Raw genomic sequence first — 57,671 nt, forward strand, 5'->3', positions numbered from 1 at the left:
TGGTTGGCTCGGCAAGCAGCCCGGTCACACCGTCCTGCACGATCTCGCTAATCCCGCCGATTCGGGAAGCCACAACTGGGATCCCCGCCGCCATCGCCTCCACATTGACAAGCCCGAATGCTTCCCGACGCACAGATGGAACAGCAAGGACATCCGCCCCTAGCAGCCAGTCCGGCACCTCGTTGTAAGGAACATAGGGAACGAATCGGACGCTGCCGCCCAGCTTCGCAGCCGCTCGTTTCAGCCTTCGCGAATAGACCGACGAGGTGTTCGAGCCATATTGTGGACTGCCGACAATGACGAGCATGGCATTCGGATGCCGCTTCAGCAGCCTTGGCATCAACTCGATTAAGTGATGAACCCCTTTGAGCGGGATGAGTCTGCCAAGATAAAGAATTACCTTGCGTTCCGTCCAGTCATTGGCGCGGCGAAGCCGGCTGCGCCTTAAGCCGCCCTCAGCGGATTGGACAGACGGGAATCGATGCGTATCGGCACCAAGATGAACGACGACGATTTTGGAAGCAGCCTCTGGCACTTGTGCCGCAACAATCGACCGCAAATAATCGCTGTTAACGATAATCTTCTCCGCCAGTCTACAGCTCCGCCGAAGCTCAAAGTTCGAGATATGACGACGCTGAATAAATGTAGAAGAATGCAAATTAAGCCACATGCGCGCATACGGATGTTGTCTGCTAAGTTTTATGAGCAAATGCGGCCGATTTTCCACCTCGATTATGTCTGGCTTGAAACTTGTAATCGCTTGGCTGACAGCGACAGCATACCGTGCTTTATTCGCTGCTGCGAACCGCTCGCAGACAACACCATTCCATACGCCCTTGCGCGGTAGTCCAGCTGCCGTACGGCCATATATTCGCGGCTCTACTGAGCCTGTCAGCATTGGAACGATATGCTCGATTACCCGCTCAACCGAACCACCCTTAAGCGAGGGCAGCGGGTAGGCGCCAGGCGTAACATAAGCGATCTTCAGCGGTCGGGACATGCTCGCGGGCCTCCTCCTCCGCACGTTCGTGCGCATGCGGGAATATGCTACAACAGCATACGCGCAACTGCTGCCGCTCGTAACACTTTCCGCCCGAAACAGGCACTAATTAAGGCTTCTGATTACCTGCTGCCGCGACTGGACAAGAAGGCATTCGCACCGAGACGGGCCGTTGCATAGAGAAGCAAGTAACCGCCTCCTATTAGAAAGGCTGGATTCAACAATACGCTGTGCACCTCCGTCATATAGACCGTATCGTCGCGGATGACGCGCAGAATGGTGCTACTAACAGCAGATCCCGCGCAAATTAGTGCAAATGACGCCAAGCCATCTGCCAACCGTCTTACTGCCGTCCATCTGACGAAACAGCTTATGAGAACAACCGTTGCAATTGCTAGACTTATTCCAATGATCCATTCCATATTCGAATCTCGCTCCATTCGTAATTGATCTTGTATTCATCATCGACGCAAACGAATTTCGTTAAACAACGATACACTTAACGGTTGCATCGTCAGCATCAATGAACTACAATCGTATTCAAACGTATGGAAGGGAATCTTCGCCATGAGTACACAATTGCTTCTTTCGATTCAATTTCATCATTTCAGTCAGCGTTAGCACTCCTGTAAATTTTCAGGGAGGGCTAACGCTTCTCGCGTTGGCCTCCCTGCCGCATACAAGCGCGCGGGACCAGAGGTCCAGCGCGTTTTTTATTTTATATTGCGGAAGAAGGGGAAAACGCATGATGAACAATGTGAAGGGTACCGTCGATTATTACGGAGTAGAGCAGGCACAGCGGAGTCGAATGATCCGCCGGATGGAGGAACTGTTCGCGCTGTATGATTACGAAGAGGTCGAAACGGCGATATTGAACGAGAAGGAACTGTTAACCGCGAAGTATTCCGGCGGCGATGAAATTGTACAGGAAATGTACACGCTCAGCGACCGGGGGCAGCGTGAGCTTGGTCTGCGGTACGATCTTACCGTTCCGTTCGCTAAGCTGACAGCCGCAGAAGCTGGACTTCCGATGCCTTTTCGGCGCTACGAGTTCGGCAAAGTGTTCCGTGATGGTCCTGTAAAGCGAGGCCGTCTGCGTGAATTTACGCAATGCGATGTTGATGCAGTAGGCATTGCCGGCCCAGAGGCTGAAGCGGAGCTGCTGCTGCTTGCCGCGCGTGTATACGAACAACTCGGCATTCCTGTCGTGCTGCGGTGGAACAACCGTCGTTTTCTTGCAGAATGGCTGATTGCCGCTGGCATTGCAGAAGACCTATCACTAACCGTCATGTTAACGCTAGACAAAATAGCTAAGATCGGCCGAGACGCCGTCCGCGCCGAGCTCCTTGAGAAAGGTGTCACCCCAACTGCCGCTGATACCGTTCTTGCCGCCATCACGGATGATCTGCAAGATAAAGAAAGTTCAGTGGCATTCGAACGGCTCTGCACTGCATGCAACATTGGCGATATGCCTGGCGCACGCGAAGTGCGATCACTGCTGTCGCTGCTGGACTCCGTTGGCTTATCATCCATATGCCGATTCGATCCGTCGCTGTCTCGTGGCTTATCCTTCTACACGGGTACCGTCTATGAGGCTTTCGATGCGAGCGGCAGCTATACGTCCAGCCTTGGCGGAGGCGGCAGATATGATGCCATCATCGGACAGCTGGCAGGCAATCCTGACATTCAATATCGGGCGGTCGGCTTCTCGTTCGGGCTTGAGCCGATGATGGAGATCGTGCGCGAACGGCTTGCTCCGATTGAGACTGCTCCTGTCATCGTTGTCCCGATTGGCAGTACAATCGCTGACGCGATGAGAGTCACAGAAGCGATTCGTTCATGCGGTATACGAACAAAGCTGTCGCCTGCGGGCCGCAAGGTTGGCAAAGCACTTGCTTCGGCGGCGTCGGCAGGCTCCAGATTCGCTGTTCTTATCGGTGAGGACGAGGCACAATCAGATACCGTGCAATTAAAAGATATGGCTGCGAGAACAGAGGAGCGGCTGGCTGTCGAAGAAGCGATCTATCGGATGGAGCAAGTGCTGCTGTGAGCTGGGCACGTGTGATGCACCGCGTCGATTTGTATTGATTTGTCGACGCGGATATGTCACACTAATCGGAGATTATCGCAGCAGAGTGCATAGAGGTTGTTCAAAAAGTCCGCTTTTGATCACGAAGTGACTCAGGAAGCCTATTCGACATCGAAGATCGCGTTCACCTTCGGAGTCCGGAGATTATGCTTCCGATGTAGGTTTCCGCTGGAAACCTTGTACTCATGTAGGTTTTGCCTACACTCCGTTCCTCCTGAAGTTATTTGCGTTTCTTGGGGCGTTACATCCTGCGAGCAAATAACCGCTACGTAAGCATAAGCTGTTCAGGTTCTCGCAATCTTCTCGGCGGACGAAAACCGAACTTTTTGAACTCGCACTTATAGAAAGGACGTGAAGGGACCGGCATGTGGATTTGGTTGTTTCGCGCCATGACCGAATTGACTTCCCGCAAATCGATTTCCCGGCTGACCGGCAGCTTCGCCCAATCTTCAGCGAGCCGCAGGTTTATTCCGCGTTTTGCCCGTATGTACGGCATCCGGGTGGAGGAAGCCGAGAAACCTTTGAAGGACTACAATACATTAAACGAGTTTTTCACCCGCCGGCTGAAGCCTGGCATGCGTATGATCGACTCCGATTCTACGGTCGTCGTCAGTCCCGTCGACGCGCTTGTTACCGGCGCTGGACCTATTGATGCAGGCACGATCGTCAACGTAAAAGGACAAGACTATACCATTGACGAACTGCTTAATCAGTCGCCAAGGACCGAGAATTATAAGAACGGTTATTATGCCGTCCTTTACTTAAGCCCAACCGACTATCACCGCATCCACGTTCCGGTTGACGGAACGATTGAGGAACGCGATTATATTCCGGGCAAAGTGTATCCGGTGAACGAGTTCGGACTTCGTCACATGCGCCGGGTACTGAGCCGTAATGAACGGCTGGTTACATACATAAGGCACAGCGTCGGCGAGACGGCTGTCGTGAAGGTCGGCGCGCTCAATGTGAGCAGCATACGCTATACGGAGCCGCAAACGCGGCAAGCCGAGAAAGGCGCCGAGCTCGCCTACTTCGAATTTGGTTCGACCGTCGTCCTACTCATGGAGGACGACACATTCATCCCGCGCTCCGACCTCGCAGTCGGACTGCGCGTCAAGATGGGCGAGCGGCTTGGCTCGCTTCGCAGCGAATAACGGAATAGCCCGCGCCCCCTGTATCACGCAGGGGGCGCGGGCTGTTTAATTTATTGCAGTCGTACACTTTCGGTTAGTTATTGGTGCTTTTTCGCTCCTATTGTGCCCGTCGACGCACTGCTGCCAATCGACGTATAGAATACTTCTACTTCTATCCTTCCATCAACTGCAACAGCGCGACACCATACGGCTCAAGCTCAACGACCCCAATAACCTTCTGATGGTCAAGCAGGCTGAGCATCGTCATAGGCAACTGCAATTGCTTCGGCTCGCGACTCAGGTTCAAGACGAACCATACCTTGCGCCCGTCCTCGCTCTCGCGTGCCGTTACCTGAACGCCCTCCGGTAAGTCGGGCCATCGATCGAGGCCGCACTGATAGGATAGGCCTGTCAGCAGGTCGGACCAATATACTTCCTCGGGAACAGTCCCGACATAGATGACCGTACCTTCACCGTAACGATTCGACGTTACTGCCGGCGTCCCCCCGTAGAAGCCTGTTCCACTATCGCCATATCTCGCCAACACCTCTGCCGTTGATGGCTCCAGCAGATCGCACCATTGCGAACACTGGTATACTGTCCCGTCAGCAGCAACTAATGACTGAGCGTCGTTACCAACAGGATCATATTCTTTCACGACTACGCCAGCAGCATCAGCCAAGGGACCAGGCAGCGGCTGCATCCAGCAAATGTTGTTCTCGTTCTTCACCCCGGTACGTGCTGACAGCACCAATGTACCGCCGCCGGCTGCATACTGCTTCAGCGATTCCGCTGTCGCTTCATCAAGCAGATAAAGCGCTGGCGCCACGACCAACTTGTACGCAGCAAGCGATTCCCGCCAATCGATCACATCAACGCCAATCCCTTGTTTTACAAACGCGCGATGGATCGGTTTCAGGTTCTCATAATAGTCAAATCCTTCAGACTGCGGCTGCAACTGGAATGCCGAATGATGCTCATGCGAATAAAGAATCGCTGCTTCGCTTCGTACGCTTGTTCCTTCGAGCAGCGGTGCCACCCGGTTCACTTCCTCTGTCAATTGGGTGAACTCCGCAAACCTTCTGCCCGGCACATTGCTGTGATCGATCAGTCCGTGCCAGAACTGTTCAGCCCCAACCGTCCCGCTCCGCCAACGAAAATGAACGACTGCATCCGCCCCGCGGGCGAAGCTCTGCCACGAGAAAGCGCGGATAAAGCCAGGATACGGCGCACGCCACATCGGCATCCATGCGCCCGGCGGTCCGCTAAGCTGCTCCATGATCCAATAATTGCGGCGTTTGAAGCCGCGCACCCGGTCGAGAAGCAGCGCGCCGCTGTAAGGATTCGTCTCGATTTTATCCGGACTCGTGTTCGGATAATAGTCGAAGGAAGCAAAATCGAGCGGCTCGTACAACCGTGGATTGTCAAGCGGTATCGGCGCCGACCACGTATTATGCGTGATGAAATGATCAGGGCATAATCGACGGAGGATATCGACCTGCAGCTGCTGAAACTCGATGATCGAGTCGTTCTGAAACCGTCGGAACTCCAGCAACAGCGATGGATTCTGATGAGGAGATCCGCCGATCGGCGTCCGCACCTGCGACCAATCGCTGTACTCGCCGCTCCAGACGACGGTCCCCCACTCCCGATTCAGTAGATCCAGATCGCCATTGAATTGCAACATGAGCCGCTCCCGGAACTTACGTGTGCAAGCTTCGCAGTGGCATAGATTCAACATGAACTCATTGTCCGTCTGCCACCCGATCACCGCAGGATGATTCCCATAACGTTCAGCCAGCTTCTGAACAATCGCCGTCGTGCTTCTTCGCATCGAAGGGCTGTTATAACAACGGTGCCCCCTCACGCCCGCCTGCTGCGGATGACCCTGCGCATCGATCGGCAGCACATCCGGATAATTCGTCGTCAGCCACACCGGCGGAGTCATGGTCGGCGTGCCAATTACGACCTCAAGTCCATAACGATGGAACAAATCGATGGCTTCATCAAGCCAATCGAACTGAAACACGCCTTCCTTCGGCTCCAGCCGGCTCCAAGCAAATTCCGCAACGCGTACGACGCGTGCACCTGACTCTTTCATTAACTGCGCATCCTGCTCCCACATAGAGCGATCCCAATGCTCGGGGTAATAAACCACGCCAATTTTCATCCTATATTTCCTCCTGCGAAAACGTATCCACTCGTTGATTCGCCCATTTCCTAATATTTAAGAAACAACGATCCATACCTTCGAAGCTTATATATCTTTCAGCTCATCAAATCAACCAAGAACATTCATACACCTTCAGAATACTGTTGATTCTAAGAGGTGTAAATCCAACAATATTAAATGAAATACAACAATATTAATGTTCATTTGAAGTGCTTTCCTAGCAGTATGTTATGATAAGAGTAGAATCGGAGTTAAACAAACAGCCTTCATTATTGTTAGAATATTGGATTGGAATCTTCTTACAAGGAGAACACTATGCGGTTAGCCTATTATCCTATGCTCAGTCCCAAAGTGCTGGATCTTCCGGTCTACATGTGCTTTACAGGTGCAATCCACCAAGATCCAATCAGCCGAGATGATAGCTTTCCTTATTTTCAATGGATTCAATGTGTCTCCGGCAAAGGTAGACTTATTGTCGGGGGAACTCAATTTGATGTGGGCATCGGCCAAGGGATGCTGTTATATCCCAATGAGCCTCACGAATACTATGCGACGAGCGAAGAGCATTGGGAGACGCATTGGATGGTATTCGGAGGATTCGCAGTCGAAAACATGGCGAGACTTGCCGGAATGACACGATCCGGCAGCTACACGCTGTCAAACAGTGATGTGACGCTCTCTCATATAAGAACAGCATGTACGATTGTCCGTACGGGGCAGCACTGGGCCGGACTGGAATGTGCCAAGATCGCTTATAGTCTATTGATGGATATCAATCGATTCATTACCTTTCATACAGAATCCACCGAGCAACAAAGCATTAGATTGCAACGTGTGGTCGAATATATGGAACAGCACTACGCCGAAGTTATTACTTTGGAGCAATTGGCCGCTGTTCTCGATATTTCTCTCCAGCATCTCTGCAATCTGTTCAAGAAAGTGCACGGAAAACGTCCGATTGAGTATTTAAATCATGTTCGCATCAACAAGAGCAAGACGCTTATGTTCGAGCACAAAAGCCTGTCAATTCAAGAAGTAGCCAGATGCGTTGGATTTGATAATCCGGGTTATTACAGCTCAGTGTTCAAAAGCTTGGAAGGAATAACACCCTCCTTATTTCAGCGATTGAATGGCTTGCGATAACAATTCCTTCATCCGCTAGAAGAAGTTCAGAAATAAACGCAAAAAGCAGTCTGCCCTCCACGGAGGATAGACTGCTTTATTCTTTCCTAGGTATCCAATTCCAATCCCTAATACAGGGCTCCATCAGCGGATCTCCGATGGATTGCGTCCCGTATATTGCTTAAACTGCCTGCTGAAGAAGAAAATATCGCGGTAACCGAGCGCATCAGCCACCTCTGTTACGTTCATTCCCGCATGCGCAAGCAAATGCTGTGCACGGTCAATCCGAGTACTGATCATATACGACTGTACGGACTGCCCGATATATTCTTTGAATTTTATTGAAAAATAACGCGGCGACAGCTGCGCCCGCTTCGCCAAATCCTCGACGCGATGCGGAACGCCCGGATGCTGGCGAATATAGTTGGCAATTTCATGAATTACTTCAGTCAGCTGATTGCTTCCGCGCTTCTCGATCGTCGGCTCTTGGTCAGTGCGCAGCAAATGAATCATCATTTGCTTCAAGAGCAGCTTGGCCTCTTCCTCGGCAGCGAATGTCTTGACGAGGAACAGCCGAACATAACGAGAGAGCAAATACTCGAAGTCAACCGTTTCATCGAACACGCGATACCGATTCGGTACGTATGCGGTCGGCTCACTTACATCAAAATGAATATACGTGAGTACTAGCGGCTTCTGCGGATTATGCGTGGCGCTTGTATAGTCGCCTGGACGGAATAAAAAGCAGCTTCCGGCGCCAATCTCATATACAGCGCCATTAAGTTCAAGCTCACCTTCACCGCTCCACACATAAAATAGGTCATAATTCGCCATCGGCTTCTCTCGACGAGCCCATTTCCATGCTGGTTCGCAAGAAATTTTGGCAAAATACGAGAGCAGTACGAATGATGATGATGGCACGTCCAGCATAGCGTCCCTCCATCTTAGGTCCATTTGGGGTCATCATACCTCACTAGAATTTTTTTTACAATGAAAATGACCCCTTATATTTAAAAAATGTTATAATATCACTCGATAGCTAACATCGCCAGGTTACATTTGCAGTAAAACTTTAAAACTTTTGCATTGAACCAATATTGAACCCATTGTTCGGAAGGATGGAATTAAGCATGAACCCACTAGCTCAGCAATTGAACGAAACGCTGGAGCGTGAAACTCCCCATGTCTATTCGATGTTGTCCAACTTAGGTAAGGGCATTTACTTCCCGAAGGTCGGCATTCTGAGCCAATCCGCTGAGGCGAAAGCGAAGGCGAAGAAATTCAACGCAACGATCGGGATTGCAATCGAGAACGGTCAACCGATGCACTTGAAGGTCATTCAAGACACGTTGTCTGCGTATGATCCGAAGGACATTTATGAATATGCGCCACCTGCAGGTAAGCCAGAGCTGCGTTCGGCTTGGCGCGCGAAGATGATCAAGGAGAACCCTTCGGTTGAAGGCAAAGGCTTCGGTATGCCGGTCGTAACGAATGCGCTGACACACGGCCTCAGCATCGTTGCCGATCTGTTCGCCGATGCGGGTGACGCGGTCATTATTCCGAACAAAAACTGGGAAAACTATGAGCTGACATTCGGCGTGCGCCGCGGCGCAGCGATCGTTGAATATGAGCTGTACAATAGCGACAATCAATTTAATGCTGCCGGCCTCCGCGAAGCGCTGTTCGCGCAGAAGGATAAAGGTAAAGCGATCGTTATTCTGAACTTCCCGAATAACCCTACAGGCTACACGCCGGGTCCAGCGGAAGGCGAAGCCATCGTTGCTGCTATCCGCGACGCTGCAGAAGCCGGCATCAATGTTGTAGCTGTCGCAGACGATGCTTACTTCGGCCTGTTCTTCGAAGACTCTCTGCACGAGTCGCTGTTCGGCAAGCTTGCTGCCCTGCACGACCGCGTGCTTGCCGTGAAAGTTGATGGCGCAACGAAGGAAGAATACGTCTGGGGCTTCCGCGTAGGCTTCATTACGTACGCATCTCAATCGGAAGCAGCGCTTGCTGCCCTTGAGCAGAAGACGCTTGGCATCATTCGCTCGACGATTTCCAGCGGTCCGCATCCTTCGCAGACTTTCGTTCTTCGCGCGCTGCAAGCGCCTGAGTTCGAAGAGCAGAAAGCTGAGAAATATGCGATCATGAAGAGCCGCGCTAACCGTGTGAAAGAGCTGCTCGACAGCGGCCGCTACGGCGACGTGTGGGATTACTACCAATTCAACTCCGGCTACTTCATGTGCCTGAAGCTGACGAAGGTTTCCGCGGAAGCGGTTCGCCAACGCCTGCTCGCTGAATACGGCGTCGGTACGATCGCTCTTGGCGAGACCGACCTTCGCGTCGCATTCTCATGCATCGAAGAAGGCGATCTGGAAGAACTGTTCGATACGATCTACAAAGCCGTAACGGACCTGATTAACGGATAATAATGAATCGAAAGCCTCCCGAACCTTATTCATACGGTTTCGGGAGGCTTTTTTACACAGCAGACAGCACAAAAAACAGCCCCGGACCCTGCAATCAGAGTCCAAGGCTGCCACTCTCATATCAGTATTATTGGGCCGTGTAGCCGCCGTCAACCGTAAGCGTATTGCCCGTCATGAAGGTAGAATCGTCGGAAGCCATGAACAGAACCGCTTTCGCCATCTCTTCTGCTTGGCCAAGACGTTTCATTGGCGTGAGCGAAGCCAGCACTTGTTTGCTTTCTTCAGGAATGATCGGCGTATCGATAAAGCCTGGGCACAGCGCGTTGACACGAATATTGTGCTCCGCATATTCAAGCGCAAGCGAACGAGTCAGGTTGATGACGCCGCCTTTGGCCGCATTGTAAGCAGCCGAGCCCGGTGAACCGACCCAGCCGTACATCGATGCCGTGTTGACGATCGAGCCGCCGCCTGCTTTGAGCATTTCGCGGATCGCTTCGCGCGCCACGAGGAATACGCCGTCGAGGTCAACGTTAACCGTGTTGCGCCATTCGGAATATTCGAGATCATGCGAGGAATGCACGCGGCCGATTCCTGCGTTATTGAATACGACATCCACTTTGCCGAAAGCTTCAATCGTTTGTTTGAAAATATCGGCGACCTCTTCTTCGCTTGTAATGTTGGCTTTTACGAACAGCGCCTCAGCATTGCTTGCTTTCAACTCTTGCTCGAACGCTTTGCCTTTCTCTTCATTTAAGTCAACGAGAACGACTTTCGCTCCTTCCGATACGAATAGTCGTGCCGTAGCAGCACCGATACCAGAAGCGCCACCCGTAATGACTGCGACTTTGCCTTGAAGTTTGCCCATTGTAAATTCCTCCAGTACAATATTTTGAATAGCACGATACAAGCGATCTTATATTGTGCTAATTTGTTCACAAATTAATTGTACTCTTCTGACCCTGATTAACAATCATCAGCCTTGTTCGTAATGTCCAACTCGTAGACACTTCGAGCAATTATGTCTTTATTCGGAGGATTTTTTACGATGATCGACGAAATTCATTCTATAACGGCGAGACGCAATCGAACCCGTGAGCATTTCAAATCCGCCCTCATTAAGCTTATTAAGGAGAAAGGCTATCACGCGATCTCCGTCAAAGACATCGTAGATACCGCGGCCTATAATCGCAGCACGTTCTATGTTCATTACCAGGACAAGATTGATCTAGCCGAAGAGCTGCTCAAGACGATGCTTGAAGGGCTGGAGGCATCTGTAGGCGTTCCCTACGAACAGGGCCAGACCGTCTACACTTCGAAGCTGAATGCGCCATCCTTCAATATTGTCGCCTACATCTATAACCACCGTGATTTCTTCGAGCTGATCAAATACGACGACACGTTGCCGGGACTGCATACGGAGCTGCCTCGGACGATCCAGAACATCTATAATGAGCAATTCGTGTTCGAGACGATCAACAATATGCCTGTCAACATGGATTACTTCAAGCAATATACCGCCTATGGCTTCTATGGCCTGATTATCAATTGGATCCGCCAAGACTTCAGGGAATCGCAGGAAGCGTTCATCCGAGCCGTAATCGATTTGACCCGGACCCATATGCATTCCATTAAGTTTGTAGGGAAAAAGATTCGTCCAGAAGGAGGACCACCTCTATCATGACTCGCTATTACCTGACCGACTTAGACGGCACACTGCTGCAGTCCAGTGCCACATTATCCGACTTTACGGCTCGCACGCTGACGGAAGCATTGGAGCAAGGTACCGTCATCAGCTACGCGACGGCTCGCAGCTATCGCAGCTCGAAGGCGGTCACCCCGCAGATCGGTTGGCGCTACCCCGTTGTCTTATACAACGGCAGCATGCTGCTTGACCCAACAACAGGCAAGGTGCTGGGTGGGCATTGGCTCGATGCCGATGTCTCGAATGAAGTGATCGAACTTGGCCGTTCCATGAGTCTGATGCCTTTCCTGTTCGGGCTCGACGAGAATGATAACGAACGAGTATTGCACGAGAAGTTGTCGCGTTATGGCGATACCGAATTTTACGCCAGCCGTCCAGGCGATCCTCGCTTCGCAGAGGTGGAGATTCTAACCTGCCCTCCCACCTATCGGACGATGATCGTTACCTATATCGGACGACGCGAGGAACTTGAGCCGCTGTTCCGTGCCATTGCTGACCGTTATGGTCCAGCTGTTCATCTTCACTTCATGCTCGACAATTATATTCAAGATCATTATTTCCTCGAAATCTCTCACCCTCTCGCGAATAAAGAGCACGGGCTCAAGCTCTGGTGCGAGCAGGTCGGATGCCAGCCAGAGGATGTGACCGTATTCGGCGATAACTTGAACGATATCGGGATGTTCAAACGCGCAGGCCGGCGTCTTGCTGTATCAGGCGCTCATCCCGAGCTGAAGCTGATGGCATCCGAGGTGATCGGCAGCAACGATGAAGATGGCGTCGCGCGCGTGATTGAAGCAGACTTGCGAGACAGCAGCGGCGAGCAGTAGTAGCTTAGGGAATTACATAGTTTGCAATCATTCATCGTTTCAATTGTGCAAAAAAGGGGCGAAAATAATGGCTGATCTTCGAGCAATTATATTCGATTTAGACGAGACACTGGCGGATAGAACGCGCACGCGAGACCGTTTCTTAGAGCTGTGGATCCAGCATTATTGGAACGATCGAGAACACGACCCAGATCAGCTTCACGCCGTATTCTGCAGCCTCGATAACAACGGTTATCGGGCGAAGGACGAGCTGTACCACATGCTCGTTGAGGAATTGAAGTGGACCGATCCACCGACAGAAGCGGAGCATTCCGCGTTCTGGCAGGAGCATTTTCCGAAGCTATCGGAACCGATGGACAACCTGCATAACACACTGGACTACTTTCACCGCCAGGGGTTGAAGATTGGACTGATTACGAACGGCAGGGAACAGGTGCAGCGTGCAAAAATCGATACCCTAGCGATCGGACGTTACTTTCATGCCACGTACATTTCTGGTGCGGTAGGCGTTAAGAAACCGGACGGCGCTATTTTCGAACAATGCTTGGGGGCGCTTGAAGTTCGTCCTGAGGAAGCTTGGTATGTCGGGGACCATCCGGTGAACGATGTTCGGGGTTCTGCCGCTGTTGGCATTACGCCGATCTGGCTGTCGCAAGACAAGATATGGAATGAAGAACATGAGGTCAAGCCCGCGCACACGGTACGTTCGCTGCACGAGTTGATCGAATTGTATGAATCGCTGCGTGGATAATCATGAGTATTGGGGAGGAGCTCATAGCTATGCGCTATTACATCGTAACTGGATCTTCTAGAGGAATCGGTGAGGAGCTTGCGCTGCAGCTGCTCGGTCACGATCATCATGTCATCGGCATATCCCGCACACCTAACGAATCGTTGTCTTCCTTCGCCCATGAGCATGGGTATCGGTACGACTGGCTTCCCTTTGATCTTACCCGCTCGGAGCAGATCGCCACGCTTGCCGAACAGCTGCTTGTTATTATCGACCGATTGAGCGCTGAATCGATTACTCTGATCAACAATGCGGCAACGGTAACGCCACTCGACACCATCGACCACCTAAGCTCCGCCCAGCTGTCGCATGCTCTGCATCTCAATCTCATGACACCGATTATGCTCACAAGCGCTTTAATCAACCTGACGAACGGATACTCCATTGAACGATTAATCGTCAATATTTCTTCTGGCTCGGGCAGCTATCCTGCACCTGGCATGAGCGTCTACTGCTCTGCGAAAGCAGCCTTGAATATGTTCAGTCAATGTGTTCAGGCGGAAGAAGCCATCCACGGGCGACTGCGCGCCGTATCGGTTGATCCGGGCATGGTGGATACCTCCATGCAAGCGGTCGCTAGAAGTGACGCCAATGACCACCCGATGCGGGGCTTCTTCGCACTCGCCGAACAGAACAGCCAGCTTCGCAGTCCGAGATATGTAGCGGAGCGTATCGTCTCTGAAGTTATTTTCTCTAACGGAACCAGCGATCATATCATTATTGAATAAATGTTCAAACATCCTGCCCGGCATGGAGGAATTGCACAATGACAACCATTACGTACTCGACGACGAACAACGTAACCGCCGAACAGCTGTCGCAGCTGTTCGAACGCTCAGGCATGAAACGTCCGATTCACGATCTGCCTCGTCTTCAGACGATGTTGGATAATGCGGACATTACAGTGTCCGCTTGGGACGGCGATCGGCTAGTTGGCATTGCGCGTGCCATCACCGATTATGCCTACTGCTGCTACCTGTCGGATCTAGCCGTTGACGGCGACTATCAGAAGCACGGCATCGGCTCTAAGCTCGTCGACGAGGTGCGTCAAGTGATCGGCGAGTTGTGTTCCCTTATTCTTATCTCGGCACCTGGCGCCATGGAATACTATCCGAAGATCGGCTTTACGCTGTCCGACAAAGCTTATGTGATTCCGCGAGTCAAATAGTGGTGAAAGAAAGCATAGAGTGCTAAGAGCACCCGCGTGTCATCTACTCATAATGAGGGAGCGGCATCTATGCTAACCAATGCAAGCTCTATGCAAGGAAGGTTCCTTCAGCTCATTCGTTTCGGATGGAATCAGGCGCTGTCGTGTATGTTTGCAGTCGTAATCTTCGCAGCGATGGCGTTTACGCACTTCGTGGAGCTGCCTTTCATCCCGCGGTATGACTTCCTTCTGCTGGTGTGCGTCATCATGCAATGGGTTCTCATCCGCACGAAGCTGGAAACGATCGATGAGCTCAAAGTTATTATTGTGTTCCACTTGATCGGTCTCGCCTTGGAGCTGTACAAGGTACATATCGGGTCATGGTCGTATCCTGCGGAAGGCTGGCTCAAATTCGGCGGCGTTCCGATCTACAGCGGCTTCATGTATGCGAGTGTGGCGAGCTACGTATGCCAGGCATGGCGACGGTTCAAGCTTACAATCTCGGGTTGGCCGCCTCCGGTTCTATCGATCGGATTGTCCGCTGCGATTTACTTGAACTTCTTCACCAATCATTACATCTACGATATCCGATACGTTCTCATGCTCGCGCTGCTGCCGGTATTCGGTCGGGCAGTCGTCTCTTTCACTGTCGGAACCCGCACTTATAAGATGCCAATGATCGTCTCTTATTTGCTGATCGGATTCTTCATCTGGATTGCCGAGAACATCTCCACCTACTTGAAGGTGTGGAAGTACCCGAATCAAGAGGCTGCGTGGCACGTCGTCCATTGGGGCAAAATCGGCTCTTGGTTTCTGCTTATCATAATCTCGGTCATCATCGTCGTTGAGCTGAAGCGGCTCAAGGAAACGCTGAGCAACTCGGGCAAACGTTCGGATTTAATCAGTTAACTCATATTGGGAAAACTAGGACTGAGGCGGCTCGCTCGGTCCTATTGGATCTCCTTCAAGTGTTGCTCACCATTTGATGGTAAATAAACGTTTGTGCTAAAATCATCCTGAAAGTCGGCCGTCGCACCGTTAAGTTGAACGAGGTTCATCCGCGTTGGAAGTACCAAATTCCTACAATTCAAGGAGGATGGCTAATATGATGGATTGGGTTAATAAAGCCGTTTCGCTCGGACTTGGAGCAGCAATTGCAACCAAGGAGCAAGCAGAGAAGTTCGTCGATGATCTTGTGAAGAAGGGCGATGTCAATCAATCGGAGTCGAAGCAGCTTGTTGATGATCTTATACGCAAAGGCCAGGAATGGCAGGCTTCGATCGATGCCCGGATCAAAACGTACGTGCGCGCAGCGCTGCATGATGCGAATCTGACTACGAGAGATGAATATGTAGCGCTCAAAGAGCGCATCAGTGAACTTGAACGCCGGGTAGAAGCCCTTGAATCCACAGACTCATCAGGCGCTTCCAAATCCTCTGTTTCTTGCTCTGATGATACCGACCCTGCCGCGCCTGCAACCTACGAATGATTAGCATTAACCGCCGCATCCGTCATCTGCAGCGGTACCGCGATATTGCGAAGGCTTTCGTCCGCAACGGCTTTGGCTTCCTCGTGAAGGAGCTGGGACTTGCGGACCGATTCCCTTTATCGTCCTTCCGCTCCGATGATGACCGGGAGCATAAAGGCAAATCAACCGGCGAGCGGATTCGGTTGTTTCTGGAGGAGCTTGGGCCGACCTTCGTGAAATTCGGGCAGATTGCCAGCACCCGGCCCGATCTGCTTCCGGCCGATATTATCGAAGAGCTTATCAAGCTGCAGGACAGCGTTCCTCCTATTCCTTATCACGAAGCCGCTGCCGTGATAGAAGCCGAGCTTGGCGCCCCGGTTGACGAGCTATTCGCACGCTTCGAGAAAACGCCAGTAGCCGCAGCCTCTATCGGACAGGTTCACCTGGCAAGACTGCCGGACGGACGCGCCGTCGCCGTGAAGATCCAGCGTCCTAACATTCAAGAGCAGATCGAGACCGATCTCGAAATTCTCGACAACCTGTCTCGCATTGCCGAGAATCGGCTCGAGTGGGCTGCCAGCTATCAGCTGCGCGAACGCATATCGGAGCTGGCGCAATCGCTGCGAGCCGAACTGGACTACACCATTGAAGGACGCAATGCGGAACGAATGACCAAGTCATTCGAGCGTGACCATTCGATCCACATTCCGATGATTTATTGGGATTACTCAAGCCGCCGCGTATTGACGATGGAACTGATCAACGGGGTCAAAATAACCGATCATGAAGCCTTGCAGGAGATGGGCATTACGCCCAAACGAATTGCAGAGCGAATTACGAATGCGATGTTTCATCAGATTTTTGAGGAGGGGCTGTTCCACGCCGATCCGCATCCCGGCAACCTGTTAGTCGAGCCTAACGGCGCCATTGGCCTGCTCGACTTCGGCATGGTTGGCCGAATGTCGTCGACGATGAAGACGAACTTCGGTTCGCTCCTAATCGCGATGCGGCGCAACAGCACAAGCGGCATCATACGCGCCATTGAGGCGCTTGGCGTGCTCCCTGCCGATATCGACATGCGTCGGCTTCGGGATGACATCGATATTCTGCGTGACAAATATTACGACGTGCCGCTCAGCCGCATCAGTCTTGGCGAATCGGTCAGCGAACTGTTCTCCGTTGCCTATATGCACCGCATCCGCATTCCATCCGACTTCATGCTATTGGGCAAAACCATGCTGACACTTGAAGGCGTCGTGTCATCGCTGGACCCTGATTTCAGCATTATCAGCGTAGCTGAGCCATTTGGACGCCGCCTATTTCTCGACCGGCTGAACCCGCGCTCGTTCGCGGAGCATGCGGTTGAGCATGTGACCGAATATGCCGACCTGTTGGCCGATCTGCCGGAGACATTGCGCGATGTATCCAGTCTTGTGCGCAAAGGAAAGCTCCGGACCGAAATGTCGATACCGGAGCTTGAACCGTTCCTGCGCAAAATTGACCGTGTCGGCAACCGCCTCTCGTTCAGTATTGTGCTGCTGTCGTTCAGCATTATTATGGTCGGGCTCATTATCGGCTCGTCGCTCGGACGCCAATCGTCGATCATCTGGCATTTCCCAGTCATCGAGATCGGCTTCGGCATCGCAGCCTTCATGTTCCTGTTTCTATTATTCGCTATCTTCCGTTCGGGACGGTTCTGAATATATGCACGCAGCCCATCTGGATCCGATCCCGCGTCAGTCTTCCTCATCATCCTTCAACGCTTTGCGGCGAACGGCGCTTGGCCGTCGCAGCACGCCATACAGCAGCGCTGCTGCAGGCGCAGCTAATGCCTGCAGCACACTGCCATGGACGGCAAGCGCGATGCCTCCTGGCAGCCACATCAGTATCGTACAAATGATGTATGCGATGCGATCCACCGAAGCCAGCGAATCAATCCTCCGCTGAGCAGGCAGTGGATACAGATGGCCCCATACCGCGTATTTGTGCGATTGCCGCAGCGAACCAAGCTGCAGCCCGATAATTCCCGCAAGCAGAACAAACACGATCGAAGCTCCCCATCCGTCAAGCCATACTGCATCGCCGAACCAATAGAGGACGAGCATGCCAAGTAGGGTCAGCCTAATCAGCATCCCGCCAAGCTCTGTACGAAGCAACGTCATCGTATATAAATAAACGTATGTTTCGCTCTGTGCGAAGCGGATGGTCTTACCGATCCAACCCGCATAGCCCCTTCTGGCAATACGAGGCGCTTGTGTCGGCACATCAATGAACAACGCAAGAAACCGATAATAACGGCGCCGCGTACGTCCCTCTTCCCGAATAAGCGTATCCCATGGCAGCGCATGCTTCCGCGGAAGCCGATAAACGGCCGCCATAAGCGCAGCGACCAGCAAACCGAACAGTACCGCCTTCCATGGTGCAAACCGAAACAACGCTGCCAGTGTCACCGCAGTCAGTGCCCATCGGATAAACCGAAGCGAACGTCTCATCCCTGCTTCAGCCGTTCTACGCTCCTGCCATGCACCCGCTATATTCCCGGCTTTCAGTGCAGTAAGGGCAAGTAGAAGGACGAATGCGTTCGCAGTGCCTTCTCCGAGCTTGTACATTGGCCAATAAGCTAACAGCGTAAACCAGACGCCGATCAACGTCGCGATGCCCGTATAACGGAACGAACGCCTTAAGTATTGATGCATCTCCATCTCCCGCGGCAGCAGGAAGACGGTATCCGCCGGCTTCAGCCAAGTCCGAAGCGGACTCCAGCAGGTGAAGCCGATGACAAGTACAACACCAAATGCTGTAACGGGAAAATGCGGCGGCAAATTCCGCACAAGCGCTGCATAGCCGATCGTAGCTACGATAAGCATCAGCAGCATAACGCCTGGGAAGCCGCTTTGCGCCATATACCCAACGTAGGGCTTCAGCTCACCGCGAAACGCGGCAGCGCGCGTGGACCATAGCCGATCCGGCTCGAACCGATTCACATACGGCTGCATCTCTCGTTCACGATCGCGATGCGAGCTGCCCGTTGTCGTCCTCTCCGTCCTATCGGCCATTGCTCATCCCTCCGCCGCCCGCCGTCTCCGATACGAGCCGGAAGAACGCTTCGTCCAGCGATCCGCTCGTCATGTCAGCTGCCCGCAGCACGTCATCGAGCTTACCCTGGGCAGCGATCCGACCGTGATGCAGCACAATGTACCGATCGCAATACGTTTCGACGGTGGACAGGATATGCGAGCTCATAAGCACTGCAGCACCCGCATTCTTCACTTCGACTAGCCGATCCAGCAGCGAACGGATGCCAAGCGGGTCCAGTCCAAGGAATGGCTCGTCAATGATGAACAGCGGCGGATCTGCCAGCAGCGCATTCATAATCATTACTTTCTGCTTCATGCCTTTGGACAGATGCTCAGCGAAAGCGCTCCGTTTCGCCCGCATATGAAACTCATCCAGCAGCTGCTCCATCCTGCCGTTGAATGCGTTCGCCTCTACGCCATATGCCATCCCTGTCAGCCGGAGATGCTCATCTACTGTCAGCTCATCGAACAGAACAGGCGACTCGGGTACATAGGCAATAGAGCCGCGGTATCGCTCGGGATCGGCATCCAGCTTCGTGCCGTTCACCTTCACTTCACCGGAATGCGGCTGCATCAAGCCTAGAATGTGCTTGATCGCCGTACTTTTGCCCGCGCCATTCAATCCGATTAGCCCTACGATCTCGCCCGGTCGGACATCGAACGTAAGGTTGTGCAGCACAGGCCGCCTTGGGCTGTAGCCGCCCACGAGCTCCGTTACTTCAAGTGCTGGGCCTTGTCCTGTACGATTCATATGCTTCGAATCCTGATTCATCCGATCTCCCCCTAACTATTGCCTTCATTATACCTGAAAATAGGGAGGAAACGGAAACGGGCAGCCGCTGTTTTCGCTTGACCGTTCCTTTCTGCTAGGCCGTGAGCAGCGATTGTTGATATGTTACCAACGTTGGATTGCTTTTTGCCCCCCGCGATGCGATGATCTAAAGGATATATTAACCTTTCAATATGATGGACTGCTACTCGCCTGCCTATCTTCACAATAAGCAAAGGAGCTTGATTGGAATGAGTACGGATATAAAGTTCAACAATGACTGGCGCTTTTCTCTTCATCCCGTAGGCACGACGCTGGACGCGATAAATGCCGGCGGCTTCGAATGGGAGCATGTGACGCTGCCTCATGATTGGCTCATTTATGACGCGAATGATCTGTATGCAGACGGAGATGGCTGGTACAACAAATCGTTAATGATCGATGAACTGAACCGGGGCCACAAGACAACGCTCCGTTTCGAAGGCGTATACATGAACTCGAACTATTATGTTAACGGACGGTTCGCGGGAACGTGGAAATACGGCTACTCGACTTTCGAAATCGATATTACGCCATTCATCCAGCTGGGCGTAAACGACATTCATGTTCAAGTTACGCATGAGTCACCGAACTCAAGATGGTATTCCGGGGCAGGCATTTATCGTTCGGTATGGCTCAAAACGTATGCCGAGCACCATATTGCGGCAGATGGCGTCTATATTAGCGCCGTGCAGCAAGACAATGGCTGGCTCGTAGATGTCGACACAGAAGCGGTATTCGCAGCAGGTCTCGATTCTGCGTCAGCGATCAAGCTGCGCCATCGCTTGCTGGATGCATCCGGCTCGCTTGTACACGAAGAAGAAACGGATGTACTTGCTGAAGCTGATTCAACGGTTCATACCCCAAGCCGCTTCACATACTCTAGTCCTGTCTTATGGGATATCGATAACCCTTATGTGTACAAGCTGCAAACGGAACTGATCGTTGACGGCGTCGCTGTCGATTCGCAGCTGTACAACTTCGGCTTCCGGACGTTCGGCTTCGATAGTCAGCAGGGCTTCTTCCTTAACGGCCGCCATCTGAAGCTGAACGGCGTGTGCCAGCACCATGACCTCGGCTGCCTTGGCGCTGCGGTCAACCGTGCTGCACTAAGAAGACAGATCGAGCTGTTGCAAGAAATGGGCGTAAACGCCATCCGTACCGCTCACAATATGCCTGCGGTCGAGCTGATGGAATTGGCCGATGCGATGGGCGTGCTGATCGTATCGGAAGCTTTCGATATGTGGGAGCGTAAGAAAACGACGTACGATTACGCGAGATTTTATCCGGAGTGGTGGAAGAAGGACATCGCCAGCTGGGTACGCAGAGACCGCAACCACCCAAGCATGCTCATGTGGAGCATTGGCAACGAAATTTATGATACGCATGCCGACGAACGTGGACAAACATTAACGCGGGAGCTGATGGACGAAGTGCTGCTCCACGATCCGCGCGGCAATGCTGTCGTCACGATTGGTTCCAACTACATGCCATGGGAGAACGCCCAGCATTGCGCCGACATCGTCAAGTTCGCCGGTTATAACTATGGGGAAAAATATTACGACGTCCATCATGAGCAGCATCCTGACTGGATTATCTATGGCAGCGAGACTTGCTCGACCGTGCAAAGCCGCGGCATCTATCACTTCCCGCTTAATCAGTCGATGTTGTCCGACGATGACGAACAGTGCTCCTCTCTCGGCAACAGTTCGACCAGTTGGGGTGCGAGAAGCACGGAAGCCTGCATTATATCGGATCGGGATGCAGCGTATTCGCTTGGTCAATTTCTATGGACAGGCTTCGACTATATTGGAGAGCCTACGCCTTACCATACGAAGAATTCGTATTTCGGCCAACTCGACACGGCTGGCTTCAAGAAGGATGCCTTCTACGTCTATCAGGCGGAATGGACCGATTATAAGAGCAAGCCAATGGTTCATATTTTCCCTTATTGGGATTTCTCCGAAGGCCAGTTGATCGACATCCGCGTCTGTTCGAATGCGCCGAAGATCGAGTTGTTCTTCAATGATGTATCGCAAGGCACATTCGATATTGATCATATGCATGGCAAGCAGTTGGTCGGCAACTGGCAGATTCCATATACCGCGGGAGAACTGCGTGCAGTGGCTTACGATGAGAACGGGACGCCAATTGCAACCGATATCCAATCGTCCTTCGGCGACGCGGCTTCCATAGCCTTGTCTGTCGACAAGACTACATTGGCGGCGGATGGCTCCGATCTCGTATTTATCGAAATTTCGACGTTGGATAAGAACGGTGTTCCGGTTCAGAATGCCAACAACCGCATTCACGTGACGGTAGAAGGCGCCGGTCGTCTGGTTGGTCTCGATAATGGCGACAGCACCGATTACGAACAATATAAGGGCAGCAATAGAAAGCTGTTCAGCGGCAAGCTGCTTGCCGTCGTCGCAAGCACGTTAGAGAGCGGCACGATTACCGTTCGAGCGGAGGCTAAAGGTCTCGTCGCGAATACCATTACGCTGCAGTCCGCTGCCCCAGTGACACAGGCAGATGCTTCAGGCAGTGAGTTGACGCTTTACGCTTACTCCTCCGCACATACGGATGCAGGCGTTCGTGGACCAGCGTCCCTCGAGGACGATGAAGTGCCGGTGCGCAAGCTGGAGATCATTTGCCCGCAAGGCAATCAATTGTCTCCCGAAGTGCGTTCCCTGCCTCTGCAGGTCGTTCTTCATCCGAGCAATGCGACCTACCCGGACGTGCAGTGGCGGATTACGAATGCAGGCGGAATCGACTGCAACTTCGCTACCCTTGCAGCAGATGGTCAGCAGGCTGTCATCACAGCTCTCGGAGACGGCGAGTTCTATGTTCGCTGCGGTACAGCTAACGGAGCAGATTCCATTCGCCTGTATTCGCTCATGCAGTTCCAGATCAACGGATTAGGCCAGGCATTCATGAACCCTTATGAATTCGTCTCCGCCGGTTATTGCAGCACAGCCAGCCGCAACCTGACGAATGGCAATGAACGCGGTATGGCATCTTCACGTGACGGAGAAAGCTGGATCTGCTTCGAGAACGTCGACTTCGGCAGTTACGGATCGGATGAAGTGACGCTGCCGATCTTCTCGCTCGACAGCGAGAAATTTACGATCGATATGTGGGATGGCATACCGGGAGAGGCCAATGCCGAGCTCCTGACCCAGCTAACGTATCAGAAGCCAACTCATTGGAATGTATATCAGGAGGAGACCTACAAGCTGCCGAAGAGATTAAGCGGGGTACGCTCGATTACTTTCGTGCTGCACCGCAAAATCCATCTCAAAGGGTTCCAGTTCACACGTATCGAGAAAGCATTCGCACGTCTGGCTGCATTAGAAAACAATCATATCTATGGCGATACGTTCACACTCTCGGACGATTCGATCGATAATATCGGCAACAACGTCTCGCTTGTCTTTGAAGATATGGACTTCGGTGAGAAAGGAAGCACGAAGCTGGTTATTTGCGGACGCTCGCCAATCGATAACAACACGATTCATGTGATGTTTGCTGGGGAACAGGGCGAATCGAAGCAGCTGATTGAATTCGGCTACTCGGAAGATCGCTGCGAGCGGGAATATACGCTGGAGCGGATTACAGGCAAGCAGACGGTTACGTTCGTGTTCCTGCCGGGCAGTCAGTTTGACTTCCAGTGGCTGCACTTCCGTGCGTGATAGGGGCGGCCCCTATGACCCCTTTTTTCTTTAAAATTTAAAAGATCAATTCAATTAACAATTTCAATCGTTCTACCCACCCAAACCCTCCCTGCAAGGGAGGGCCCCATGGGTTTCCAACCCCTGGACCCCGGAAGGGGATGGTGGAGGGACTGAGGAGCGGTGAAGATACTGCGTGCGTGGGGTCGCGTGCCCCTTGGGGCACAACTTTTGTTCGAGCTTGGCTAGACCCATACGTTGGGTGAATGAGAGCTGCTGCATGCCGGGAGACGTGTGCCCCTGTGGGGCACAACTTTTGTTCGAGCTTGGCTAGACCCATGCGTTGGGTGAATGAGAGATACTGCGTGCTGAGAGACGTGTGCCCCTGTGGGGCACAACTCTTGTTCGAGCGTATTTGGTCTATGGCCGATACGTGAGGCGTGAATAAGCTGCTTTGCTAAAATCATCAGACGAAAAAGTTTGGTAAAGGTTGCATCCAACACAAAGAAACAAGCGCAGCTAAGCAGCGCTTGTTTCTTTGTGTGCTATATATTATTTAATTACGATGACTTTGACGACATTGTTGACCAGGGTGAGTTCTACCGATTGGCCAGTTACGAGTTTGGAAGCTTCGCCGGAGATGACAACATCCGAAGCTACGTTGAAGATATAAGCTTGCAGCGAGCCGTTAACCGTTCTCGTGATCGAGATGGTCGAGATTTTGCCTTGCGAGTTCAGCGATACGGAGTTGAAGTTGCCCGCTTCGATCGTTGTACCGACTGGAGCCAGCTTCGTCACTTGGATGAAGATCGCTTTGCCGTTGATCGTGCGTACCAGCAGCTCATCGCCTGCTTTCAGATCTGTGATTGCTGCAGTTTTGCCGTCACGATAAATGACAACGCTCGAATCGAATGTCACGGTGCTTTCAGTTTTATCCGACTTCACGACAACAATGCTGTTGCCCGATGCGGATGCTTTCAGCGTACCCGTAATATCAGCCAACGTCACTGCGTCGGAAGCCAGCTTCGTCACTTGGATAAGAATCACTTTACCGTTAATCGTACGTACCAGCACTTCGTCGCCTGCTTTCAGGTCAGCGAGTGCTACCGTCTTGTTATCGCGATAGATGATAGCGTTCGAGTCGACCGTCAACGTGCTTTCGGATTTATCCGATTTTACCACAGTGATACTGTTGTTCGATGCTGCCGCTTTCAGCGTACCCTTCACGTCAGTAACCGTCGCCGCATCAGAAGCGAGCTTCGTCACTTGGATGAAAATAACTTTACCGTTGATCGTGCGTACCAGTACTTCGTCGCCTGCTTTCAGGTCAGCGAGTGTTACCGTCTTGTTATCGCGATAGATGATAGCGTTCGAGTCAACCGCCAGCGTGCTTTCGGATTTATCCGATTTTACCACAGTGATGCTGTTGTTCGACGCTGCCGCTTTCAGCGTACCCTTCACGTCAGTAACCGTCGCCGCATCAGACGCGAGCTTCGTCACTTGGATGAAGATGACTTTGCCGTTGAACGTGCGTACCTGCACCTCATCGCCTGCCTTGAGGTCAGCGAGTGTCGCAGTCTTGCTGTCGCGGTAAATGATAACGCTGGAATCCAGCGTCAACGTGCTTTCCGATTTGTCCGACTTTACGACAGTGATGCTGTTGTTCGATGCTGCTGCTTTCAGAGTGCCTTTAAAATCACTAATTGTCGGCGTTGTTTGCGCCAACTTCGTTACCTGAATGAAAATAACTTTACCATTCAGCGTACGTACCTGAACCTCGTCGCCTGCTTTCAGGTCAGCGAGCGTCGCAACCTTGTTGTCACGGTAAATAATTGCATTCGTGTCAAGCGTCAGCGTGCTTTCCGATTTGTCCGACTTTACGACAGTAATGCTGTTGTTCGATGCTGCTGCTTTCAGCGTGCCTTTAAAATCACTAACAGTCGGTGTTGTTTGTGCCAATTTCGTCACCTGAATGAAGATAACTTTACCATTCAGCGTACGTACCAGCACCTCGTCGCCCGCTTTGAGGTCAGCGAGTGCTGCAACCTTGTTGTCGCGGTAAATAATAGCATTCGTATCAAGCGTCAGCGAGCTCTCTGATTTGTCCGATTTCACGACAACGATGCTGTTGTTCCCAGCTGATTTCAACGTACCTTTAATATCGTTCAATGTATTTGTCGCCTCTGCCATCTTCGTTACTTCGACGAAAATGACTTTGCCGTTATAAGTACGCACCAGTACCTCGTCGCCTGCTTTCAGGTCGCTAAGTGCAGCTTTTTTGTTATCGCGGAAAATAAATACGTTCGGATCGATCGACAGCGACTTCTCCGTCTTATCTGCTTTCACCACGGTGAGGCTGTTGTTCGAAACAGATGCTTTCAGCGTTCCTGTTACCGCCGTATCGTCTTGATTCGGCAGCTGGCTGTCGGTACGATCGAGCAGTGCAGCGAGCTCAGCACGCGTTACTTGCTGATTCGGACGGAATGTATTGTCGTTATAACCCGTGATGATGCCCTTCTCGAGTGCAACTTGTACATAACCGACCGAGCCGGCAGGAATTTGCTTCGCATCCTTGAACGACAGCTTCGTATTGCTCTTCGCCTTCGCTTCTGCTTCCAGCTTGAGAGCTTTCACAAGGATCGTTGTCGACCATAGGCGAGTTGCCGGTTTCTCTGGTTGAATCTGATCTTCCGTTTCTGCGAAAAGATCGTTCTCGAGTGCTACCGCCACATAGCCGACAGCCCATGGATATTTCTTCTTCAGTTGATCAGCATCCTTGAAGTTCAAGTTGCTGTTCATCTCTGCAGTCGATTCAGCCTGCTCGCGAAGTCCCATCAAGCGAACTGCTGCCACGATCGTTTCGATTCGAGTGATCTTCTGGTTCGGCTTGAACGTACCGTCGGAGTAGCCGTTCACGATGCCTTTGGAAGCAAGGCGAATAATGTATTCCGTTGCCCACTTCAGATCCTCTTCGTCTTTGAAGTTCACATTGATCGTTACGTTGCTGCTTGATTTCTTATCGTCTTTGCCGTTGTTCTTATCGTGATCATGGTCGTCATTCCCTTTTGCGAATGCAGATGAAGCTCCGCTTAACAGAATTGCTGCCGCCATTGTGCTAATTGCGAATTTTTTGAATTTGGATATTTGCATAGTAAAAAGCCACCTCTCCTATATGCGATATTACGGTTCGTTGCTACCGTTTTTTCCCTTCGCCCATATCGTTCGGGGATTGGAATTCGCTTTAAGGGGGTGGCTTAAGAAAATAATACTTTAGTCTTGCTCCTTAGCGGCGTTGCGTTTTTCCTTCAACCACTTCGGTGCGCCTTTATCCTTCTTATCCTTCTGCCGCTGGCGTTCCAGCTTCGCCTTGCTCTTCACGCTTTGCGGGCGTTCCTGTGCGCCTTGCGGCTTACTTGCACCCGCGCGAGGACGAGATTGTCCTTCAACAGCTGCTGCCGCAGGCTTGTCCGTACTAAAGCGCGGGCGCTCGGATTCAGCTGGCTTGCGAACAGCCGAGCGCTCAGACGTTGGCCGACTGAATGAATCCCTGCTGCTGCTGACTGACGCTGTACGTACACCTTCTGTACGTGCCTGAGGTCGCGATTCACGATTCGGCTCACCGTCACGTGCCGTACCTGCCGGCGCTCTTCCGAATGAAGAACTGCTGCTGCCAGATTGGGATGAACCACCCTGGCGACGTGCTTCCTCTGGTGTAACAAGCTTCCCGCGGGCCATTGCCCGCTCCGCCAGTACAATGCCAAGACGCTTCGAGAACTTATCCATAATAAACCGTTCCTGATGCGTAATAATTGTAATGACCATACCTCGCTTGCCCATCCGGCCCGTCCGGCCCGCACGGTGGACATAGTGATCCGCATCAATCGGCGGATCAAGGTTCACTACAAGCGGGAGGTCCACGATATCAATGCCACGAGCAGCGATATCAGTCGCCAGAAGCAGCTTGCAGCTGCCGTCGCGGAATCGATCCAATGTAGAGGAACGACGCTGCTTGTTTGCATCTCCGTACAGCATATCTACTGAGAAGCCTTCATAACGAAGCTTCGATTCCCACTGCGCAATATTGTCCGTATCGTTGAGGAACAGCAGTGCCGATGACGGGTTGATGAGTCGAACGAGTCTACGAGCGGCGTCCACCTTATCGCGCTTATCGACAACGATATAGTAATGCTCGATCGTCTCTGCGACACGCTGCTTACCAGACAAATCGATCAGCTTCGGCTCGCGCATCCACTTGTTCTCCATACCTGCCATCTCTTCCGGCCGGGTCGCCGAGAAGAAAGCAAGCTGGCGGTCGCGCGGCGTGCTCTTCAAGATCGTATCAACCTCGCGCACAGAGCCGAGGTTGAACACCTGGTCCGCTTCATCGATGACGACAAACTTCACTTCGCTCAGCTTCAGCCTGCGCGCAGCGAACAATTCATGAATGCGGCCTGGAGTGCCAACGATGAGCTGCGGTTTATTTTTCTTCAAATTATCGATTTGCCGTTGGACAGCCGCTCCGCCGATTAGCGGCACAACACGTACGCCAATTGGCGCTCCATACGTCTGTGCAACGCGCGTAATCTGCATCGCCAGTTCTTGTGTCGGCGCAAGTACAAGAGCCTGCACACTGCTGCTCTCGCTATTGATGCGCTGCAGCGCCGGCAGCAGGAAAGCAAGCGTCTTGCCGCTTCCTGTCTGCGATCGTGCCGTTACGTCCGCGTTCTCCAGCAGTACATTGATCGTCTCCCGCTGTACAGGCGTCGGCTCAAGCAATCCCTCGGACACCAGCGTGTCAGCCAACCTTTGCTCCACGCCGATTTCGGTCCATTTGTTCGTCATTACCAATTCCTCTTTCCGTTATCCACCCCTTATGGGTAGGTCATTAAGCTTACTTCTTATTCAACATGCCGCCCGCAATCCGGTCCGATAGCCGCGGGAATAGATGATACAGCTTCACGCCAAGCGCCGCCCAGCCTGGAAGATCGATCTCGGCCTTACCTTTGTCGATTGCGCGAACGACAGCATTCGCAACTCGCTCAGGCTTCATCATAAACGACTGCACGCTGCTTACATAAGTGCCTCCCGGATCAGCCGTCTGGAAGAATGGCGACTCGAAAGGTCCTGGATTAATAGCTGATATAATAATACCCGATCCCCGCAGCTCTTGGCGCAGCGCATTCGTAAAACCAAGAAGTGCATGCTTTGAAGCAGAATAGCCTGTCGACTTCGGCGTTCCAAGCTTGCCCGCGATCGAAGCGATATTCACGATCTGGCCGCTGCCTCTGCGAAGCATCTGCGGCAGTATCGCCTTCGTACAGCGGACAACCCCCATATAGTTCGTATCCATCATCTGTTCAAAATGGTCCAGCGGCGCATCGACAAAACGTTCGAAGTAACCGAACCCTGCATTGTTGACCAATACATCTACGCCATCCATCTCGCGCCATATCCGATCAAGTACCGCAGCGGCAGCTTCAGCATCGGTCACATCCAGGACATAGCTAGATAGGCGGTCAGCATGCGGGACCGATTGCAGCGCAGCCCGGAGTTTCGACTCATTCCGTCCCGTTATCGCGACTCTAGCCCCCTGCTGCGCAAGCATAATGGCCGTCATTAGACCTAGTCCGCTAGAGGCGCCCGTTATGACAATTTTCTTCCCTTTCAGCATCTTCGCATCACCTGCCTATAGTGTACTTCATCCAATGATTGGACGCAAAATAGAAAGACGATCCTCATCTAGTCCTAACCGGATGTGAGAGGATCGTCTGACGCTTGAAACATTAATCATTTCTCATACAGCAAGGAAAAAGGCTCCCCTGGGAGCCCTTTTCGTGTTACGATGCTTACGATGCAACTAATACTTGAATATCCATTTCGCCAATGCCTTCCATGATCAATGGGATGGTCAAAGCTTTCGCTTCGGCAAGTCCGGAATCATGGGTATTAATGAAGATAGGCGGCGTAATATCAACATGAACGCCTTGGTTGTACAGAATCGTGCTTGCATTACCGCTAATCATGTTGCCTAGTTCTGAAATCGCGCTCTTGCCAATTTCATCGATTTCCGAGATGATGAATCCGCCCATCATTGCAGATATCATTTTGAGAGCGACTGGGACACTGATGCCAAATACGACATGACCTTGCATTTGACCATTGATACCGATCTGGATAAAAATATAATTATCTACAATTGCAAATGGCTTCAAACCGGGTTGACCGGTAGCCGGTTTAATCTGTACGACTTGCTCGATTACATTTTTGGCGGATTCTAAAAACGGGTTTATGTACTCTGCTTTCATGGAGGACAGTTCTCCTTTTCGACAGCGTTCGCGAGCTTCCGCTAATTGAATCCATTATACTGAATTCGATAGGACAAGTATACTATATATTTTAAGTTTGGTGCTTTATACCCAACAAAGGGAGGAACAACATGCCGAACGTTTGGGCACATTTCCTATTCGGCCACACAATAATGGAGCGCCTTGGGGAGCAGGAGTGGCTCTCGGACGAGGAAACCCGTAAGTGGTTCAACCTGGGCTGCCAAGGCCCTGACTTTCTTTTCTACCACCGGTTCCTCCCTTGGCATAAAAATACGATTATGAATCAGCTCGGCTCCGACATGCACAATTACGAGTGTGGTCCTGTCCTTATGGATCTGCTTGATGCTGTGAGCGGGCGTTTATCGACGAAGGAAGGCCGATACTCTGCCGCGTACGGGCTCGGATTCGTGCTCCATCACGTATTGGATCGCAATATGCATCCTTACGTATTCAGCCGTTCCGGCTTCCGAAAGTGGGATCATCAGCGGTTTGAAACCGCGATGGACACGATCGTCGCCTCACGCCTGTTCGGGATCGAGACATGGAGAACACCCGTCTGGAAGGAAATATCACCGGGCCAGCCGCTTCCGAATACGCTTCGCGAAGCTTTCGAGAATATTGCAGCCGTCCGCTATCCGCATCTGGCATCCGCGATTAAGAGCGAATATTGGAACGAGGCCATGCGCGATATGATCAGCGCGCAGCGATTGTTCTACGACCCGACCGGCATTCGCCGTTTGCTGACCTTCGGCAAAATCGAGCCGTTGTCTTATAGGAAGAACTTGCCGGATTACGATTGGATGAACGAGCAGGAGCTGCCTTGGCTCGATCCGGTCGATGGGACAACGCTGCACACAGTAAGCGCATGGACGCTGTGGGAGCAGGCAATTGAGGATGCGCTCGCGGTCACGTCAGCCGCGCTGACGATGATCCGTGAGACGAATATTGCGAATGAAGCCCGCACGGTGACGGCAGAGCTGGAGTTGAACCGCTCCTTCGAGCTGCGCTCGGCGGTGGAGGAGCTGCTGGGCAGCCGGTCGTATGAAACGGGCTTGTCCTGCGATAGTGGTGCGATGATCCGGTATGCTGATCCGATCTGGCCGGATGGCGGTGTGAAGGTGGCGGAAGTATCGGAGAGTGCGGGATAAGATGTTTACAGGGATGGCTTCGCGGCTTGTGCATAGGACTCCGCAGGCGAATGTTTCTTCCGATCGCTGTTGTCCTCGGATTGTTCTGATTATACGAATTCAGAAGTTGTAACAATCCGAGTGACAAAGGCGACCGCTTAAAGCTTTTCAGAGAAAAGCTGCATCGGAAGCATACGCTTTGCTTCTCCAGAAGCACTTCAAGCAAAGTTACTTCCTTACAACCTACATACCGATTACCACCAACACGAGGAGATTAGACAGCCTCGTGTTGTTTTTTGTTGCGGCGGTAGGTGAGGCGGAGCATGCGGAGGCGATCGTAGACCATATCAAGCGGCTTGTCTGGTGTGCCTTCGGTGCCGTATACATGCTGCATAACCGGCTTTAAATATTTATCTCCAACTTCGTCGAACGCTGCGAGCACGGATTGACGTTCTTCTATCGACACTTCGGCAAGCTCTGTCTCGACGATTGGCTCCATGTCATAACCTTCCGTCTCAAGCTGCTCGATACGGTCCAGCAGATTGCGTCTCGACATGACTAGCTCGGCCTGGAGTTCGCTAAGCGTGCGTCCGTGTGAGATTGCATCGAGGATGAGCCGTTTCTCCTGATGACGCTCCATCTGGCCTTTGTACTTCAATTCCTTCTGACGATAAGACCACTGCCAATATTGTTTCGTATCGAGCATAGACACAACCCAATCGAGCGGGAATGACGTTTCGCGCTCATGCTGTACCGTAATGGCAAGCACTTGCTCAGCATGGGCTTTCATCTTCGATTCGCCCCATCCTGGAATCTGGGCAAGCTCGTGCTCCGTATGCGGCTTGAACGCGCTTATCATGTTCAGCACACGGTTCGTTGCGATCATATATGCCGATTTGCGCTGCTGAGCTGCCGTCTTGCGACGCCATTCCCTCAGCTCTTCGAACAGGGCGGCGTCAGCGTGAAGCTCGCCATAACATTGCATCATATTAATGATGCTGCTTGGGGATGACTTGCGCTCGTCCAGCATGCCGTCGATGATCGGCTGAAAGCCGTCTCCCATCTTGGTGGCGACGCCATGCCGGAACGCCGCCAGCATCTCTTCCCACGATAATCCCTCATACCACGTTGCAGCCTCCTCGGACCCTTCCGTCCAGAGAATGAGCCACTGGCCTTCATTTTCGCAGATCGAAACTTTAGCCCCCATAACCGTACGGTCTCCATCTACCCGATCGAATGTGTTCATGAATACAACCTGCATCTTCATCCATCTCCCGTTATTCAAATTCCCGAAATAAGGACAGTGAATGAACCTGCACCCGCTCCGAATACGACAAAAAAGAGGCATCTCTCCGTCGTACGGTAGAGGTGCCTCCTCATGTCCCAAATTCAGTTATCCATAATATAGCATCAATTTCCATATCAGACAACTACTAATCGACAGCTGTTTGCCCCCAGATCCCAGCCAATGGTATGATGATTGCAATGTATTGATGATGAAACGGAGGCTATACCATGCTGCCTGATTATGATTTTATGTCCGATACAACAGAGGAAACGTCGACGAGATTCGTGACGTTCATCTGTCCTAGCTTGAAGCGGTTCGATCTTGCTGTCACATCAACGAATCGATTCTATGGCAAGAAGCTCGTTACCGATCTGCAAGCCGGACGGACAGCGATTATTGGACCTGACGACCTTGAGGAAGAAGGTTATCTCGAGCACGTCTTCAAGCTTACGGAAGAGGAAGCGGAAGAATTGAACCAGTTTTTGCAACTTGTTGTTGGAACGGTGAATTTTACCGACTAATTCGGGCACAATGATCTGTGGGTCTGATGGAAGACCTGAAGAAACGCTTCTGAGCCATGTTGATTGGAGGGGTGTGTCATGAACCGTAACAACGATGAGAATTACACCGACTTCGCTACCGTTGAATCGTACCGCAACGAGCTAACGTCAGAGGAATTCCCAGATGGTCCTTATGGGGCCGATCTTGAGTCGGAATCGCTTGGCAAAAGCAAACCGTGGCGGCTGGAACAGCGGGCCATCAATCCGTTCGGCTATGAGAACCGTTCGCTTCACGCTGGCATGGAACGCGGTTATCCAGGCGACTACAAGCAGCGGCATTCGATTCCCGAAGTTCAAGACGAACCTTAAACGCGCCATTACACACCACACACAAACGGCATCCCGCCTCTTAGCGGAATGCCGTTTTTTCCTCCCCTTACAGGCTTACATTAAGATAGTTTAACAGGCAAACCCGTCTTCGCGGATTCATTCGCAGCCATCGTCACGCGATGCGTCTGCCATGCATCCTCATAATCGGACAAGATTCTAGACGTATCGCCTGTCCGAACTGCATGCAAGAACGCTTCATTCTCCGATTGATAAGGATTGTTGCCCGATTTGTATTCCGTTCGTTTGCCTTCTTCGAAGTCGGTCAACGCCTCGCCTGTCACTTCCAGCATGCCCTTGTCGGTATAAATTTGCAGACCGGAACGATCACCGCCGCGGATGGCGCATGTATTGCTGATCGTCGCTATCGCTCCGCTCGTCAGCTTCATCGTGACCGCTCCTACGTCCGGAACGGTAACGCCTTCCTCGCGCTGCCCCACGAGCGCATTGCCATACGCCGCATACACTTCATGAACGTCGCCGAGCAAATAGCGCATCAAATCAACAATATGCGTCGTCTGTTCTACGAACTGTCCGCCAGACGTCGCCATGTTCCGCCACCAATACACGCCTGGCATCCCGCCCATCCACTGTCCCTGCGCCATAACCGGCGTACGGTCTGCGAGCATCGCCTTCGCACGGCCTGTGCTTTCCATGTAGCGGAAGTGATAGCCGACCGATGTAATCAATTGCTTGCGCGCAATCTCCTGGCGAATCCGGTTAGGCGTCTCTTCGTCAACGCCAATCGGCTTCTCTACCAAGAATGGAATGCCGCGCTCAACAAGCGTCAATTCAATCTCGCCGTGCGCGAATGGAGGCGTACATATATAGACGGCATCCAGCTTGCTATCGTCCAGCATATTCGTTATGGAATCATAACTTCGGGCGTCGCGATAAGATTTGGCTGCCTGCTCCGCCTTCTCGATGCTCGAGCCGCAAAATGCGCGAACTTGAACACCCTCCATTGAAACAAGCTTCTCCGCGTGCATCCGGCCGAACCAGCCTGTCCCTACTATGCCAATCTGCAGTGTCATCCCAAACCCACCTTTCTGTCGTACAACTGGACTACTTAATATTTCAGCCCGCTTCCGAATAAGAGCGCATTGCTCAGCAAGCGGCCTTCTGCCGTAATTGTCTTATCCTTAAGCAGCAGACCGGATGAAGCCCCGCCGTCGAGGTTCATCGCTTGATAGGCGCCGAGCTTCAGCATAACGGCTGCCCACTGTTTCATCGTTGCGCCTGGGATCGTCGCAATAAGGATTGATCCGTCTTTCTTAATGCCGATGCCGCTGCGCGCGCCGCCTCCGGTCAATATTTTGGGATCACGGAAGCCTTCGGTCTCTGCATCGATCTTCACTTCGCCGTTAACGACGAGACGCGGCCCCGCTCCAATCGCTGTATGAACGTCGCCCCAATTGAGCGCGTCGCCTTTATCATTCGTCATGACGTAACTTTTATCTTCCTTGCCGGCAATACGCCTTGTCGTCGTTCGAATACGCAGCGTATCCATCACAGCCGTGCCGTCCGCCCGGAATCCGATTGTCGTCCCCAGGTTGCTGATATTGGCTACATCGCCGTTCGAGATTATATTACCATAAGGAATCGGTGGATCTTCATATGCGGAGAAAAAGGTTCCGTTCACCGCCACGTCTGCACGGTAAGCCGCCGCCATCCCGCGGAGCGACTGCACTTGACCGACCGTCTTGTTAGCAAGTCCAGCTGTGACCGGCGTTCCCTTCGGAACTGTTACGGTCTGCACCGTATAGGTCTTACCGGATACCATGACCTTCACCGAAGCATATTTCGGAGCAGCAACTGCAACTGCTGCTGTCACTTCAATCGGTACTGTAATGCGAACCGTCTCGCTCTGCGATTCCGCTGTAATCGTCACCTTCGTCGTTCCTGCTTTTAAGCCAGTCACTAGACCGTTCGGCTCTACACGGGCAATCGCCGCATTGCCAATCGCATAAGACAACACGGCAGGCTGCGACGCCTTTACTTTATCACGCAGGAATACACGTGCATTCACCTTTACCTTCTGCTTCTCGGAAGCATAGGTGATTTTCAGCTTGGACTCGTTAACATCACTTATGTTCGATGATGTTGGCACTGCGCTTGTCCCGCTGCTCGTATTCTCAGCATACACATGTGCCGCACCACCGTTATGGCTAACGATCATCGTAGCCGCAGCAAGCAGCAGCAATGCACCTTGTTTCCAATGTTTCTTGTTCATTCTCTCTCTCATCTCCCTAATCCTATCCAGAAACTGTACGTAGTTGTAATCGGACAGGTGGGTAGGATAATGAAGAGAAGACACGATATTGTAGATATAAAAGCAGTCGGACGGTCATCACGTCCACGCAGCAGCCATTCATCTACTGTGCCGGCTTTACAATGATAGGCATGCCCGTCTCCCGTTATTTGAAGCAGGCTGTTTGACCTCTCCTATTTTAGATAAAGTGCCAGTTTCATTCCATCTCCAAATAACCAATCAATCTAGCCTTTACAACCTCCCACTCGTTATCCACAATGCTATATACGTTCGAGCTTCGCCTATACCCATCTTGCATGATGATTTCTTGTCGCAGGGTTCCTTCGAACTGTGCTCCTAATCTTTGAATGGCCTGATTGGATCTTTCATTTCTTGCATCCGTCCGGAATTGTACTCGAATAAGGTCCAATTGTTCAAAACCATACTGCAGCAGCAAATATTTGCATTCCGTATTGACCCTTGTCCTCCAAACCTTAGGGTCCAACCATGTCCCGCCGATTTCGAGCTTTCTATTCTGAGGTGAAATGTCTAGATAACTGGTGCTGCCGACAATCTCATCTGTGCTTTTGTCAACAATGACGAACGGATACCTTAATCCTTGCTCTCTTGATTTCATCCACTGATTTATTGTGAGCACCATATCATCAAACGTCCTTATGGCTGACGGACTATACGTCCATAGTTCGCTATAATGGCTTGCCTTGAACAAATCATCCAAATGTTCATGCGACGCGGGGATCAACCTTACACGTTTGCCTTCAAGCGTAATATTTCCTTTTATCAATGCCGACCATCCTTTCGCTAGACTGACTTATCCCTTCCCCAGTCATATATACTTCTGCTGAATGTCCTTCAAGATTTCATTAGGGAATTCCTTGGCGTTTAGTTCAGTTAGTATGGAGTGAAAATTCTAAGAAACCAACGTAATTTCATGCATTATAACTTTTCTTCGCTACGTTCCAACATTATCCTTTTAATAACAAAAGAGAAACCCACGTATCCATGAGAATACGTGGGTTTCTCTTCAATCTGCAGCGACCAACATTGATCGCGTGTTTGTCATTAGAATCACAGACTAAGCTTTCATACCTGTCAGCGTGATCCCCTCTACGAAATACTTTTGTCCAATGAGGTAGAAAATAACGCCCGGAGCAAAGGACAAGCATGTGGCAGCCATCGTCAGCGACCAGTCGCTCTTTAACTGACCCCGGAAATTCGTTAGCCCGAGCGCAATTGTATATTTATCGCTTGAGTTAATGTAAATCATTTGTTGAAGCAGATCATTCCATAAACCGATGAAGATGAACAATGCAACGACAATCATGGCAGGTCTGATCGCCGGCATGATGATGCTGAACAAGATGCGGAAATATCCGGCGCCATCGATCGTTGCCGCTTGATCGAGTTCTCTTGGGATAGACATCATAAACTGTCGGATCAAGAAGATATTGAAAGCGCCGCCGCCGCAAAAATACGGAAGGATCAATGGCATATAGCTATCATGGATACCGAGGCCCCGCGTCCATCCGATGTACAGCGGAATGAGCGTAACCATGGCAGGCAGCAGCATTGAACCGACGCAGAGTGCCCAGATCAAGTTTTTCCCCCGAAAACGTAAGCGCGCAAAGGCGTATCCGCACAACGTAGCCGTGAAGGTTCCCGCCAAACAGGACGGAACGATAATTAGCATCGTATTCCATAAGTACTTCCAGAACTTAAACACCTTCAGCGTTTTCTCATAGTTGGAGAACAGCCAGTTTTCCGGTACTAATGATGGCGGATATCGATAGATCTCGGCATTCGTCATAAGCGACGTACGGAATATCCACCAGATCGGGAAGAGTACGAGAGCGGCACAGATAATGACGACGACAAACGTTACAATGTTCATCGTGCGTTCCTTGCGTTTTCTGCTCCTTAGCCTGCCGTATGCTACTGCGCTCATTTGTCGTCGCCTCCTTCATTGTAAATCCATCGGTTGGACGTCTTGAACAGTAGGGCGGTAAAGACAGCCAGTATCGCAAAAATAACGAAGGTAGTCGCGCAGGCATAGCCCAACTTATAATTCACAAATGCCTGATCATACATCAGATACGTCAAGAATCGGGAGGAGTTACCAGGGCCACCGTTGGTGAGCGCGAGCGCCGGCGTAACGACCTGAAGATTGGCGATCAAGCTCATGAGCAAGTTGTAGAAAATAATCGGCGACATAGAGGGCAGCGTAATATGTATGAAGCGTTTCCACCCGCCTGCACCGTCCACTTCGGCGGCTTCGTGGTAGACACTCGGTACGTTCTGGAGCCCCGCCAAGAAAATGACGATCAAGTTACCTGACAACCAGACTGAAATTAATGAGAGAGAAGGAACAACGTAACTGGAATCGGCAATGAAGAGCACTTTATTCAAACCGACTTTGGAGAGGAGAAAGTTGAAAAAACCAAAATTCGCTTCATACAGCCATGACCATCCAACGTAGATCGCAGCGGCCGGCAGAACAAACGGTACATAGAATACAGCTCTTAGAAAACCTCTCGCCGGTATTTTGCGGTTGAGCAGCATTGCGATGAAGAAGGAATAAACCATACTTCCGATAACGGATAGGAAAGCAAAGTAAATCGTTGCGATGATGGAGTCCTTAATATACGGATCCTTCGTGAATAGTTGTACATAATTATCGAAACCGATGAATTCAGGGCTTTTCAACCCCGTCCAGTTCGTCAGGCTGATTCCTAGTACCCCAACAAGAGGCGCATACGTTAGAAAAAACAAGCCAAGAAAAGCAGGAATCAAACAGATATAAGCAACGCGTGCCTCGCTTGAATTATAACGGGAACGGCGTTTCAGCGGTTTATTAATGGTTTCCATTTCTCGCTCCCACCTCACGTGTAAAGGATGACCGCCGCTTCACGATCGGCGGTCATCCTTACTATCTTTTTACTTGTTTCCTGTATGAGCCGCTTTCAGAGCGTCAAGGTTCTTCGTAATCGCGTCCTTGGCAGTCGTCTTGCCGGTCCACACATCACCAAGAACAGATCCGAGTAAGGTGTTGAAGTCCGTCGTATAGTTCGTGAAGAACCAGGATGCAGGTCTTGCAGCGGAGGACTGTGCATAATCGACTACTGCAGACTTATACTCTTCATACGGAGGGAAGTTCGGATTGTCGACCCACTTGTGCGTAAGCGCTTCGTCCGTATACCACTTCTGCAGGGTTGGCATCCAGATACCCGAGCTGATGAGTCCCCAGTTGTTCTCTTCGGAGTTGTACCATTTCAACCATTCCATTGCTTCCTTCGGATGCTTGGTTTGGGAGAATACAACGTTCGCGCCACCTGTATTGAGGGTAACTTTGTCTTTCATATAAGGCAGCACGGCAACTCCGTATTTCAAGCCTTCGTCTTTGGCCGTGTTCAAGCTAGTGCCTACGTTCCATGCGCCGTTCGTCGCCATGGCAACCGTTCCCGCGATGATCGTACGTTGAATGCCGTCATCGGTTTGACCGACGGACAACGGAGCGACATGATCTTTCAGGTACAGATCCGCGACTTTCTGAATCGCTTCGATGCTTGCATCTTCACCGACTCTCACATCAGTGCCATCGGCGGAATAGAAACCTCCGCCATTGCTGAGCGTCCAAGTTTCAAGCTGCCATGGCAAGTTTTCGACGGATGCACCGTACTGAACGATGCCGTTAGCATCGAAGCCATCGTCACCCGGATGTTTGCCGTTCTTATCATTCGTCAGCTTCTTAGCCGCTGCTACGAATTCGTCCCATGTCCAAGCTTTATCCAACACGGACGGAGGATAAGCCACGCCTGCTTTGTCGAACATGTCTTTGTTGTAATAGAGAAGGAGAATTTCATTGGCAGCCGCATAGGCTACGGTCTTGCCTTGATATTTGTAAGCCAAGCTATCCAGTGGTTTGCTGTCGCTTCCTTCATACATAGCGCTTACATCGTTCAACATACCTTCGGAGGACCACTGGATGACGCCGTCCTCTTTCAACATCCCCGTATCCGGCAACTGACCGCCAGTTGCTTGCGTATTCAATTTCGTCATGTAGCTTTCCCAAGGAATCGAAACAACTTCTACTTCGATTTTGTCTTGGGATGCATTGAACTTATCCGCTACCTTCTGCGTTACGCTTCCTTCTTCCGCGCTTCCCCACATCGAATAAGTGATTTTGACCTTCTCCGTTGTGGAAGACGATGTGTCAGGTGAGTTGGTAGTAGTGTCTGTTCCCTTAGATGTTGTATTTGTCTCTTTGTCTTCGTTATTCCCACAGCCGACAACACCAAGAACCAGTGCGGCTGAGAGAAGACCTGCCCCAATTTTCTTTCCTGTATTCATTGACCCGCTCTCCCTTCAAAATTACATCAGTTTATATGCAACCGTTCGACTCGATTCGAGTTAAACGTTTAACACCGAAACCCTGAAAGCCCCTAAGCATCGGTCATTTGAAACGTTTATCCTTTAGGAAAGCGCTTTAATTTCATTTTGCCACGAGTTATCTCCAAATCAAATATCAGATTACAACCTAAATTTAAAGAATTTCAACCTTTTATGGGATTTCGACTAGTTCCTTGAAGCATATTTTATCCACGGCAGAAGTCCTATTGATAAATATGTCGCTTGGAGCACGAAAAGAATGCAAAACGTTTAAAAATCTAGTGGTCGTTCCCCCTCAAGTAGCTCAGCGATTTATCGTTTCCTCTACGCCCTAAATTTCCTTTGCCTGACTAATATTTCTTTGAAGTCGAACATGCTATAATGTGGTTACCTACAAGCGCTTAACATCTTGGAGTTCAACCCTGCCTATTAAAATTCCAACCAAAGCGAGGAACAAAATCATGTCATCCCTGATACTGCATTTTGTAACTCCCCCTATCCCTTATTTTATTGACAGCGGGAAACACAAGTATTTTCCGGGCGAACGGCATGTTAGTCGATTTTCTATTAACGTATTTGATATTATCGTCGTCAATCGCGGAAGGCTTCACATTGGCGAGAATGACAACGCGTGGGTCGTGGATGAAGGAGAAGCCATCATTTTACGTCCGGATGGATACCATTACGGTACTGCTCCTTGTGAAGACGAAACGGATATAACATGGATTCACTTCCAAACATTCGGCTCGTGGGATGAGAAAGCTTGTCTGGACGAATGCTTGGACAATCAATCCGAATTATTCGAGAAACATAGACAAGAAGCTTATCTCAACCATTGCGAGACTTGCTCCATCTTCATACCTAAGAAATTCAAACTGTCAGACAAGTCAATGGACGATCTTATCTCCTTCAACTCATTCGATCACGACCCTCGCTCATTACGTAATTGGAAGAAACAAACGGCTTTCCAACAATTCTTGCAGCGCATCGCTCATGAGGCGGAGCAATCGTCCGATTCTACGGCTACTCGGCTAGCCGAGAAGATCGAGCTGTTTATACGCCACAACTACACTTCCAAGATCACAAACTCCATGCTTCAAGCAACTTTCAACTATCATCCCAACTATCTGGCCAAGTGCATGCTTAAAGTTTATGGTCTAACCCCTATTGATTACTTACAGCAGTATCGTATCGAGCAAGCCAAGAGGCTTCTTCTCCAAACGGACTGGTCCATCTCCCGTATCGCTGAAGCTGTTGGATTTAACAATCCACCGTATTTCTCATCTGTCTTCACTAACAAACAAGGGCTCTCTCCTACCAATTTCCGCAACAAATTGGTCGTTCAAGAAGAACTGCTTAGAAATCTGCCGCAATAGCTGAAATCATACGACTTGTTCAAATAAAACGCCGACTTGAGCTTAACTCTAGTCGGCGTAATTTCTTTGTCTATTTATTTGACGGTAAGATCAAGGGGTACGAATTGCCCTTCCTCATACAAGACGCTTTTCATTAGTTGGCCTTTACTCGCATTGATGGCAAGCCCCTTCTCAACCATTACGAATCTTGTTGGATAAGCCGCATAACTGGTTACTTTCCACCCATTCTCCTGGGACTCCAACAAACCGTTCACGCATCGCAATTTACCCTTATCGTCTGTATAAAGATAAGCGGTCGTTCCGAATCCTAGCAGGTAAGCAACAAGCTCTTCGCCCATATCCCAATCATCTCGGTCAATGCTGGCAAATAGGCTGTTAAACAAAGGATCGTCTAGTTTCTTAAAGATGGATTGGCCGAACCGATTTCTCGATAACTCCGGCATATTGAGATTGGGAGCCGCAATGCTATAAGTCGACGCAGCTTCTCCTGGAAGAAGCCGACGAGCCGTTGAACGAACATGCCAATCATAACAATTAAATACAGCCATGGTTGCGCGATAGCCGGCCTCGAGCAATCTTGGATCGCCAAGCGATTCGTAAGAAGCTCTAGCTGCTCCTGCTACCAACCCTCCCCATAATGAATGCGTCATAAAGGATAAGGCTTCCCACCAGCGGTCAGGTGCGCTCACTCTGTAATCATTACTGAATCCAATGTTAGCTATAATGAGTTCGCTGTACGGCTGCGCCTCTTCCTTCAATCCAGCTAAACACAAAGCCTGACAGGTAGGTCCGAACCCGGCATTGTCATAAAAATGCTCCGTTACTGCACCTTGGTACCCTTGCGAGCCTTGTGCTAATCCATCCGTAAATTGAAGCCACAACCGATGAAGCTGTTCATGCCATTGGGCCATTCCTCGATCTTTCAGATCCGATAATAAATCTTGGATATACAATATAAATACGCCGACAAGCTGAGACTCTTCTTTCTCCCGCTGCTCCATATGACAGTCAGGATTCAATCTCATGCACATCACTTCTGCTGCCCATGTCAGGTACGTTTCCGATTTGTACATTTTTAATAGCGAATCATCCAAGCGAGACAACAAATAGAATAGATGCGCAATATAATCAAAATCATAGATGCGATAAAACGATCCGTACAGAGGTTTGGGACGCATGAAATTACATTCCTCAAACCAATGCTCCCTTACATCTGCAACTGCTGACAGTTCTACCTTGGCCACTTGTTCTTTATTAGCAGGCGACAATAGATTTTTCATCAGAATAAACGTTAATTTGCCTAATGACTCCCCTTGATTGGACAAAGGCAAGAAAGCGAAAGGTCTTGGAGAATCATTGTCTACTGTGAAATTGTCGCAAAGCCAAGCCGCTCTCGCGTCGAGTATGTTCTTAATCGGCTCCAGGACATTACCGACTAACACATCGGTTCTCCCGTTATCAAGACTAGCGACCAGCTTATACTCTCCCGCTGCTTGCATGGGCAGAACCGCTTGCCATACATTAGGCTTATCATTCGAACCAACTTGGAAGCTAGCACTAATGTGGTTGACTTCGATCGTATTGCCTTCCGATGACGAAGTCAGCATACGAACCGACTGTAATTCCGTACCAGCCGGCAGCTCGACCTCTGCAACGAATTGCCCTTCCGTCGTAATGACAGGAGAATACGTCCAGTTCGGGTGACCATATTGAATGCCCTTCTTATAAAAATCAGCCTGATGCTTGAAGGTTGTAAATACAAACGACCATCGCTTTACCTCATCGGGAAGAAGAGTGACCGCTGCATAGCCGTCCCTATAGATCCAGTCATGGGCTGCCGATTGTTCAAGCGAACTTCCGTCCTCAATGAATGAAATCCGATGGTACAGCATCCCATCCAGCGAAGGGGATACCTGTTCCAGAAAACGATTCAAGTAGCTGCAATACGTGCCGAACGCAGCTATCGATTCGCCTGTACTATAGACACCGAGATGCGGTGCTCCATTGCTTCTCCGCATGGCTGCGAACTTGGCGAAGTCACCGCCCATATGCGGAAATAAGGCGCACGAATGCTTCATATTTCTTAGAACGTCTTGATCTCTGAACATGATATAAGAGAGGGAGAACCAGCTGTGAAATCCAGTTACCGTAATGGTTTGTTCTTGTGGATTCGAACATTCGATGATCCATTCCCATTCTCCATTACGATTCAGTGAATACGTGCATTGAACGGTGAAACGTTGATGTTTGTAAGTTACAGTCGCAGAGCTATCATCAATCATCTGAATGCTTGGGTTAAGGTTAGCGCTTTCAATTATTTCCCCGTCAACATTAGCGAACCATTCACCGAAACGTTTATCCTTCTCAGCATAGCCCGCTTCCTTTACGTAATTCTCATCAATCACCCAATTCATTCTGACCGGATCAGCTGACATCACTAATGATTCCAATGTGCCGTTTGAAGAAATCTGCAATTCAAACTCATCATTACGTAAAATGTTCATTGCTCCACTCCTACCGAAATGATCTAAACGTTTAGATTATATTCTTCCATCTTATCACAGTAAAAGAATAACCATCAAGCATTTTCTATCATTTGGTACAAGGCATAAAGGCTAGATAAGACAATCCTAGATAAAATAATGCTATTGGATTAATATACATATTTATCGCGAACCAGCACGTGTTTCTTGTTAACTTTCAGGCTTTACAGTAGATCGAATAATGCTCTCAAGCTGCACAATGTCTTGCGTTGAACGAGACAAGCCTATTAAACATTGGGAATGGATTTCCTCTTCCGGTTGAACGTACAGCGCCTCTCCGTCCGTTTTCTTCTGCGACATTCGGTTCGGCCGGGTTTTGGATGGTTCTAATGCGAACATAAAGCTATCGTTTATTTCTTTTGCAATGAGCGACCTTGGGAAATCAAGTAACGGTCTAATGACAAATCCTGCTCCCGTATTGGCCGTATTTACGATCATTTCCGCCGTCACCCCTCTACTGGCATCTAGATCATCTAGGTACGGGGCCAACTCTTCAAGTTGATGCAATCCCTTAACAGGCCTAGGCACGTACTGGTAGCACCTTATTGGATATTTGCCCGCTTCGATCGAAGGAATCTCAAACGGGTCCGCCTCTGGCGGAGCCATATCTCGCAATAACATCTCATGGGCATGGACTGGCAATACATAGCGGCCCCCCTGATGCAGATATGTACCGGATAATTGAACATGATAACCGTCGTCGACAACCTGTGTTTGCATGCTTACGTTCGTTGTATGCTCCTCTCGCAACAGGACGGCACTGTTCCAACGTGAACGCATAATCACATATTTGACGAATGAAGCTTCCCCCGATTCATCTCGGACAACAACACGGCCCTCGATACGTATCCCCTCTGTATTCCATGTAACCTGTACGCTTGAAGGGACGGTTAGAGAGTAAGAGCCTGACCCATGCAGGGAAAATCCTTCACCAGGCGTGCCAAATAGTTCTGGACCGATTGAAGCTACCGCCCCATAGAAACCATACAACCAACCGGTTCCTCCTGCCTCTTGAAGATCAACATTGGACGGATGCAACAAGTAATCTTTGCTTCGTTCCCAACTCATTAAATCAGGACCTAATGATATCTCACCTATATCCATCCCACGTTCAGGAAGAACACTAAATGACAACTTCCCATTCGACAGCTCAATCGCCGTCATTGGCATCCCTCTTGGATCAAGAAAACGCCGTTTAACTAACGATCCGCCATTTGGCAGCCTTACGATTTCATCACCGGTTTCAAGATTCCACATGTCTTGCGCCATTATGTTCCCTCCCGATAAATTTGCTTCAAATATATCGTATGAGATTTGTTAAACGATTAAACCAATTATATGCCGACAGGATCGGAAGAGACAATATCCCTGTAGGATAAAAACGGTAGGATATATGGTACGCTACGGGTATTGTTCACGAAGGAGAAAGATTTTACGAGAGCGAAGGTTAGAAGCTAACGGAGATATTCTCGCCAATCTAGCCTAGTAATCTGTCATAAAAAAACGTATGTGGTAAACCGCCTAGCCAGCGATTCGCCCCATACGTTCAGCGTAGCAATTATCTAAATTATGCCTGCAGCAGCTTCACCAACGAACCGAACTCCAGTTCCTCGAATTTGCGCGTAGCTGATTCGATCTGCAAGTCCCAAGCGCATTCTTCAAGCGCGCATGCGACTGGAACATCAAGACGAATCGTTGCGAGTTCACGTGACAAATGCAGCATATCGATGTCGGTTTCGATCTTCGTCCGAATGCCTTTCGGCAGCTTCTCCAGGTTATTCAATACGCCTTCAATGGACTCGTATTCGAGCAAGAGCTTAAGCGCCGACTTCTCGCCAATCCCTTTGACTCCTGGGTAATTATCGCTCGTATCGCCCATAAAGCCTTTCATATCAATAACCTGCAGTGGTGTGATCTGCCGCTCTTCAAGCAGCAGCTCGAGATCGTACACCGCATAGTTCAGCTTGCCCTTCTTCATAATGACGACCTTCACCGTCTCGCTCACGAGCTGCAGCATGTCATGGTCACCCGTCAGAATAAGCACCTCAACATCCGGCTCTACGCCCAGACGCGTTGCGAGCGTACCGATGCAATCGTCCGCTTCATAACCAACAAGGCCGATGTTCGGGATGCCCATGTCCGCTACAACCTCTTTGACGAGATCGAACTGCGGAATCAATTCTTCTGGCGGCTCGCCGCGATTGCCTTTATATTCAGGGTACTGCTCTGTTCGGAAAGTCTTGCTCCCCATATCCCAACAGCACACGACATGTGTAGGTTTGAATGTATCGATTGCGTCAAATAAATATTGAATGAAGCCATACACAGCATTCGTTGGCAGTCCAGCACTCGTCTTCCGAATGTAACCCGTATACGATGTTGCGTAGAAAGCACGGAACAATACGGCCATTCCGTCGACCATGAGCACTTTATTCGCAGTTTGCAATGCGTTTCCTCTCCATTCCGTTGTCGTTGTTCATATAACAATATTCTATCACATTACAATTTATAAGTCCTCCGAGATGATAGGAAAGTAATAATTGCTATTGGCGATAATGATAGACAAATTCTCTCCAACATCCTGCGTTTGAACCTATTGATATGCTGCGCAAAACAAATAGGCTCCGTCTCAACCGGATGGGTCGAGACAGAACCAATGATTCGATACTTACATTCCGTGTTCAGAAGGGAAACGAGCCACGATCTAGTTAATTGATTGATCGGTTTTATTTTCCATTGAAACTCACTCGAAATGAATCCGCATTGTGCGCTAACGGACTCAGATGACGCTATTCCCGTGTTCCTCATAACAATTTTACGCTAATGGACCACAGCGACGCTATTAGATCAGATTGTGATGCTAAAGCACTACTACTAAGCAAATAAGGTCTGTGGAGTCCGTTACACCTTTAGGCACACTCAACGAGAACAAATAAGGCTTCTGTTGTCCGTTAGCGTCGAGCACACATTACCTCTCAGTCCGTTTCATCGCGCACTCGAGCATATTACCTCTGCGGTCCGTTACATCGCGCGCTCGAGCACGTTCTTATCCGGATGGAGCAGATGTCCATTATAGATCAGGAAATTTCATCATGAAGAATAATTGCTGGAACCTATCCTATATCTGCTCCCCGCGAATGAACGCGCCGATTCTTCGCGCCGCCTCAAGCAACTTCGATTCTTCCTCGACAAGCGCGATACGCACGAAGCCTTCGCCCTCGCTGCCGAATGCATCGCCAGGAATAACAGCGACTCCGACACGAATTAACATTTCCCGGGAAATTCGACGTGAATCCCAAGTCGCACCGTCCTCCAGCGACCAGGCCATCTGCGGCAGAGGCGCCCAGACGAACATTGTCGCTTTCGGCTTCTCGATCTGCCAGCCCTCGGCAGCCAGCGCAGCTATAAACAAATCGCGCCGCCGTTCATATAGCTTACCGACCGGCTCCATCGCGCCAGACATGCCTTCTTCCAGCGCAACAATACCCGCTTCTTGAATGGCCCCAAACACGCCGTAATCGATATTCGCCTTCAGCTCGCGAAGCGCGCCAACTGCCGTCGAATTGCCTACTAAGAAGCCAATGCGGCAGCCTGCCATATTGAAGCTCTTCGACAGCGAATGGAACTCAACAGCAACGTCCTTCGCGCCATCAATTTGCAGAACACTCATCGGCTTGACGCCGTCAAAGCCCATCTCCGAATACGCGAGGTCATGCACAAGCAGGAAGCCATACTGCTTCGCCAATGCAACGATCCGTTCGAAGAAGCTACCATCAGCCGTCGCCGTTATTGGGTTGGCTGGATATCCGAGCAGCACGAACTTTGCATTCTCCCATATCGACGCCGGTACAGCATCAAGATCGGGCAAGAAACCGTTCTCTGCTCGCAGCGGCAGCAATACAGGCTCGACACCTGCAAGCGCTAATGAAGCGGAGTAGATAGGATAACCCGGATCTGGCACGACCACTTGATCGCCAGCATCACATAACGCGAGCGCAAGATGGGCGAGTCCGTCCTGTGAGCCCATCAGCGTCACGATCTCGTTCTGCGGATCTACAGTTACGCCGAACCGCCAATCCATCCACCGAGCTGCCTGCTGGCGAAATGCCAGGCTTCCTTGCGAGGAAGGATACGCATACCGGTCTGTCTTCAGCACAGCTTCCGACAGTGCATTCCGTACCGCTTCCGTCGGCGGGCTGTCGGGGCTGCCGATGCCTAAGTCAATGACCTCCAGACCAGCACGCGAAGCCTCTTCCTTCCAAGCGGCAACCTCTGCGAAAATCGATGAGCCCAGCCGATCAAGCTTGCTGGACCGCCAGCTTCTATTCGCCATCGCTCCTACGCTCCCCACTCCTGCTCGTACGTCTCTTCCTTGAAGCCGACCGTCACACGCTTCCCATCCGTGACGATTGGACGCTTCACGAGGCGTCCGTTCGAAGCTAGAAGCTTCAATTGCTCTTCCGCCGACATTGTCGGCAGCTTATCCTTCAGCCCAAGCTCCTTGTACACTTCACCTGAAGTGTTGAAGAACTTCTTCAACTCCAAGCCGCTGAGCGCAATGACTGCCCGCAGCTCTTCCAGATCTGGCGCCTGCTCGAACAGATCATGCTGATCCAGCTCCCAGCCTTTGGCTTGCAGTGATTTGATCGCCGAGCGGCAAGTGCCGCACTTGGCATACATATATATTGTCAGCTTACCTCGCGTACTCATTCGTTAATTCGTTCCTTCCTGAAGAAAAAGTTCCAACCGCCTAAGATCATCAGGCAGCGATGCCGTCCATTTCATACGCTCTCGCGTAATCGGATGCGTGAATGCAATCGATTCGGCATGAAGCGCCTGTCTGCCTGCCACCTCATCCGCCTCGCCAAGCCCCTCTTCCGGCCCATACATTTCATCTCCGATGAGCGGACAGCCAATATGTTTCATATGTACTCGAATTTGATGCGTCCGCCCCGTCTCCAGCTTCAGCCGAACGCAAGACGCCTTCCCATCCCCATACACAACCGCTGTTTCATAATGGGTCACCGAGGCATATCCGTCTGGCGTTACGATGCGGAGATGAGGACGCTCCGGATCCCGGTCGATCGGCCCGTTAACTGTACCAGCGTGCGGCACAGGATGATGATGAACAAACGCCAAGTACCGCTTCTCTATCTCGTCAGCCTGCAGCTGCTCGGATAACTGCTGGTGCACATACGGCGTCTTCGCGATAACAACCAATCCCGATGTATGCTCGTCCAATCGGTGAATTGGGCGAAACCGAACGATCTCGCCCCGCTCCGCCCAATAATGAACGACGCCGTTCGCCAGCGTCCCTGTATAATGGCCATGCGTAGGGTGTACAATGAGTCCCGCAGGCTTGTTGACGATCAGCAGATCGCCATCCTCGAACACGATATCAATTGGAATCGGCTCGGGCAGAATATCATCCGACCGTTCCTTCTCCATTCGGATCGTCACAACATCGCCGGCATGCACACGATCAGAGGTGTAGACCCGATTGCCATTCACGGTCAAACCAAGCTCCGTCAGCTTCAGCCGGGACAGCAGCTTGCGCGACACGCCAAGCTTGCGCTCGAGAATCGTTCGCACCTGCATGCCGTCTTCCCGTTCTGTTGCTGTTACAGAGAGCGGTGCATAATAATCCTGTTCGCTCATGACTTGTCGCGTGTCTTGAATACGTTCGCGCTGCGAACATATTCGGTATCCGGAACGCCGAGCAGCGCATTCGCCGAACGGGCAACTGCGAAGAAATAATCCGATAGACGATTGATATATTTCAGCGCCTCGGCAGGAATAGGATGCTCGGAAGAAAGTGTCACAATGCGGCGTTCTGCACGTCGGCAGACCGTCCGGCATACATGCAAGGTAGCCGACAGTTCGCTTCCCCCTGGCAAAATAAAGCGCTGGATCAGCGGCGCAGCATCCGTATGCGCATCGATCCACTGCTCCAGCCGCTCCGTCATGTCCGCTGTTACTTTATAGTGCTGTTCCGCAGGAACCGCAAACGCCAGATCGGAACCGCAGTCGAACAGTTCCTGCTGAATTTCGACGAGTTCAGCTGCAAGCGCTTGCGTTGCAGCTTGAGAAGCCGCTTGTGCAGCCGCAATACCAACGAAGCTGTTCAGCTCGTCAACCGTTCCGTACGCTTCCACATGCGGATCATCCTTCTGCACTCTGCCGCCTTTCATAGACGTTAAGCCTTTGTCGCCCGTTCTCGTATAGAGCTTCACGGATTCACCAATCCTTTCATCGCTTGCTGAGACAATGCCAGATCAGGCGCATTCGTTGGGATAATGATGAACAGATCGTCTGGTACGAAGCCTGCCTTCTGGAACATCGCCGCCTGCTTTACCGGAATGCCGTACAGATGCTTCTCCTGTACGTCCTCACCTTTTCCCTTATCATCTTCCTTGAAGACCGTGCCCGTAATGACACCGTCCGGATAATCTTGGGCGTTGAACAAATCGTCAAGCGGTTGTCCGCCGCCTTCGCCAACCATGGAGACGAAATCGTTCTTCGGAATAACGAGAATGCCATGTTCTCCTGCAATATATTCAACGATCAGCTTCTGCGCATTATAGATTGGGCTGCCGAATACATCAACCGTCTTATCGCCCATCTTCTGCTGCAGACCTGTCTTAATCGATTGTGCAACCGTATCCGGGAGCCCAGTCTCCGGAATCAAAAATACAGATAAATCCGCCTTATTCCCGCATCCAGTCAACAATACAGCTGCCAGCAGCATGGTCGAGAGCGCTGCGCCCCATTTGGTCATCCATTTCATTCTCAACAAGTCGTTCCCCTCCAAATCAGACTGTCTCTACTATACCATAAAGATAGATCTCCCCAAAAAAAGAAACGCCCCTAAAAGGGGCGATTATTGCACAAATATAAGATCGGATCGAAACGAACAACGCCGATTAAAATACAGAGCGAGTCGTTTCACCTTGTGCTCTTGAATGGCATGAATACTGCATATACTCATTGATCTTCACGTCGAGTTGTCGACTTAGATCGATCACAAGCTCCGATTGAAAGGTGGCCTGCTCCCTGTACATACGCTCCATTGCGTTGCGCAGTACCATTATCTCTTGTTCCAGAACCTGTAAGGTCAGGGGCAGCTTTCGCGTCGAATGTACACTACGTTGACTGGATTGCATCAGCATCGAATCTGACTGCATAAGCTCTTTCTCCGCTACCGTCAATGCTTTCCCTCCTTTGGCTCTGCTTATAACCGACAGTGATTTGTAAAGCCACTGTTAAATTATATCAAACAGATCTTCGGATGGATAGTCAACATTTATGTTATTTGTAAGGTTTCTGTTAACAATTAGCCTTCATTTCGAACGCGTTCAACGAATTTGCCGATACGTTCGATTGCTTCATTCAGCTGTGCAACACTCGTCGCGTACGAGCAGCGCAGATGACCTTCGCCTCCAAGTCCGAACACATTGCCGGGTACTGCCGCAACGTTCCCTTCGGTGAGCAGACGCTCAGCGAACACTTCCGATGACAGACCCGTTGACTTCACCGACGGGAATGCATAGAAAGCTCCTTGCGGCTCATGGCATTCAAGCCCGATCTCACGGAAGCCCTTAACGACGAGACGACGACGCTGATTGTACGATTCAATCATCCGCTCCATCTCTTCCATTCCGTTCGTCAATGCTTCGAGCGCGGCTACCTGACCCATGATTGGCGCGCACATCACGGTATATTGATGAATGCGCAGCATCGCGGAGATAATCTCAGGATGTCCGCAAGCATAGCCCATCCGCCAGCCCGTCATCGCGAACGCCTTCGAGAAGCCGCTCACGAGAATCGTCCGGTCGCGCATGCCAGGCATAGCTGCAAAGCTAACATGCTTCTGGCCGTACGACAATTCGGCATAGATCTCGTCGGAAATAACGATCAAATCATGCTCGTCGACGAGCTTCGCAATCGGCAGCCAGTCGTCGTACGTCATGACACCACCTGTTGGATTGCTCGGATAGCATAAAATAAGTACTTTGGAACGCGGCGTAATCGCTGCCCTCAGCTGCTCTGCGCGCAGCTTGAACGCATCCTCTGCGAACGTCTCAATCCCAACCGCTACACCGCCGCTAAGCGTCGTAATCGGAGAGTAAGAGATGTAGCATGGCTCAGGAATCAGAATTTCATCGCCTGGCGCTATAAGTGAACGTAATGCCAAGTCGATCGCTTCGCTGCCGCCAACCGTCACGAGTATCTCGTCTGCCGGGTTGTACGTCACCTTGAAGCGGTCATTCAAATAACTGCCAATCGCCTCGCGCAGCTCCGGCATACCGGCATTGGACGTATATTGCGTCTTGCCATTCTCAAGCGAAGAAACGCAAGCGTCACGTACATGCCAAGGGGTAACAAAATCCGGCTCGCCGACGCCGAGCGTAATGACGTCCTTACGTCCGCTTACTAAATCAAAAAAGCGCCGAATGCCAGATGGCTTCAGCGAACGTGCCTGAGGTGCCAAATAGTCGGCGAATGAAGCGCGCTTATTTACCGACGCAGTCTGCTGTTCGTTAATCATGCCCTATCACCCTTTATGGCGAAATCATCAAGCGTTGGTCACCAACGGATTCGTCGAAGATGATGCCATCCTGCTTGTATTTTTTTAGAATGAAGAATGTTTTCGTGGAAAGCACCGAATCGATCGGCGACAGCTTGTTGGATACGAAAGAAGCGACTTCCTTCAACGTCTTGCCTTCAACCTCAACGAGGAGATCGTATGCGCCAGACATGAGGTAGACCGACTTGACTTCCGGATACAAATAAATGCGTTCCGCAATGCCTTCGAAGCCGCGGCCGCGCTCAGGCGTAATCTGCACCTCGATCAATGCGGTAACGGTTTCGTCATGCACCTTGCTCCAGTTCACGACAGCTGCGTATTTCACGATCAGATGATCATTCTCCATCTCAGCGATTTCGCGCTTTACAACGTCGGGTTGAACATCCAGCATCGTCGCGATCAGCTCTGCGTCCCGACGGGCGTCTTCCTTCAGCAAGTCCAATATCTTCATCTTCAAATCGCTCATCGTCACAGCTCCTTCAAACCTTTCTTCCGATATATAAAATTAATTTTACAATGAATCCGTTCCGACTGCAAAACAAAAAACAGCAGTCCCCGACGTCTGTAATCCAAACGAAGTGAAGACTGCTGCATCGGTTAGCTGTAGTATCTAGGCGGCTGCTGCGCTTGTTGTTGCGGGATATGCGCCACATTCGGCTGGCTCGTATAATAGACCGATTGCTGCGCGATGCCGCTAAGCTTCTGCTGCACGAATTGGTTCGTTTTCTGCAGCGTCTGATCGTATTGTTTGCCCTGCTTGTCAATCTCCTGACGGAGCGCTGGGGACGACGTGTTGTACATTTGCTGACTTTGCATAGCAGTGAACAGCTGTCCTTGCATATTCAATGTGCTGTTCAGCAGGTCCGTGAACAACTTCCGAACCGCTGGACATGTTGACTCTGTTGCCGCCGTTGCGTATTCCCGAACAACCCGTTTCAGGTCGGACAGAATGACGCTCGCCAGATCCTCATCCGGCAAAATCGACTGATGGTGCTGCTGCATACAATTGTCTCCTCCTATTCTTTACGGTGATTATTGCTGAGGCTGCGTTGGCGCCATGCTAGCATGTTGATGCAGCGTCTGCAGCAGCGTCTGATAGTGCTGTTGATGTGTTGAAATAAATTGCTGTGCGACTTGAACGAGAGCTTGATTCGAGCTCGAAGAAGCGAGAACGGCATTCTGCTTCAGCAGCAAATCTTCATTCGACATCGAGTCGGCAATGTACTCTAACTCTTTGGCCGTAATCGGCTGTACCATTTGCATAACCTCCCTTGCTTTTTTAAACACCTCCCGTATTTTGTCCCGACACTTTCCCTAATATGTAAAATCGAGCAAACGAAATGCAAAAAGAAAGTCCGTCCCTACATACGGCTTGCAGGGACTTGAACTTTCTTGCGGAGACAGATTATGGAAGATGAATCGTCTTTACATGGTCTAGATGAAGATACACCGAATTTCCTCCGGCAGTGGCAAGCTCCACCATGTTCTGATCCACGTTCTTCAGTACGCCAATCTTGTTCGGATTCTCACCCAGATCTAAGATAACAAACTCGCCAACCAGCTTACGAAGCTGCTGATCGAATGTACGTGCAAGCGTTAGCGGCGATGGCTTGAGCGGAAACTGCTCTGGGGTCAACGTATAAGGCGTCACGTTCGGGCTATATGGGATTAAATACTTCAGGTGAGTGAGAGATACGATAACCGAGTGATATACAGGTGAATAGAACACGAAGAAGTCGTTCATTACGCTTGTCAAATAACCGTGAATCGATTGATTGCCGGTGATGTACAGCTCGGAGAACATGCCCTTAGCGTTCATAAGCGTTTTGCGGTAAGAGATCGCATCGTTCGCTTGCTCGAATGGGGTTTCGGGCACATCGATTGTCATACTAGATGCGTCTTGCATATTGGCTGGTCTCATTTGCTGCAAATGAATAATCGGCACATAAACGAACTGCTGGCCATTATGGATAACAAGTATATCCTGCCCCATGTCAACGAGCTTGCCCCGCAAGGTTGATGACTTTCCCGATATATCAAGGTCGATCAGACTATTCATTAACGGATGCTGCTGCTTCATTGAATACTGCCCCTCCTTTCACTCTCAATAGTCGTACGCCTATGAGTCGTGCAGTGAAACGAGGTGAAACGCCTGCAGCCGTCTTGTAATCGGCGCAGTGCGTTTCATCCCGGAGAAATATAAGCTTACGTATAAGGAGATAGCCTTATAAAGTCTTATATTTCGAAAAGCCGAGTCGGAACGGTTACCCATCCGGCCCGGCTTACGTTCACCGGCACTTCGCGGAAGTTAACGGCTTACGCGCCGTTTGAGGGATTTCTTCACCACTGGAGCTGCTGGTTTAGGTGCTGGCGCGTTGGTAGCGCTAGCTGTACCTGTGCCTGTTCCGCTTGAACCATTACTAGAACGCTTTTTCATCTCGAGCTTGATCGATTGGATATGATCGATGAACATGTCTACTTTTTTGTGTTGGGATACGATAAGAACGCGGTCGCCGGACACTTCAGCCAAGAAACCTTCTACTTTCTCAGGACCGCCCCAGTTCACTTGTACAAATTTCTGATTCAGTGCTTTCAGGACACCGCGGAAGTTATCTGCTTGGATGAATGCTTTCGTGCCTCCCGAACGGCCGCCAGTTCCGCCTGTGCGGGAACCTCCCGTACCGTGGCTGCCATCCAGATCCGTAATCGATTTGATGTGGCTTCTTTTGACATAAACGACGCCTTCAGTCGTTCCTACAACCAGGTAGTCGCTTTTCACTGCCAGAAGCTTGCCGTTGATTGCGTTAGGACCGCCACGGTTGATTTTTACTTGCTCACCAACAAGAGCCTCAAGGAAATTTGCATTGCCGTTTCCTGCCGAGCGTTGCGAACGATGGGAACGATGAGGATGATGGCCTTTATTGCAGTTGTTGTGGTTATAGTTCCAATACATCATAGGATGTTTCCCTCCAAATAAATGATAGATAGATAGACTCCAGACGAACCAATTAAGAGCAACCGACTTGACATCACGTTACGATCAACTGCTCGCTTGCACCTACAAGTCTGTTAGTTCTGCATCCCTCCATTACCGTCTTAGGTTCATCTATCCTTGGTGACGATTTGTAATATATCTATATGTATCTCGTATAGTAGCGGTACTAGATATATGAACTATCTTTAGTAGATTGGACGAACTTCCTGTCGCGATTAATAGATTCGGTTCATAGATTATTTCATGTCCAATTAAAGGAGGAATTGCTAATGGCATCATACAAAGCTGGCAAAAGAGACTGGGGCTCTTGGGGTGAGATGAACCGAGGCTCTGGTGGCGGCTCGCAAGGTAACCGTTCCGGCGGATCGCAAGGCAACCGTTCCGGCGGATCGCAGGGCAACCGTTCAGGTGGATCGCAAGGCAACCGTTCCGGCGGATCGCAAGGCAACCGTTCAGGTGGATCGCAAGGCAACCGTTCCGGCGGATCGCAAGGCAACCGTTCCGGCGGATCGCAAGGCAACCGTTCCGGCGGATCGCAAGGCAACCGTTCCGGCGGATCGCAAGGCAACCGTTCGGGTGGATCGCAAGGCAACCGTTCCGGCGGCCGCTAAGGGGCATGTAAGTAAATCGGACAACCCCATCCGTTTCTTCCAGTGACGTGACAAGCGCCTCACGCATAGAGTAAATAGCACAAAAGCCTATCGATACCGATAGGCTTTTTACTTTGGCCTCGGAGGTGCACGAATGTCGCAGCAGTCGGTTTCGCCTAGATCGATCACAATCGAACAGTCGGAGTGGGAGAAGCTGCAGGAAAATCCCAGCAGCAAAGACTTTGTGCAAATAAAGTTGACGATGGACGGCAAAACGATCGACGCAAGCCTTCGTCATCGCGGAGGACATACGATCCGATACGCTAAGAAATCCTATGAAATTCGATATAATCGAAGCAATAGCAGCGGCGTTCGCACGCTGCATTGGAACGCAGAATACGACGACCCTTCCGTGATGCGCAACGCTTTCTCGTTTCAATTCTTAAACACGCTCGGCGTCTATTCGCCTAGAACGAAGCATATCGAGCTGGAGTTGAATGGTGAGGCGCAGGGGGTTTATTTGGAGATCGAAGCGGTAGACCGTTATTTTTTCAAAAATCGGAACTTAGGTTGGAAATCGCTTATCTATGCAAGCAACGACAGCGCTAATTTCAGCTTATACGATCCCTATACGTACGAGGAGAAATCATCGCTATTCGAAGGATATGAGAAGCAGCTTGGCGATGACAATACAAAGACCCGACTTACTTCATTTATAAGCAAAATCAATCAGCTTGAGGGAAGCAGTCTAGCTAAGGTGCTATCTTATCGACTGGATACAACTTTCTACTTAAAGTGGCTGGCTGGTGCGGTACTGACAGGCAATTACGATGGCTTTGAGCAAAACTATGCGTTGTATGAGCGGAGCAGCAATGGGAAATACCGGATTCTGCCATGGGACTATGAAGGTACGTGGGGAAGAAACTGCTACGGCCGCGTGTGCGACAGCGACATTGTAGATGTGAAAGGGTACAACGCGTTGACGGAGAAAATATTCTCCTTCAGCGATTATCGTGCGGAGTATAAGAAGATATTGCTTGAATATCTAGAAAATCAATTTACGCTTGATACGTTGTCTCCTGCAATCGAGAGTATGCACGGCTCGATTGCGGATGCGATCAGCCGTGATTATACGCGCAAGCACCCGTTCTCGGTATTCGAATCCGAGCCGTACATTATGCGCCGCTACATTGCTGAGCGGCGCGATATCGTGTACAACGAATTAACGAACAACTGGCCGGACTAGTGCTTCTTTAAATGCATGTTCAAAAGTTCGGTTTTCAGCACCGTGCCGAATCCGCTTCCTGTGATACTTCGTGATCAAAAGCGGACTGGTTAGAAAATATCCATGCTCAAGTATCGTTCACCTGTATCCGGTGCAATGCACAACACACGTTTGCCCGGTCCCAGCCGCTTGGCTATCGTCAGTGCCGCCCACACCGAGGCGCCGGATGAAGGGCCTACCAGAATACCTTCGAGACGCGCCAATCGGCGCATCGTATCGATCGCATGATCGTCCGAGACTTGAATGATTTCATTATAGATGGAAGTATTGAGGATAGAGGGCACGAAACCCGGACTTGTGCCGACGAGCTTATGCGGTCCAGGACTTCCGCCTGACAGCACAGGCGAGCCCTGCGGCTCAACAACCGCCACATACAAGTCCGGCAGCCGCTCCTTGAGCGCTTCGCCCGTTCCTGTAATCGTTCCACCCGTACCTGCCGTTGCTACGAACGCATCGAGACGCCCTTCCGTTTGTTCTAAAATTTCAAGTGCAGTCGTCGTCCGATGCACATCCGGATTGGCATGATTCTCGAATTGGTTCGGGATGAAGCTGTTCGGAATGCCTTGCGCAAGC

The 57,671-nt window shown here is 50.8% G+C and carries 53 protein-coding genes (2 of these 53 running past the window's edge); 19 read left to right on the forward strand and 34 right to left on the reverse strand.

Going from position 1 to position 57,671, the window contains the following annotated elements; genetic code table 11:
• Together H8B09_RS14980 and H8B09_RS14985 are read right to left on the reverse strand one after the other, a co-directional pair.
• Positions 1-1,000, reverse strand: the 5' portion of a protein-coding gene (locus H8B09_RS14980) for a glycosyltransferase family 4 protein (protein WP_191204309.1). 197 nt of this gene lie to the left of the window's left edge; 1,000 of the gene's 1,197 nt are visible here — the first part of the coding sequence; the start codon lies at positions 998-1,000; its stop codon lies beyond the left edge, outside the window.
• A 122-nt stretch (positions 1,001-1,122) separates the two neighbouring features.
• Positions 1,123-1,422, reverse strand: coding sequence for a hypothetical protein (locus tag H8B09_RS14985; RefSeq protein ID WP_224753615.1), 300 nt, complete (start codon positions 1,420-1,422; stop codon positions 1,123-1,125).
• Between the two features lie 323 nt (positions 1,423-1,745).
• On the opposite strand from H8B09_RS14985, the gene hisS reads away from it, so the two are divergent.
• Together hisS and asd are read left to right on the forward strand one after the other, a co-directional pair.
• Entirely contained in the window at positions 1,746-3,050 is a 1,305-nt protein-coding gene (hisS, locus tag H8B09_RS14990) for a histidine--tRNA ligase (RefSeq protein ID WP_224753616.1), read from the forward strand.
• A 404-nt stretch (positions 3,051-3,454) separates the two neighbouring features.
• Positions 3,455-4,243 (forward strand): archaetidylserine decarboxylase, encoded by a 789-nt coding sequence (gene asd, locus H8B09_RS14995; protein WP_191204312.1) that lies wholly within the window; start codon positions 3,455-3,457, stop codon positions 4,241-4,243.
• 151 nt (positions 4,244-4,394) lie between these two features.
• On the opposite strand, the gene H8B09_RS15000 is transcribed toward asd, so the two are convergent.
• Complete coding sequence (locus tag H8B09_RS15000; protein ID WP_191204313.1) at positions 4,395-6,392, reverse strand: beta-galactosidase; 1,998 nt, start codon at positions 6,390-6,392, stop codon at positions 4,395-4,397.
• A gap of 318 nt (positions 6,393-6,710) precedes the next feature.
• Between H8B09_RS15000 and H8B09_RS15005 the strand changes: the two genes are divergently transcribed.
• Entirely contained in the window at positions 6,711-7,538 is an 828-nt protein-coding gene (locus H8B09_RS15005) for a helix-turn-helix domain-containing protein (RefSeq protein ID WP_191204314.1), read from the forward strand.
• A gap of 123 nt (positions 7,539-7,661) precedes the next feature.
• Here H8B09_RS15005 and H8B09_RS15010 read toward each other — a convergent pair whose 3' ends face one another.
• Complete coding sequence (locus H8B09_RS15010; protein ID WP_191204315.1) at positions 7,662-8,447, reverse strand: helix-turn-helix domain-containing protein; 786 nt, start codon at positions 8,445-8,447, stop codon at positions 7,662-7,664.
• Positions 8,448-8,647: 200 nt separating this feature from the next.
• On the opposite strand from H8B09_RS15010, the gene H8B09_RS15015 reads away from it, so the two are divergent.
• Positions 8,648-9,946 (forward strand): aminotransferase class I/II-fold pyridoxal phosphate-dependent enzyme, encoded by a 1,299-nt coding sequence (locus tag H8B09_RS15015; RefSeq protein ID WP_191204316.1) that lies wholly within the window; start codon positions 8,648-8,650, stop codon positions 9,944-9,946.
• 127 nt (positions 9,947-10,073) lie between these two features.
• Here H8B09_RS15015 and H8B09_RS15020 read toward each other — a convergent pair whose 3' ends face one another.
• On the reverse strand, positions 10,074-10,811 hold the full coding sequence (locus tag H8B09_RS15020; RefSeq protein WP_191204317.1) for an SDR family NAD(P)-dependent oxidoreductase: 738 nt from the start codon (positions 10,809-10,811) through the stop codon (positions 10,074-10,076).
• Between the two features lie 180 nt (positions 10,812-10,991).
• On the opposite strand from H8B09_RS15020, the gene H8B09_RS15025 reads away from it, so the two are divergent.
• The 8 genes from H8B09_RS15025 (at position 10,992) to H8B09_RS15060 (ending at position 17,580) form a co-directional block, all read left to right on the forward strand.
• The gene (locus H8B09_RS15025; protein WP_191204318.1) at positions 10,992-11,627 is read left to right on the forward strand and encodes a TetR/AcrR family transcriptional regulator; all 636 of its coding nucleotides are present in this window, start codon (positions 10,992-10,994) and stop codon (positions 11,625-11,627) included.
• Entirely contained in the window at positions 11,624-12,475 is an 852-nt protein-coding gene (locus tag H8B09_RS15030; RefSeq protein WP_191204319.1) for an HAD hydrolase family protein, read from the forward strand. The genes H8B09_RS15025 and H8B09_RS15030 overlap by 4 nt, the downstream gene beginning before the upstream one ends.
• Positions 12,476-12,542: 67 nt before the next feature.
• A complete protein-coding gene (locus tag H8B09_RS15035; RefSeq protein ID WP_191204320.1) occupies positions 12,543-13,226 on the forward strand; it encodes an HAD family hydrolase in 684 nt (227 codons plus the stop codon).
• Between the two features lie 29 nt (positions 13,227-13,255).
• Complete coding sequence (locus tag H8B09_RS15040; RefSeq protein ID WP_191204321.1) at positions 13,256-13,993, forward strand: SDR family NAD(P)-dependent oxidoreductase; 738 nt, start codon at positions 13,256-13,258, stop codon at positions 13,991-13,993.
• Between the two features lie 38 nt (positions 13,994-14,031).
• On the forward strand, positions 14,032-14,433 hold the full coding sequence (locus tag H8B09_RS15045) for a GNAT family N-acetyltransferase (RefSeq protein ID WP_191204322.1): 402 nt from the start codon (positions 14,032-14,034) through the stop codon (positions 14,431-14,433).
• A 69-nt stretch (positions 14,434-14,502) separates the two neighbouring features.
• Positions 14,503-15,321: a DUF817 domain-containing protein gene (locus tag H8B09_RS15050; protein ID WP_224753617.1), complete on the forward strand. Its 819-nt coding sequence runs from the start codon at positions 14,503-14,505 to the stop codon at positions 15,319-15,321.
• Between the two features lie 196 nt (positions 15,322-15,517).
• Complete coding sequence (locus H8B09_RS15055; RefSeq protein WP_191204323.1) at positions 15,518-15,901, forward strand: phasin family protein; 384 nt, start codon at positions 15,518-15,520, stop codon at positions 15,899-15,901.
• On the forward strand, positions 15,898-17,580 hold the full coding sequence (locus H8B09_RS15060) for an ABC1 kinase family protein (RefSeq protein ID WP_191204324.1): 1,683 nt from the start codon (positions 15,898-15,900) through the stop codon (positions 17,578-17,580). Before H8B09_RS15055 ends, H8B09_RS15060 begins: the two co-directional genes overlap by 4 nt.
• Positions 17,581-17,616: 36 nt before the next feature.
• Here the strand turns inward: H8B09_RS15060 and H8B09_RS15065 are convergent, their stop codons facing one another.
• Entirely contained in the window at positions 17,617-18,936 is a 1,320-nt protein-coding gene (locus H8B09_RS15065) for an ABC transporter permease (RefSeq protein ID WP_191204325.1), read from the reverse strand.
• Complete coding sequence (locus H8B09_RS15070) at positions 18,926-19,729, reverse strand: ABC transporter ATP-binding protein (RefSeq protein WP_224753618.1); 804 nt, start codon at positions 19,727-19,729, stop codon at positions 18,926-18,928. Before H8B09_RS15070 ends, H8B09_RS15065 begins: the two co-directional genes overlap by 11 nt.
• A 248-nt stretch (positions 19,730-19,977) precedes the next feature.
• Here H8B09_RS15070 and H8B09_RS15075 point away from each other — a divergent pair, with 248 nt between their 5' ends.
• Positions 19,978-23,457 carry a glycoside hydrolase family 2 TIM barrel-domain containing protein gene (locus H8B09_RS15075; protein WP_191204326.1) on the forward strand — a complete coding sequence of 1,160 codons (3,480 nt, stop codon included), beginning with the start codon at positions 19,978-19,980 and terminating at the stop codon, positions 23,455-23,457.
• Positions 23,458-23,988: 531 nt separating this feature from the next.
• Here H8B09_RS15075 and H8B09_RS30515 read toward each other — a convergent pair.
• From H8B09_RS30515 to H8B09_RS15095, 4 genes are all read right to left on the reverse strand, one after another.
• Positions 23,989-26,586: an S-layer homology domain-containing protein gene (locus H8B09_RS30515; RefSeq protein ID WP_224753619.1), complete on the reverse strand. Its 2,598-nt coding sequence runs from the start codon at positions 26,584-26,586 to the stop codon at positions 23,989-23,991.
• 120 nt (positions 26,587-26,706) lie between these two features.
• Positions 26,707-28,278, reverse strand: coding sequence for a DEAD/DEAH box helicase (locus H8B09_RS15085; RefSeq protein WP_191204327.1), 1,572 nt, complete (start codon positions 28,276-28,278; stop codon positions 26,707-26,709).
• 49 nt (positions 28,279-28,327) lie between these two features.
• A complete protein-coding gene (locus H8B09_RS15090) occupies positions 28,328-29,107 on the reverse strand; it encodes an SDR family NAD(P)-dependent oxidoreductase (RefSeq protein ID WP_191204328.1) in 780 nt (259 codons plus the stop codon).
• A gap of 175 nt (positions 29,108-29,282) precedes the next feature.
• Positions 29,283-29,741, reverse strand: coding sequence for a chemotaxis protein CheX (locus H8B09_RS15095; protein WP_191204329.1), 459 nt, complete (start codon positions 29,739-29,741; stop codon positions 29,283-29,285).
• A 131-nt stretch (positions 29,742-29,872) separates the two neighbouring features.
• Between H8B09_RS15095 and H8B09_RS15100 the strand changes: the two genes are divergently transcribed.
• On the forward strand, positions 29,873-30,910 hold the full coding sequence (locus tag H8B09_RS15100; RefSeq protein WP_191204330.1) for a zinc dependent phospholipase C family protein: 1,038 nt from the start codon (positions 29,873-29,875) through the stop codon (positions 30,908-30,910).
• A 253-nt stretch (positions 30,911-31,163) separates the two neighbouring features.
• On the opposite strand, the gene H8B09_RS15105 is transcribed toward H8B09_RS15100, so the two are convergent.
• Complete coding sequence (locus H8B09_RS15105) at positions 31,164-32,150, reverse strand: HRDC domain-containing protein (protein WP_191204331.1); 987 nt, start codon at positions 32,148-32,150, stop codon at positions 31,164-31,166.
• Between the two features lie 254 nt (positions 32,151-32,404).
• On the opposite strand from H8B09_RS15105, the gene H8B09_RS15110 reads away from it, so the two are divergent.
• Complete coding sequence (locus H8B09_RS15110) at positions 32,405-32,698, forward strand: DUF3055 domain-containing protein (protein WP_191204332.1); 294 nt, start codon at positions 32,405-32,407, stop codon at positions 32,696-32,698.
• Positions 32,699-32,776: 78 nt separating this feature from the next.
• The gene (locus tag H8B09_RS15115; protein ID WP_191204333.1) at positions 32,777-33,046 is read left to right on the forward strand and encodes a hypothetical protein; all 270 of its coding nucleotides are present in this window, start codon (positions 32,777-32,779) and stop codon (positions 33,044-33,046) included.
• A gap of 80 nt (positions 33,047-33,126) precedes the next feature.
• Here the strand turns inward: H8B09_RS15115 and H8B09_RS15120 are convergent, their stop codons facing one another.
• The 6 genes from H8B09_RS15120 to H8B09_RS15145 form a co-directional block, all read right to left on the reverse strand.
• A complete protein-coding gene (locus tag H8B09_RS15120; protein WP_191204334.1) occupies positions 33,127-34,098 on the reverse strand; it encodes a Gfo/Idh/MocA family protein in 972 nt (323 codons plus the stop codon).
• Between the two features lie 35 nt (positions 34,099-34,133).
• The gene (locus tag H8B09_RS15125; RefSeq protein WP_191204335.1) at positions 34,134-35,297 is read right to left on the reverse strand and encodes a phosphodiester glycosidase family protein; all 1,164 of its coding nucleotides are present in this window, start codon (positions 35,295-35,297) and stop codon (positions 34,134-34,136) included.
• 235 nt (positions 35,298-35,532) lie between these two features.
• Positions 35,533-36,120 (reverse strand): GNAT family N-acetyltransferase, encoded by a 588-nt coding sequence (locus H8B09_RS15130; protein ID WP_191204336.1) that lies wholly within the window; start codon positions 36,118-36,120, stop codon positions 35,533-35,535.
• 291 nt (positions 36,121-36,411) lie between these two features.
• Positions 36,412-37,281 (reverse strand): carbohydrate ABC transporter permease, encoded by an 870-nt coding sequence (locus H8B09_RS15135; protein ID WP_191204337.1) that lies wholly within the window; start codon positions 37,279-37,281, stop codon positions 36,412-36,414.
• Positions 37,278-38,201, reverse strand: a complete 924-nt coding sequence (locus H8B09_RS15140; protein WP_191204338.1) for a carbohydrate ABC transporter permease — start codon at positions 38,199-38,201, stop codon at positions 37,278-37,280. Before H8B09_RS15140 ends, H8B09_RS15135 begins: the two co-directional genes overlap by 4 nt.
• 69 nt (positions 38,202-38,270) lie before the next feature.
• Positions 38,271-39,683, reverse strand: a complete 1,413-nt coding sequence (locus H8B09_RS15145) for an ABC transporter substrate-binding protein (protein WP_191204339.1) — start codon at positions 39,681-39,683, stop codon at positions 38,271-38,273.
• 500 nt (positions 39,684-40,183) lie between these two features.
• On the opposite strand from H8B09_RS15145, the gene H8B09_RS15150 reads away from it, so the two are divergent.
• Positions 40,184-41,098, forward strand: a complete 915-nt coding sequence (locus tag H8B09_RS15150) for a helix-turn-helix transcriptional regulator (protein WP_191204340.1) — start codon at positions 40,184-40,186, stop codon at positions 41,096-41,098.
• Positions 41,099-41,172: 74 nt separating this feature from the next.
• Here H8B09_RS15150 and H8B09_RS15155 read toward each other — a convergent pair whose 3' ends face one another.
• The 15 genes from H8B09_RS15155 to H8B09_RS15225 form a co-directional block, all read right to left on the reverse strand.
• Positions 41,173-43,602: a hypothetical protein gene (locus tag H8B09_RS15155; protein ID WP_191204341.1), complete on the reverse strand. Its 2,430-nt coding sequence runs from the start codon at positions 43,600-43,602 to the stop codon at positions 41,173-41,175.
• 189 nt (positions 43,603-43,791) lie between these two features.
• Positions 43,792-44,910 (reverse strand): DUF4432 family protein, encoded by a 1,119-nt coding sequence (locus tag H8B09_RS15160; RefSeq protein ID WP_191204342.1) that lies wholly within the window; start codon positions 44,908-44,910, stop codon positions 43,792-43,794.
• A 298-nt stretch (positions 44,911-45,208) separates the two neighbouring features.
• Entirely contained in the window at positions 45,209-46,063 is an 855-nt protein-coding gene (locus H8B09_RS15165; protein ID WP_191204568.1) for a 5'-3' exonuclease, read from the reverse strand.
• A 696-nt stretch (positions 46,064-46,759) separates the two neighbouring features.
• Complete coding sequence (locus tag H8B09_RS15170) at positions 46,760-47,974, reverse strand: aminotransferase class I/II-fold pyridoxal phosphate-dependent enzyme (protein WP_191204343.1); 1,215 nt, start codon at positions 47,972-47,974, stop codon at positions 46,760-46,762.
• A gap of 5 nt (positions 47,975-47,979) precedes the next feature.
• Positions 47,980-48,351, reverse strand: coding sequence for an arsenate reductase family protein (locus H8B09_RS15175; RefSeq protein ID WP_191204344.1), 372 nt, complete (start codon positions 48,349-48,351; stop codon positions 47,980-47,982).
• Positions 48,352-48,354: 3 nt separating this feature from the next.
• Positions 48,355-49,299 (reverse strand): RluA family pseudouridine synthase, encoded by a 945-nt coding sequence (locus H8B09_RS15180; RefSeq protein ID WP_191204345.1) that lies wholly within the window; start codon positions 49,297-49,299, stop codon positions 48,355-48,357.
• The gene (locus tag H8B09_RS15185) at positions 49,296-49,874 is read right to left on the reverse strand and encodes a cob(I)yrinic acid a,c-diamide adenosyltransferase (protein ID WP_191204346.1); all 579 of its coding nucleotides are present in this window, start codon (positions 49,872-49,874) and stop codon (positions 49,296-49,298) included. Before H8B09_RS15185 ends, H8B09_RS15180 begins: the two co-directional genes overlap by 4 nt.
• Positions 49,871-50,437: a hypothetical protein gene (locus H8B09_RS15190; RefSeq protein WP_191204347.1), complete on the reverse strand. Its 567-nt coding sequence runs from the start codon at positions 50,435-50,437 to the stop codon at positions 49,871-49,873. Before H8B09_RS15190 ends, H8B09_RS15185 begins: the two co-directional genes overlap by 4 nt.
• Before the next feature lie 127 nt (positions 50,438-50,564).
• Positions 50,565-50,849, reverse strand: a complete 285-nt coding sequence (locus tag H8B09_RS15195) for an aspartyl-phosphate phosphatase Spo0E family protein (RefSeq protein WP_224753620.1) — start codon at positions 50,847-50,849, stop codon at positions 50,565-50,567.
• A 125-nt stretch (positions 50,850-50,974) separates the two neighbouring features.
• Positions 50,975-52,189 (reverse strand): aminotransferase class I/II-fold pyridoxal phosphate-dependent enzyme, encoded by a 1,215-nt coding sequence (locus H8B09_RS15200; RefSeq protein WP_191204348.1) that lies wholly within the window; start codon positions 52,187-52,189, stop codon positions 50,975-50,977.
• 13 nt (positions 52,190-52,202) lie between these two features.
• Positions 52,203-52,694, reverse strand: coding sequence for an Lrp/AsnC family transcriptional regulator (locus H8B09_RS15205; protein WP_191204349.1), 492 nt, complete (start codon positions 52,692-52,694; stop codon positions 52,203-52,205).
• Between the two features lie 131 nt (positions 52,695-52,825).
• Positions 52,826-53,230, reverse strand: a complete 405-nt coding sequence (locus H8B09_RS15210) for a spore coat protein (RefSeq protein ID WP_191204350.1) — start codon at positions 53,228-53,230, stop codon at positions 52,826-52,828.
• Between the two features lie 30 nt (positions 53,231-53,260).
• The gene (locus H8B09_RS15215) at positions 53,261-53,485 is read right to left on the reverse strand and encodes a hypothetical protein (protein ID WP_191204351.1); all 225 of its coding nucleotides are present in this window, start codon (positions 53,483-53,485) and stop codon (positions 53,261-53,263) included.
• 148 nt (positions 53,486-53,633) lie between these two features.
• Positions 53,634-54,308, reverse strand: a complete 675-nt coding sequence (locus H8B09_RS15220; RefSeq protein WP_191204352.1) for a YwrJ family protein — start codon at positions 54,306-54,308, stop codon at positions 53,634-53,636.
• 228 nt (positions 54,309-54,536) lie between these two features.
• Complete coding sequence (locus H8B09_RS15225) at positions 54,537-55,184, reverse strand: hypothetical protein (protein ID WP_191204353.1); 648 nt, start codon at positions 55,182-55,184, stop codon at positions 54,537-54,539.
• A gap of 495 nt (positions 55,185-55,679) precedes the next feature.
• On the opposite strand from H8B09_RS15225, the gene H8B09_RS31280 reads away from it, so the two are divergent.
• Both H8B09_RS31280 and H8B09_RS15235 read left to right on the forward strand, forming a co-directional pair.
• Positions 55,680-55,880 carry a hypothetical protein gene (locus H8B09_RS31280; protein WP_502572613.1) on the forward strand — a complete coding sequence of 67 codons (201 nt, stop codon included), beginning with the start codon at positions 55,680-55,682 and terminating at the stop codon, positions 55,878-55,880.
• An 87-nt stretch (positions 55,881-55,967) separates the two neighbouring features.
• Positions 55,968-57,059: a CotH kinase family protein gene (locus H8B09_RS15235; RefSeq protein WP_191204355.1), complete on the forward strand. Its 1,092-nt coding sequence runs from the start codon at positions 55,968-55,970 to the stop codon at positions 57,057-57,059.
• 89 nt (positions 57,060-57,148) lie between these two features.
• Here H8B09_RS15235 and cysK read toward each other — a convergent pair whose 3' ends face one another.
• Positions 57,149-57,671, reverse strand: the 3' portion of a protein-coding gene (gene cysK, locus H8B09_RS15240) for a cysteine synthase A (RefSeq protein ID WP_191204356.1). Its footprint extends 395 nt past the window's final position; 523 of the gene's 918 nt are visible here — the last part of the coding sequence; its start codon lies off the right edge, out of view; its stop codon occupies positions 57,149-57,151.

Source organism: Paenibacillus terricola (genome assembly GCF_014779765.1).
GTDB lineage: Bacteria > Bacillota > Bacilli > Paenibacillales > Paenibacillaceae > Paenibacillus_T > Paenibacillus_T terricola.

Excerpts from the sequence above, each read along its gene's own strand:
- H8B09_RS14985 (WP_224753615.1), bottom strand. The coding sequence starts at position 1,422 with ATGGAATGGATCATTGGAATAAGTCTAGCAATTGCAACGGTTGTTCTC.
- hisS (WP_224753616.1), top strand. The coding sequence starts at position 1,746 with ATGATGAACAATGTGAAGGGTACCGTCGATTATTACGGAGTAGAGCAG.
- asd (WP_191204312.1), top strand. The coding sequence starts at position 3,455 with ATGTGGATTTGGTTGTTTCGCGCCATGACCGAATTGACTTCCCGCAAA.
- H8B09_RS15000 (WP_191204313.1), bottom strand. The coding sequence starts at position 6,392 with ATGAAAATTGGCGTGGTTTATTACCCCGAGCATTGGGATCGCTCTATG.
- H8B09_RS15005 (WP_191204314.1), top strand. The coding sequence starts at position 6,711 with ATGCGGTTAGCCTATTATCCTATGCTCAGTCCCAAAGTGCTGGATCTT.
- H8B09_RS15010 (WP_191204315.1), bottom strand. The coding sequence starts at position 8,447 with ATGCTGGACGTGCCATCATCATCATTCGTACTGCTCTCGTATTTTGCC.
- H8B09_RS15015 (WP_191204316.1), top strand. The coding sequence starts at position 8,648 with ATGAACCCACTAGCTCAGCAATTGAACGAAACGCTGGAGCGTGAAACT.
- H8B09_RS15020 (WP_191204317.1), bottom strand. The coding sequence starts at position 10,811 with ATGGGCAAACTTCAAGGCAAAGTCGCAGTCATTACGGGTGGCGCTTCT.
- H8B09_RS15025 (WP_191204318.1), top strand. The coding sequence starts at position 10,992 with ATGATCGACGAAATTCATTCTATAACGGCGAGACGCAATCGAACCCGT.
- H8B09_RS15030 (WP_191204319.1), top strand. The coding sequence starts at position 11,624 with ATGACTCGCTATTACCTGACCGACTTAGACGGCACACTGCTGCAGTCC.
- H8B09_RS15035 (WP_191204320.1), top strand. The coding sequence starts at position 12,543 with ATGGCTGATCTTCGAGCAATTATATTCGATTTAGACGAGACACTGGCG.
- H8B09_RS15040 (WP_191204321.1), top strand. The coding sequence starts at position 13,256 with ATGCGCTATTACATCGTAACTGGATCTTCTAGAGGAATCGGTGAGGAG.
- H8B09_RS15045 (WP_191204322.1), top strand. The coding sequence starts at position 14,032 with ATGACAACCATTACGTACTCGACGACGAACAACGTAACCGCCGAACAG.
- H8B09_RS15050 (WP_224753617.1), top strand. The coding sequence starts at position 14,503 with ATGCTAACCAATGCAAGCTCTATGCAAGGAAGGTTCCTTCAGCTCATT.
- H8B09_RS15055 (WP_191204323.1), top strand. The coding sequence starts at position 15,518 with ATGATGGATTGGGTTAATAAAGCCGTTTCGCTCGGACTTGGAGCAGCA.
- H8B09_RS15060 (WP_191204324.1), top strand. The coding sequence starts at position 15,898 with ATGATTAGCATTAACCGCCGCATCCGTCATCTGCAGCGGTACCGCGAT.
- H8B09_RS15065 (WP_191204325.1), bottom strand. The coding sequence starts at position 18,936 with ATGGCCGATAGGACGGAGAGGACGACAACGGGCAGCTCGCATCGCGAT.
- H8B09_RS15070 (WP_224753618.1), bottom strand. The coding sequence starts at position 19,729 with ATGAATCAGGATTCGAAGCATATGAATCGTACAGGACAAGGCCCAGCA.
- H8B09_RS15075 (WP_191204326.1), top strand. The coding sequence starts at position 19,978 with ATGAGTACGGATATAAAGTTCAACAATGACTGGCGCTTTTCTCTTCAT.
- H8B09_RS30515 (WP_224753619.1), bottom strand. The coding sequence starts at position 26,586 with ATGCAAATATCCAAATTCAAAAAATTCGCAATTAGCACAATGGCGGCA.
- H8B09_RS15085 (WP_191204327.1), bottom strand. The coding sequence starts at position 28,278 with ATGACGAACAAATGGACCGAAATCGGCGTGGAGCAAAGGTTGGCTGAC.
- H8B09_RS15090 (WP_191204328.1), bottom strand. The coding sequence starts at position 29,107 with ATGCTGAAAGGGAAGAAAATTGTCATAACGGGCGCCTCTAGCGGACTA.
- H8B09_RS15095 (WP_191204329.1), bottom strand. The coding sequence starts at position 29,741 with ATGAAAGCAGAGTACATAAACCCGTTTTTAGAATCCGCCAAAAATGTA.
- H8B09_RS15100 (WP_191204330.1), top strand. The coding sequence starts at position 29,873 with ATGCCGAACGTTTGGGCACATTTCCTATTCGGCCACACAATAATGGAG.
- H8B09_RS15105 (WP_191204331.1), bottom strand. The coding sequence starts at position 32,150 with ATGCAGGTTGTATTCATGAACACATTCGATCGGGTAGATGGAGACCGT.
- H8B09_RS15110 (WP_191204332.1), top strand. The coding sequence starts at position 32,405 with ATGCTGCCTGATTATGATTTTATGTCCGATACAACAGAGGAAACGTCG.
- H8B09_RS15115 (WP_191204333.1), top strand. The coding sequence starts at position 32,777 with ATGAACCGTAACAACGATGAGAATTACACCGACTTCGCTACCGTTGAA.
- H8B09_RS15120 (WP_191204334.1), bottom strand. The coding sequence starts at position 34,098 with ATGACACTGCAGATTGGCATAGTAGGGACAGGCTGGTTCGGCCGGATG.
- H8B09_RS15125 (WP_191204335.1), bottom strand. The coding sequence starts at position 35,297 with ATGAACAAGAAACATTGGAAACAAGGTGCATTGCTGCTGCTTGCTGCG.
- H8B09_RS15135 (WP_191204337.1), bottom strand. The coding sequence starts at position 37,281 with ATGAGCGCAGTAGCATACGGCAGGCTAAGGAGCAGAAAACGCAAGGAA.
- H8B09_RS15140 (WP_191204338.1), bottom strand. The coding sequence starts at position 38,201 with ATGGAAACCATTAATAAACCGCTGAAACGCCGTTCCCGTTATAATTCA.
- H8B09_RS15145 (WP_191204339.1), bottom strand. The coding sequence starts at position 39,683 with ATGAATACAGGAAAGAAAATTGGGGCAGGTCTTCTCTCAGCCGCACTG.
- H8B09_RS15150 (WP_191204340.1), top strand. The coding sequence starts at position 40,184 with ATGTCATCCCTGATACTGCATTTTGTAACTCCCCCTATCCCTTATTTT.
- H8B09_RS15155 (WP_191204341.1), bottom strand. The coding sequence starts at position 43,602 with ATGAACATTTTACGTAATGATGAGTTTGAATTGCAGATTTCTTCAAAC.
- H8B09_RS15160 (WP_191204342.1), bottom strand. The coding sequence starts at position 44,910 with ATGGCGCAAGACATGTGGAATCTTGAAACCGGTGATGAAATCGTAAGG.
- H8B09_RS15165 (WP_191204568.1), bottom strand. The coding sequence starts at position 46,063 with ATGGTCGACGGAATGGCCGTATTGTTCCGTGCTTTCTACGCAACATCG.
- H8B09_RS15170 (WP_191204343.1), bottom strand. The coding sequence starts at position 47,974 with ATGGCGAATAGAAGCTGGCGGTCCAGCAAGCTTGATCGGCTGGGCTCA.
- H8B09_RS15175 (WP_191204344.1), bottom strand. The coding sequence starts at position 48,351 with ATGAGTACGCGAGGTAAGCTGACAATATATATGTATGCCAAGTGCGGC.
- H8B09_RS15180 (WP_191204345.1), bottom strand. The coding sequence starts at position 49,299 with ATGAGCGAACAGGATTATTATGCACCGCTCTCTGTAACAGCAACAGAA.
- H8B09_RS15200 (WP_191204348.1), bottom strand. The coding sequence starts at position 52,189 with ATGATTAACGAACAGCAGACTGCGTCGGTAAATAAGCGCGCTTCATTC.
- H8B09_RS15205 (WP_191204349.1), bottom strand. The coding sequence starts at position 52,694 with ATGAGCGATTTGAAGATGAAGATATTGGACTTGCTGAAGGAAGACGCC.
- H8B09_RS15210 (WP_191204350.1), bottom strand. The coding sequence starts at position 53,230 with ATGCAGCAGCACCATCAGTCGATTTTGCCGGATGAGGATCTGGCGAGC.
- H8B09_RS15215 (WP_191204351.1), bottom strand. The coding sequence starts at position 53,485 with ATGGTACAGCCGATTACGGCCAAAGAGTTAGAGTACATTGCCGACTCG.
- H8B09_RS15220 (WP_191204352.1), bottom strand. The coding sequence starts at position 54,308 with ATGAAGCAGCAGCATCCGTTAATGAATAGTCTGATCGACCTTGATATA.
- H8B09_RS15225 (WP_191204353.1), bottom strand. The coding sequence starts at position 55,184 with ATGATGTATTGGAACTATAACCACAACAACTGCAATAAAGGCCATCAT.
- H8B09_RS15235 (WP_191204355.1), top strand. The coding sequence starts at position 55,968 with ATGTCGCAGCAGTCGGTTTCGCCTAGATCGATCACAATCGAACAGTCG.